We start from the raw sequence: 57,671 nt of genomic DNA, 5'->3' as shown, positions 1-57,671 counted from the left end.
CAATACAACATCGTCCTTGTCCTTTAAGTCCACAATCGGATCAAGAACCTTTAATAATACCTCACGCGGGCTTACTTTTTGCCCCTTAACCTCGACTTCATAATCATTGCGGGTAAGATTTAAGTCCACAAGCAATTTGAATTTCTCCGCATGGCCTGGATAGCGGATCGTCTTATATTCAAGCTCATCTAATGATGGATATGAATAGGATAAGGTAGAAGTTCCACCAGAAGTATGGAAAGCTTCAAGAGGACCAAATTGATCAAAATAAATACGTTCTACCTCTGATAAGGAAGGTACTTCTTGTTTCACTCCGTTACGAATAATTAATGAAGGGTCTGTATAGTGGTCAAATAATCCTTCCATTGAAAAAACATGATTATATTCTAATGGAGGTTTAGGTTGAGCTGGGAGTCCACCCACATACATTTTAATAGAGTCTGTCGTATCCAATTTGCTTACACCAAAGCCTGCAAGAATATTTATCATACCTGGGGCAACACCCAAATCAGGAATGATTGTTGAATGAGCAGCTGTTGCCTCTTCTTTAAGCTCCAAAATCCGATCTGTAATATGGCCGATATGTCCGCCAAGGTCAACAGAGCTTACTCCCATCTGTATAGCAGCTTTTGCAACAATTTCATTAAAGGAGTAGAAAAGAGCATTTACAACAACATCATACTGCCCTATAAATTGTGCCAGCTCCTCTTGATTGCCAGCATCAACACAATAGGCACTAATCTTAGCTGATTGTAATTGGTTGCACACTTTTTGGGCTCGTGCTAAATCAATATCTGCTAATCCGACCGCTTCTACTCCTTCACTTTGGACTAAATCACGTGCCGCTTCTTTCCCCATTAATCCAGATCCTAGTACGGCTACCCTCATTATAAATCCCCCTCATTTTATTAATCAGCCTCCCCTAATGAAATATGAAGGCGGTTACATGATAAAAAAATCAATAGCAATAACTTAATTGTATATTATAAATTTTCACAACAATATGTACAATTTAAACAAAAATAGGTAGACTAAATAATAAATATTTGTTTTTTTATCCAAAAGGAAGGAATGTATTTGATGAGGATCCTTAAACATATCGCACAAGATATCGTTGAACAGACAAGTGAAATTTTGCCCTATCCAATTAGTATCACTGATCACGAAGGCTATATTATCGGCGCTACTGATAAAAGTCGAATTGGACTTTTTCATCAGCCTTCCCTTGAAGTGATTAAGAAAAATATAATGGTCGACTGCAGAAGCGAGATTGAAAAGAAGATATTGCCTGGCGTATCTGTCCCGATCAAATTCAATCATAAAATAATTGGTGTCTTAGGCATCGTCGGTGAACCTAGGGAAGTGGAGAAATATGGCCAATTAGTAAAGAATCAAGTGGAAATGATGTGTCAAGAGGCATTTCGGAAAGAGATGGTTGAGCTTAAGGAAAAGATGGTCGAAGTCTTTGTCCATCAAATGATCCACTATAAACAGGATGATGATCCAGCCAATCTATTACAATATGCGAAACTACTTGAATTCGACACTAATATAGAACGGGTATGTTTATTGATTGATATTAATAAACTATCTGCTGATAGAAAGAAAGAGGGGGCATTTAAACATTCTTCCTTTCAGAATTTCCAAAGGGAAGTGTTGGATTTTCTCCATTTACTATTTTATGAAAATAAAGGTGATATTTGTTCGTTTTTACCTAATCATTTTATTGTCCTTAAGTCTCTTCCTTTCCATCAGTCCTATTCATCCTTTATTGATAGTCTTGAAGAAAAGCTCAATAAGATTAATTTATTTCTTGAAAAGAAATATCATGTATCCGCATGGCTTTCAGTTGGGAATATTAGCCGTAACATTGAGGAAGTTTCTGAATCGTATATGAATGCAATGAATACAATGAGGCTAAAAAGAAATTCAGAACAAAATAGTGGTATTTACTTATATAATGAACATGAAATGATGCTGCATCAGCTTCCTAGAGAACTTTCTTCTGATTATCAGAAGAAGCTACTACAATCGATTATCCCTTTGTTTGAACATGATAGCTATGAAGTATTAGCAGCAACCTTTACTGCTTTTTGCAAATATAATATGAAGCTAAGTGAAGCATCACGAAATTTGTATGTTCATAGAAATACGATTATTTACCGGCTTGAAAAGATCCGTGAAATCACTTCCCTTGATACAAGTAATTTCGAACATTGCATGTTACTTTACACAGCCATTCAATGCTATGAAGAACAAAAAGTTGAAGGAATATCCAAATTTAAAGCGAATGTACAATAGTATATTCGCTTTTTGGCTTCCTTTACGATATCCATACATTTAGCCCTCAATAATTCTCCTTCATTGTTGCATAATTCCACCATAAATACCTTAGTAAAAGTGCAAGAAAATTCAGAGGTTCTCTTATCATTTTTTATTAGTTTTGTACATAATCTATTTGACAAGCAAAAGATATAATAAAAATAGATTTTTCCGAAAATAAAAAATAATCAAATAAGTGTGGTGATCTGCAATTCTGTAACCGCTTTCTATTTCTAGTTATAAGCCCTTCATTTAAGGGGTCTCAACTGTCCCACTCCTCTGAACAGGAGTCCCGCACCTTTCGCTGCAATTAACCCTATTTGTCAACGGTTTTCATTCACAGAAATTTAACACCTAGTCATGGATGTCTTCATTATTCATCAACACTGTATGTTTGCATTACTTTTTAAAACACGTCGTTATTTATATGAAGGGGTGAGATATGTGAAGCATAATCAAAATCAAGTAATCTGGTCTTCTAGAATTGGTTTTATATTAGCAGCAATGGGAATGGCCGTAGGTACAGGGAATATTTGGAGATTTCCACGAATGGTTGCTGAACATGGAGGTGGATCATTTCTAATCGGTTGGGCCGTATTCCTATTTCTCTGGTCATTGCCGCTAATTATGGTAGAAATTTATATTGGTAGAAGAACCCGAATGGGAACGATTGGGTCATTCCGTCAATTTATTGGTGAAAAGTTTGCATGGTTTGGTCCATTCATCACTATCGTTCTTCTTGGCATTACTTTTTACTATTCAGTTGTTGTCGGTTGGACATTCAAATATTTCTTCTTAGCTATGAAAGGTACATTCTCTAATAATGTTGACTCAACAGCATTATGGGAGGGCTTTGTCGGAAATCCTACGGAACCTGTCCTCTTCCATTTACTTGCAATCGGGGTTTCAGGTGCTGTCGTTTACATCGGAGTGAACAAAGGTATTGAAAGAATGTCCAAAATATTCCTTCCATTATTATTCCTTCTGCTCATATTCACTGCCATTCGCTCCATTACTTTACCAGGAGCACTAGAAGGACTTTCTTATATGTTTACACCACAGTGGGAGTATTTAGGCAAAGCCACTACATGGCTAGAAGCACTATCTCAGTCCGCATGGTCTGTTGGAGCCGGTTGGGGATTATATGCCACCTATGCTATTTATACAAGAAAACGTGATGATATTGCACAAAATTCACTTACTGCTGGACTTGGCAACAACTCAGTAGAGTTATTAGCTGGAATGACTATCATCCCGGCCATCTTTGCCTTAGCTCCTTCTCCTGAATACATCTCGCAGGCAACTAGTTCAGGAAATGTTGGTTTAACTTTTATTTACATGGTTGAATTAATTAATGTAATGCCACAAACATATATCTTTGGGGTTGCCTTCTTTGGAGCGTTAGCCTTTGCTGCTTTCACTTCCCTTGTTGCAATGGTCGAATTGGTTACAAGAAATATTTCTGACCATGGAATCAAAAGAAATAAAGCCATTTTGATCTCAACAGTATTGATTTTCATTGGCGGAGTCCCTTCCGCGCTTAATATGTCAGTATTCAATAATCAGGATTGGGTATGGGGAGTTGGGCTATTATTATCCTGTTTCCTTTATGCCTTTGCAGCCATTAAATATGGTGTCACAAAAATGAAGGATGAAATAAATGATGTAAGTTTTATTAAAGTTAATAATTGGTGGGCTTACTCGATTAATTATTGTATCCCCGTATTATTTGCCGTCGTAACAATATGGTGGTTATACCAGGCAACCACTTGGTACCCAGATTCATGGTGGAAACCATTTGAAGAATCCAATGTTGGTACAGTTGTATTGCAGATAGGGATTGCTTGTATACTCGCTCCATTACTGCTCCGTTTTAAAAAGAGACTTAGAAGTTCGGTGAAAGAGGAAGGATTGGATGCTTCCGAATATACAACTGCTCCAGATGTGAATAACGATATCAAGGAGGGAATGTAGTGGGTATTTCCGCAATTATCATGATGGTATTAATTCTAGGGGTCTTCTGGGGTGGCTTTTCCATAATGATTTACAGAACATTATCACTTAAGAATAATAAAGATTGAAACTTAGATATACACAATAAGTACAAATGTGCAAGCGCCTTGATCACCCCCGACAAGCACAAGACGAGCCTCACGGAAAGGTGTCCTTTACCTTTCTGAGAGGATTGGCTTGTGACCTCGAGGGGGTAGGCGCTGGAGCTGGACGTAGACAAACTTGTCGCAAAGTTATCCACAACATCTAAATTTATAATTTCCTAGATAACGAAAAAACCAGTTGAGATTAATAGATCCCCAACTGGTTTTTTATTTACTGCTAATTAACATTCGTGAGTAGAGGTTGATTTAATATATATCTTGATATCGCCTTTGACTAGCCGCAAAATGAACCCAATTAATCATTGATATAAAATCATAGACAGGGAGCCCTACAGCTCTTTGCACATCAGCTGCATATGGCGGCATATCACTGCATTCTAATAGAATAGCCCCAATATCAGGATTTTCTGTAACTAAGCTAATTGCAGCCCCCACGACCTCTTGACGCACCTTTTCATTATCAAATGATCCGCGATTTTCAATAATTGCTGAAAATTCATCTTCCTTGCTTAAATCCTTAATAACCAAATCCTTCGAATCGGTTACACTACAGCTTGCATACAGCTCTTCTGTTAACCCATCCGCATATGCAGTTAATACGCCAATTTTTTGAGACTGCTTTAACCCTGTTTTTATCCATGGAACTTGAATAATGCTTGACAGGTATACAGGAATATCAACAGCTTCAGCTACTTTATCCTGAAAATTGCCGAAAAACCCGCACGCTGCGCAAATCGCTCTTGCCCCCTCTGCCTCAAGTTCCTTTGCTGCTTGAATGATTGAATCTAATAAAGAACGATCTCCTGACAGCAGACTAGCCGTGTTACAGTCTGGAACAACCTTTAACTGGACTGGAAAGTCATAGGTTAATAGATTGGCAACATTTCCAGGAATAACAGGGTACCAGCAATTGTCTAAATACAGGATCCCAACTGAAAAACCTGAAACATATTGTCCCTTTTTTTGGGAAACAATCGTACTCCTCATTTTTGGTACGATACAATTATCAACAGCACTTGCTATATTTTTTTGAGTTGTCAAAAGATATCTATCTCCTTTTGTTTAGTTCAAAACGGACAATAGACAAAAAGTATGGACTTCTTTTTGTCTAAGTTCATGAAACCATAGCTATTTAATAGATTGCATCTTCAATAATTAAATCATTTTCCTCAAAACGCTCCACCCTCAATGCAGTTAAATCAAGTGATTCATATCTTCCTGTTCGAATAAGCTCTGAAAGGCATTTTCCAACAGCTGGCGCTTGCTGCATCCCATGGCCACTAAACCCAAAAGCAACAAAGTAGCCTTTCATTTTTGGGTACTCTCCCAAAATAGCATTATGGTCTTTCGTATTAAAATCATACAAACCTGACCAGCCTCTTTCGATTTTCGCCTTTTCAAAGTTTTCAATTCGATTTGCTAAGATTGGCCAAATATTATCAATAAAATCTGATCTTCTCCATTTGAAATCAATTTTCGGTTTTATTTCCTCTGCGTAACCGGCAATGAATTTCTCTCCTTCATGTCTGAAATACACACCTGTTGGATCCATTGTTAATGGCAGATACTTTTGCAACGGCTTCTCAATATCAAATTGGAAAATTTGTCTTGGCAATGGAACGACTGGCAGAGGCAGATTGGCGTTTTCACTTAAGAACGAGGCCCAAGCACCAGCACAATTTACAACAATTGGCGCATGATATTCACGCCCGTCAGCAAGCTTTACACCTTTAATTTGATCCTGATCCGTTAGTAAACTAGACACTTCATCATATACGTACTCCGCACCCAGCTTCTTCGCATACCTTATATACCCTTGCATAACTGAATATGGATCAAGATAACCACTTTCAGAGCAGTAAAGTCCTCCCGCAATATCCTCAACATTAAGCTCTGGAATAATATTTAATAAATCACTTTTTTGTAGCAGCTGAGAATTGACACCGTTTTCATTTTGAAGTTTCATATGCTTCTCAAATCGAGGCATCATTTCATCTACAGCAAGGAATAAATATCCTCTTTGCTTAAAATCAATTTCAACTTCCTCTTCATCAATAGCCATCGTCTTTGAAAAGTTTTTATAAATTTGCAGACTATATTTGCTTAACTGAATATTCACCGCTGTTGTATACAGCTGTCTAAAGCCCCCAGCACTTCTTGGTGTAGATGCAAATTCATATATCCCATCCTTTTCAAAGACTACAACTTTACCGGTAAATCCATCATTCAATAGATTATAGGCAATACTTGAACCGATGACTCCACCGCCAATAATGATAATATCTGCCTTGTTTTGCATGAATGAACCACCTTTCTAAAATGAAATTTCTTATTATTAATGTACTAATATTGGAGACAATGGGATATGTGTAATTTTCATGAAAATATGAATATAAAAAATATTTTTAATAGTAAAATTATACAAGGGATATAAAGATTTATGGAGAATCCTTTAACTATTGGACCTAAATCTGAAAGGGGTGGACCACTTGGTCTTTTTAGAAGATATATCACAAACGATCGTCAAAAATACAACAGATATTATTGGGTTTCCAATTAGTATCACTGATGAAAAAGGATATATTATTGGTTCAAATGATCCATTGCGAATAGGAAGCTACCATCAGGCATCCATCGATGTTTTGAAAAGGAAAGAAACCATTTGCTATGAGATAAGCGAAGTGAAGAATCTTAAGAATGTGCTGCCAGGTGTAGCAACCCCAATCATAATTAATAATGAAGCGATTGGTGTTCTTGGAATCGTTGGCGATCCTTCAGAGGTAAAAAAATACGCCCAACTTGTAAAAAGTCATGTTGAGCTAATGTGTCACGAACATATGAAGAAAGAAATGAGTATCCTCGAATCGAAAACTTTTGACAATTTGATCCACTATCTTTTGAATCTAAAGAGTACAGAGGATTCAGATTACATTGTTAGGTATGGAAAAATGCTTGGCTTCAATCTAGACTCCGATGTAAAGCGCATATGTTTTCTGATTGAAATTGATTTTCTATCCGATCCTTCTTCCAACCAACAGTACCCGGAAGGTTCATCTTGGCAATTTCTTCAGAATCATATTATTGCTCTATTAAGATATTACTTTATTGATAGTCAGGAGGACTTGATTTCTTTATTAACACTTGATCAATTCATTGTTATTAAATCCATTAATCATGACTGCCAGACAGATTCCTTTATCAAAAGAATGGAAAATAAAATACTTCGATTCAAACAATTCCTAAAGTCTAAGCACAATGTAACGGCAAGTATTTCAATAGGTAGTATACATAGCGGCCTCGAAGGAATACAAAAATCCTATCATGATTCTTTACAAGCCTTAACAGCTGGAAAGAAGACTACTATTTCTCCTGAGATTTATCATTATAACGATTGGAATATTATGCTTGAACTACTCGGAGAAGCTTTCTCTCCATATGTCGCAGAGAGATTCGCTGATAAAATTGGTCACTTTTTCAATCATGCTAATTACCCCACATTATCAAGTACATTTATGACCTACTGCAGATGTAATATGAATCTAAGTGAAACGGCACGTATATTATTTCTCCATCGGAATTCATTAGTCTATCGACTAGAGAAAATAAAAGAATTAACAACATTAGATTTTGCCAAGTTTGAGCATTGTCTTCTTCTATATTTTGCCATCAAAAACTCGGAAACCGATGAAAAATCACCTATTCTCCAGGAGGATGATAAGGAAGGAATTTTTTATAATTAAAAATGATAATAGGAAGAAAATATGGAACCAAAAAAACCCTTTTGAAGTAAAAAGGGTTTTTTAGATTCTTATTTAATATTACAGATCAATAGTTATCTATCTGTGCTCTTTGCAGCTTTCCACTGTAATCCACATAAACAGATTTCCATTCTGTATAAACATCAAGGGCGGCTACACCTGAATCTCTATGCCCATTTCCTGTACCCTTTGTTCCGCCAAACGGCAAGTGGATTTCTGCTCCAGTCGTACCTGCATTAATGTAGACAATCCCTGTATCAAGATCTCTCATTGCTTGGAAAGCACGGTTTACATCAGCGGTAAAAATGGCACTGGATAAACCAAATTCTACACTATTATTTATTTCAATCGCTTCTTCTAAGCTTTTAATTGGAATAATAGATACAACTGGACCGAATATCTCTTCCATCGCTATTCGCATATTTGGTGATACATCTGTAAAAATGGTCGGTGCATAATAATACCCTTTACCTAACTCATTTTCGTCTAGAATCTTTCCTCCAACTAGGAGCTTTGCACCTTCCTGCTGGCCAATCTTCACATATTCATCGATCCGTTCAAGTGAAGAACGATTAATGACAGGACCTACTTTTACCGTTTCATCCAGTCCATCACCAAGCTTAAGCTCACCAATTCGTTCAACAAGCTTCGTTTCCAGTGCTTGTTTGACATTCTCATGCACAAGAATTCGACTTGTTGCCGTACATCTCTGTCCACTTGTACCAAAAGCACCCCAGAGAATTCCATCCACTGCTAAATCAAGATCGGCATCTTCTAATACAGTTACCGCATTCTTCCCGCCCATTTCAAGTGACGTCCGTTTTAGTAGAGCACCTGCACGGGCATTAATCGCTCTACCCACTTCGTTTGAACCAGTAAATGAAATAAGGTCAATATCCGGATGCTCTACCATCGAATTCCCTACGACACTTCCAGAACCATTTACAAGATTTAAGAGTCCTTTTGGTAATCCTGCCTCTTCATATATGCGGACAAATTCATACGCAGTCATCGGTGTTTCTGTTGCCGGCTTCCAAACTACGGCATTTCCAGCTACAAGTGCCGGCAGGGATTTCCAAGAGGCAATAGCAATTGGAAAATTCCATGGTGTAATTAGTCCTGCTACCCCAATCGGAATTCGTTGACTAAAAGCAAGTTTGTTGCGCAGTTCAGACGGTACTGTATCACCAAATAGACGGCGTCCTTCACCAGCCATATAGAAAGCCATGTCAATGGCTTCTTGAACCTCTCCCCTCGCTTCATCAATTACCTTCCCCATTTCACTTGTAAGAGTACGAGCGATTTTTTCTTTCTTCTCTTTTAATAGATAAGCAACTTTATATAAAAAGTCAGCGCGCTCCGGAGCTGGAACTAATCGCCAAGATTTCTGTGCAGTCTTAGCAGCAATTACCGCTCTGTCTACATCCTCTTTCGTTGACTGGGTAACTTCTCCAAGAACTTCCCCATTAGCTGGATTCACAATTGGGGTAAATTTCCCTGATGTTGATTCGCTCCATTCCCCATTAATATAATTTAGAATTTGTTTCATATTTTTCCCTCCAATAATTGTTTGTTCCATATACGATGGATATTACTTATTCATTCAATTAACAGAAATTTGCAGCTTCTGTTTGATTCGATTGATTGCCTCAAATAATCTTGCATTAGGGACAGACAAAGATAATCGGAAGTAGCCTTCACCAGATGGCCCAAATGCACTTCCAGGAGTTAGGATCACACCTGTCTGTTCTAACACATTCGTTACAAATTCGGCAGAAGTATAGCCTTTTGGAACGGGTGCCCAGATGAAAAAGCTGCCTTTTGGCCGATCAACCTTAATTCCAATCGCCTTCAATCCATCTAACACAACATTCAAACGTTCTTCATAAATTGCATTATGATTGCTCACACAGCTTTGATCACTATTCAATGCAAAAGCAGCTGCTTTTTGAATCGGCGTAAATTGGCCTGTATCCATATTGCTTTTTAGAACAGAAAGCGCTTTAATAATTTGCTTGTTTCCAACAACATATCCGATTCGCCACCCTGTCATATTATACGTTTTTGAGAGTGATCCAAATTCGACAGCCACTTCTTTTGCACCCTCAACTTCAAGAATACTCGGTGCTTTATATTCACCAAAGGTAACCATATTATAAGCAGAGTCATGGGCGATTGGAATATTCCTTTGACGGGCAAAGCTGATGGCATTCTGGAAAAATTCAATATCTACAGTTGCTGCTGTTGGATTACCAGGATAATTTAAGAACATTAATTTTGCCTGTTCTATAATCTCATCTGGGATTAAGCTGAAATCTGGCTCGAAATTGTTTTCTTTTAGCAACGGCATATGATAATACTGTCCGTTAGCAAGGAGGGTCGCCATTTTATAAACAGGATAGCTTGGATCGGGTATGAGCACATAATCTCCTGGATCAATAAGTGTGGGGATTAAATGGGCAATCCCTTCTTTCGATCCGATTAATGCCAGAACCTCTGTTTCCGGGTCGAGATTAACTTGATATTGACGAGCATAGAAATCAGCAACTGCTTCCCTGAATTCTGCGCATCCTATAAAGCTGGGATACTTGAAGTTACTAGAATCTTGCATTTCTTCAACTAGCTTGTCAACGATATGCTGTGGTGTCGGGAGATCAGGGTCACCGATTCCTAAATCAATGACATCCACTCCCGATTTAACCAGCTCGGCTTTCTTCTTATTAATTTCAGCAAATAAATAAGGGGGAATTTGACCTATCCTATTCGACTGATAATCCATAAACACACCCACCTTCTCCACATAACACTAAATTTCGAATTCCTTATTTTAAATTTATAGTTTTTGCCTATTTATAACTATGGTTGAATTAAACAAAAATTCAGGATAAAAATAATGACATTCTGTATGAAGTTTACAAGGGGCTATATTAAAGACTGTTTTTGCAAACATTATTGTGCTAATTTGAATGTAGTGAGGTAGAGGTTGATTTCCGCTCCAGGATGCTCCAATCAACAAGCTTTTTTAATCAATGAAAAAAAGCCCGAATACACGAGCTTTTTGAATAATAATATCTAGCCTAGATTATTTGTATGAAAGAGCGATTCTAAGTTAGATAGCAATTATAGACGGATTATGATAAATTGCCCGCCACCAAATAGATTCTTAGTATAATCAACTTTTACGTGATCAAAATATACTTTATCTCTTTCATTAATTAAAAATTGGATGCCACTTTCTTCTACTATTTCATCACTTTCTAAAGCTGACTCCTCCAGAGTCAGGCGAAGCTTTGGTCCCCCTCAGCCAATTCCCATGGATAATCGAATCATTGGTATATTGCCTTCATCTATTACATCTTGAATTTCATTTGTAATTACTGAGATTGCAGCCGGTGTTATTTTGACCATATTAGTTCCCTCCTTAAATAATTCTATCTTTCGCCTTTACTTATTGCGTCCATAAACGGAGGAATAGGTTTTCCATCCTCCATCAACATTTTTTACCTTGTATCCATTATTTCTAAGAATTCTACTAGCTAAATAGCCACGAAGTCCAACCTGACAGCTGACATAAATCGTTTGTTCTTTCGGAAGAGAAGGTACATTTTCTCTCAGTTCATTTAGGGAAATATTCTTTGAACCTTTAATAAATCCATTTTCTCGTTCGTTTGACTCTCTAACATCAATTAATAATCCGCCTTTTTCAATGATTTCATCAATCTCATGCCATTGAACCTGTTCCAATTCCCCTTCCATGACATTTGTTGCTACGTATCCAGCCATGTTCACAGGGTCTTTTGCAGAAGAATAAGGTGGTGCGTATGACAATTCTAAATGTGTTAAATCTTCAACGGTTAGTCCGCCTTTGATTGCTGTTGCAATCACATCAATTCTCTTATCCACACCATCTGCTCCAACAGCTTGTGCGCCAAAAATTTTCCCCGTTTCTTTATTAAAAATTAATTTTAATGAGATGGGAGTGGCTCCAGGATAATATCCAGCATGAGAAATTGGATGAATATGAACCACTTCATATGGAACACCTAAACGTTTTAACGTTTTTTCGTTATTACCTGTTGAAGCGACAGTTAAATCAAATACCTTAGCAATAGAAGTTCCTAATGTTCCTTGGTATTTCTCTTTTTTGCCCATTATATTATTTGCCGCAATTCGTCCTTGACGATTAGCTGGACCAGCGAGTGGGATCATCGCTTTTGTACCGCTAATGTAATCTACTACTTCTACTGCATCACCAACGGCATAAATATCCTCAATCGAGGTTTGAAGAAATTCATTGACAATGATTCCTCCACGCTCTCCTAACGCTAACCCAGCTGATATGGCTAATTCATTTTCCGGTTTTACTCCAATAGACAAAATAGTCATATCTGTTTCCATTTCAGTTCCATCTGACAAAATAATCTTCTTGCCATTGTCAGTAAATGAGTGAACACCATTTTCTAAAATCAGCTTCACACCTTTATCTTTCAAATGGTTGTGTAAAATACTTGCCATCTCAAAATCAATCGGTGCCATAATCTGATTGCCCATCTCAATGATTGTAACTTCTATCCCTCTGTCTGCTAAATTTTCTGCCATTTCAATTCCAATAAATCCTCCACCGATCACAACAGCCTTACGAGGTTTTTGATGATCAACATAGCCTTTAATCTTGTCTGTATCCGGGATATTTCTTAACGTGAATAGTGTTCCATTTTCTTTCAAACCAGGAATTGGCGGAACAATCGGTCTTGCACCTGGTGACAGTAAAAGCTTGTCATATGTTTCAACATATACTTCATCTGTTTGTAAGTTTTTTATTGTAATTGATTTATTACTAGAATCTATCTTTAGAACTTCACTTAAATTACGAATATCCATGTTGAAGCGCTCAGACATACCCTTTACGGTTTGAACGAGTAGCTTGCTTCTCTCTTTAATCGTTTCACCAATATAATAAGGCAATCCACAATTAGCAAACGAGATATATTCTCCACGTTCAATAAGAATAATTTCTACATCTTCACTTATTCTTCTCAGCTTTGCTGCAGCAGTTGCTCCCCCAGCAACACCACCAACGATAATCACTTTCTGTTTCATAACTTCCCCTCCAAATATATACCTATTAAGGTATTTTTCTGTGCATAATTATTCAGTTTGGCCTTCCCATGAAAGCATGCCACCAGTCATATTAATGACTTGAAACCCATGACTTTCAAGCAATTGGGCTGCACGGCTGCTTCTTCCACCAGAACGGCAAACCATGATATATTCCTTCGATTTATCTAATTCCTGCTTTCGAAACTCAATTAGACCAAGTGGAATATTAATTGCCCCAGGGATCTTCCCCTCTGCCACTTCATCTGTTTCTCTAACATCGATAATATGAAGCTCTTTTCCTTTATTCAATAAAGTTTCTACTTCATTAGCAGTCAATGTCTTCATCTTTTTTTCCTCCTAATTTTTCATTATGACCACGCACTCATTCCGCCTTTTACATTGGTTACATTTTTAAATCCTAATTTTTTTAGCAATTTACTTGCCTTATTGCTTCTCATGCCACTTTGACAAATAACGACTACCTCTTTATCTATGGATAGCTCATTTGCTTTTTGAGCTAATTGCTGGAGAGGAATATTTTTAAATCCTCGAATATTGCCCCTATGGAATTCTCCAGGTGTTCTCACATCAATAAATTGTATATTTTTATTCTTTAATTCTTTTTTCAATTCAACCGTACTGATTTGTTTAACTCCTTTTGTTGGAAGAATTCGCGATACGATCAAAAGAATGACTAGCACAAAAATTATATACTTTAAATATTCCATTTGCACCCTCCTCACTTACCCCTACAGGTATATTAATAGTTAAAAAAAGAAGTCACCTAAATTACCTGCTTTTCACAAGTAAATTGACCGCTTCTTTAATCATTTCATCTGTTTTTTCACCATTTCTTTCCGCCTCAAGAACACATTCCACTAGATTTGAACTAACAATAACACCTACTGTGCGATCGACTGCTGAGCGAACAGCTGATAATTGTGTAATGACTTCTTTACAATCTTTATTGTCTTCCATCATTTTCAAAATTCCTCTTAACTGTCCTTCCATTCGCTTGACTCTATTTTTGATTTGATCATTGTACTCCATGATGGACCCCCTTCTATGCCTAAAATATTCGTTTTCATATTCCTTTCGGTATAGGATTAGTATGGATTTTATATCCTTATATTATACCCGTGTAGGTATATTGTCAACAGATTAATTTTTATAATTGAAGGCTGTTTTTGCAAACATTGTTGCTAATCAACATTAGTTGGTAGAGGTTGATTTCCGCTCCAGGCGTTCGCTTTCCGCGGGGTGGGCGCTAAGCCTCCTCGGCGCCATGCGCCTGTGGGGTCTCAGCTGTCCCACTCCTCCCGCAGGAGTCTCACGCCTTCCGCTCCAATCAACTAACCTTTTTTATCAGTGGAAAACTTATTCAAAAACAATAAGCTTTTAGAAAGAGCCTATTTGAATTAGGGTATGACGCTGAACTATGTTAGCAGAGAGAAATGCAGGCATATACCACACGGGGTTCTATACATAAATCGTATAATTGCTTTTATCAATAGTAAAAAAATTCGAATTAAAAAAGAGAAAAAGACCATCTTGATGAACTGGTCTTTTTCTCTTTTACTATATTTACATTTCTAAATCTGTGAACGCATAAGGTAATAATTCCCTTAAAGTCAATTCCAATATATCTTTTTTCTCATTTGTTAAGTATACCGGCATTTCAGGTAAACAGAATTCTGCTAACACTTGTCTGCAAATACTGCAAGGCGGCAGAAAGTCTACCGTATCACCTGCTACAGCAATAGCTTGGAAATCACCTTTTTTGTAACCATTTGCAACTGCGGTGAAAATAGCTGTTCGCTCAGCACAATTTGTTGCACCTAATGAAACATTTTCCACGTTTACTCCATTGATAACAGTACCATCTTTTAATAATAATGCTGCTCCTACTGGAAATTTGGAATAAGGTATATAAGCCCTTTCCTTCATCTTACGTGCACTTTCCATTAACTGCTCTTTATTCATATAATCCATCCCTTTCAAAGAAGAATGAACTTTTCAAAGTTCCCTTAACGCCAACGTATAATTGGCAGGATTTTTATATTATAATTTTTCGGAATATTTGTCAATATCATAAGTCTTAAAGTTATCTCCAGTTTGGTGAATTCGATCAATCTTTCCATAATCTTTTAAGATGGAAATTATTTTGTGAAATTTTCAAAAGGTAAACGTCTGGATTACTTAAACTTTTCCATTGCTCAAAACCAAAATTCTTATCGTAGTGATTTAATAATAATGATATAATCCCTCCGTGTGCCACGATAATCGTATTCTCAGAATAACTTGCCTCAATTTCATTTACTACCTCTATAATTCGATTCCTCGCTTCATTACTGGATTCCCCACCTTCGTACTTTAAGTCCATATCATTAAATGTCGCTTCCAGTTTATCCATCCAATCTGAAAAAAAGAGTGAACTTAGTACTCGTTCAGTTAATCGACTTTCCATCTCAATTTCTATATTCTTATTCTCTGCAAAAGGTTTTATTGTTTGAATAGCTCGCAAAAAAGGACTGCAAATGATTCTATCAATCTCTATTTCAGATAGAAAGTAAGAAAGTTCATCCGATTGAATTAATCCATTTTCTGTTAAGGGTGAATCAGAAGATTGTCCCTCCGCTTCACAATGTCTAATTATGTAGATGTTTTTATTCATATTTCCTCCTTATCTGAACAGGAGCCAATTATGAGCAAGTCATAATTCCTTCTGTTGTAATGTTTTAGTCATACTATTTAGAATCCATTTATTATTGCCTTAATATTACCATGAATGTTCCTTCAACTAACAAAAAAAGTGCCAAACTTCATATTAGAAGCTGACACATTACTTTAATTGATTACTGTTCATTTAAAACACTTACAATATCTTCTTTATCGACGACAAGATGAATATTATTTATCGTCCGCAATGAGCCTGATATCAATCCGACTATTTGGCCATTTGTATCAAGTACTGGCCCCCCAGACATTCCACTAGCAATTTCAGCAGAAGTAAGAATACGATTTCTGCCGTTTATTAATGCACTAGGATTATTAACAATCCCCCGTGTAATAATAGGAGTCTCTTTTAACGGAAAACCAATCGCAAAAACTTCCTCACCAAATGTGACTGGGCTTTTCCTTATTTCTAATCCTCCATCCTTCTCTCCTCGTTCTTCAACTGGCAATTTTAAAATAGCAACATCCTTTGTTTTATCGTAAGTTAAAATATCAACATCACTTATTATGTGTTGATCATTCAGTATTATCTCAATTTGTTCCGCATCCTCAACAACATGATAAGCTGTAACAGCATACTTTTCATCTGATAAAAGGAAGAAGCCAGTTCCAACTGATTTTACTCGGTCATCATTTTGTAAAACACGAATATAGAAAAAGCTTTGTTCAGCCAATTTATAAATATCTTCAGCTGTATAAGAAGTTTCTACCTCCGTTTTACCATTCGTTGAACATCCGGCAAATCCAAATAATAGAATAGCTATTAATATGACTCGCATGACTACTCGCATATTATAAAACCACCTTTAATAACATATGGGGTTGTCCCATAAGCTAAAAGTCTCACTTCATGAAGTACATATTATACACCTTGAAGTGGGCTATTTGTTTGCTCCTGAGACAACCCCATTATGACCTTTACTTATTAGTAAAGAATTTATCAATTCTAACTGCAATTGTTGCTGCTTGTGCTCTTGTCAGAGTGTTTTGAGGGTTTATACTATTATTTTCACCCTCAATTATACCGTTTTTAATACTTAAAGCTGTTGCTTTTTTCGCCCAGTCAGGAATTGTCTGTCCATCATTAAATTGGCTTAAAATTTTATCAGCTTCTGTTTCACTGATATCTTGACTCATTTCTAGTACACTTAATAGTCTACCTACCATAGTCATAGCTTCAACTCTTGTTAGAGAAGCTTCAGGTACATAAGAAGTTTCCGAAACTCCAGTAACGATTCCCATTTGTGTAGCGATAGCTACACTTCGATTGAACCAGGCGTTGGATCCAACATCATTGAAATTACTAGAAGCATCTTTTTGCATAAAGCCTGCTACACGAAGTAAGATCGTTGGATACTCAGCTCTTGTTACTTTATTTTCTGGGTCAAACTGTCCATTCCCCTTCCCTAATACAAATAATTTAGAGGAAGCTTCGTTAATGCTTTGTTCTCCCCAGAACCCATTTCTCACATCATTAAATGTATTCACATTTCGAATAAAACTAACATTTCCTGATCCTGTCAATTGAACGTCTACATTACTGCCGTTTAACGTCCATGGAATTGTTGTCCATTGACCGTTTGGTCCTCTTAATACAACTGCAGTAATATCAGAAGCTTTCAATCCTGTTGGTACCGGGATTGATGTTTTCACAGTTTGATATCCTATAGCTGCAAAAGCATTCGTATCTACTGTAACCCCGCGGCCTTCATCAAGTACTGTTGCTCCTACACTTGTTGCAATTTCATTCATTGCGTTTAAAGTTGATGGGTTATTTGAAATAACTTTGACCTCTAGATCTTGAGTCATCTTTTCTACCATTTTTGGTGTGATTACTAACTTAGCTAATGGTAAATCAACTCGAATATTTCGTTGATCTTTCACAACTTGTTGTTTAATTGTTTGATCAAAACGGAATGCGTAACCTTGAATTGTTTGATCTTGTCCACTTATGACGATTTCTTTTGAATTCGTTAGATCCACATCTGATAGAGTAAAGTTTGCCTCTAACACACCATTATTCATTTCACCATTTACAGGCTTATCGTTAATGGTTGTTTCTGCTGTAGGTGGGATGATTGCACCACCGCCTCCACCACCACCAATTGATGGTTGTTTCGTCAATTTGTGGGTTAACACATCACTTGGTTCCTTATCTTCAGCAATCGTAATGGCTTTAAGCGTTGTTGTTTCGCTTAATTCAAATGGCTCCGCATACTTTGCTGTTGTTCCTTCATTCGGGTAAGGACTACTTCCATCTAAAGTATAGTAAATTTCTCCACCTGTTTCAGTTGTCGTTAATTCAACTACCACTTTTTCTTGGAAAGTTTCCGTATCAGGATCCGTTACAACAGTCGGTTTAGATGCTTTATCAATAAACAATAATGCTTCTTCATTGATGACAATCGTTCTGCTATCCTCTCCAACAACTGCTGTTAATATTGCTTTTGAGCCATTTAGAATGCCCGATATTGCACTTGAAGGATCAGAAGTCCAATTTACATCAGGATCATTCGTTAATGCAAATTCTCTAGTAATACGGTTCACTACATCATGCTCATGAAGAATGACCGCTACCGTACTTAGTTTTGTTACATTTTGAGTAAAGCCAGTTAACTGCGGATAGAATCCTGAAACAGCTTGCCAATTACCATGTAAATCATCTGAAGGCAGTGTTCCACTTGTAAGTTCGGAAGATAACATTCCTTTTGATTCTGTAGTACTTCCACTTACACGTTTTTTATCAGAATCATAATAGGCTGTATTCGCTTTTAACATTTGTCTATTAAAAGCTGTGTTCGTAATGGCTGTCTCACTAATTTGACCAGCAATTCCGCCATAGAAACTTTGTTGTGGAACAATTTTCTCATCAATGCTAGAAATAACTTCTGAATAGTTAAGTGCATTGCTTATTGTTCCTGCTTCTGTATAACCAACAATTCCACCAGCCCATGTACGAACATCCGAATCGCCTATACCTTTTACAACAATGCGCCCTGAGTTGTAGACATCTTTAATGTTACCTGTATTCGTTCCAGCAATTCCACCGATTTTTGCAACTTTTGAACTAACGTTGATATCAGCGTACGAGAACGATTGTTCAATAGCACCATTGTTCTCAGCAGCGATTCCACCAGCAATGATCGAATCTTTGTTCGAACTATTTAAACTTCCTCCGATATATGAAGTACGAATCGTACCTTCATTAACACCCGCAATCCCACCAAGCACTTTGCTATCGGTAGTAATTTTGCCAGCTGCCGGATTTTGTTCAATCATTCCTTTATTGATTGCAGCTATACCACCAGTATTTTCTGATGCTTTTACGTCAAGTGTTTCAATTTGAGCTTTTGAAATTGTTCCATCAGTATCATTGATTCCAACAATTCCTCCAGCATGATTACCATTTAACTTTACAGATTTAAGTTCAATTTCAGTAATCGTTTCACTGTTTGTCCCAGCAGCTCCGCCAATTTGATCCTCACCATCAATTGACAGTTCTTCAACATTGACAGAAGTTATGTTGCCTGTATTTGTTCCAGTTACTCCACCAAGAGAATTTTCTCCATGGATGGTTGCGATTTGAACATCTACATTTGAAATTGATCCAGAATTCGTACCTGTTGCGCCACCGACATTGTTTTCTCCGTTTATTGTTAATGATTGGAGAATGACAACTTCCTCATCACTTCCGATGATTCCAGTATTGACGCCTGTAATTCCACCTAGCTCATTTTTACCTTTAACAGAAGATGATTGAACATCTACCTTCGAAATCATTCCGTCATTTGCTCCAGCAATGCTTCCGACCTCGTTCGTTCCTTCTAAAGATACGTCTTTAAATGTTACGTCTGTTATCAATTGTTCTGAACCATTTATTCCAGCTACTCCACCGACATGATCCTTTCCTACAATTGCTAGTTTACCAGTCGCTTTTACATTTGTTATCGTACCATTGTTCATTCCAGCAATTCCACCTGTGAAATCTCCACTGTTTGTAATTGTACCAGTTACTTCACTGCCAGTAATCGTACCATCATTTACTCCAGTTACTCCACCAACATGTGAAGTACCAGTAAGATTTAGTGCTGTAATTGCTGTATTCGTAATCATATGGTTTGATGCCTCATCATCAAGTGAAACAGGAGTTATTTCTGAAGGTAGGGCTCCATTGATTCCAGCAATTCCACCAATATTCGTATCTCCATCAATTTTTAAGGTCTGAAGATTTATTTCTCCCTCTTCACTTCCGATGACACCTGTATTGATACCGGTAATTCCACCAAGCTCATTCTTACCTGAAATGGTTACCTTTTCTAAATCGACAATTGAAATAGTGCCTGCATTATTCCCGGCAATACCTCCTACTTCATTCTTACCTTTAACGACAATTTCTTTCGATGCAGCGTTCGTAATCGCACCTGTATTTACACCTGAAATTCCACCTAATTCATGATCACCATCAATAGTTAAAGCACCATTTAGAGTGACTCTCTGAATTAGATTTGTGTTTTCGCCAGCCATTCCACCTAGTTGGGCTTTACCAGAAATAGAAGTCGAACCGCTTAGCATAATGTCTTGAATCGTTCCTGTATTTCTACCAGCAACTCCACCTAGCTGGTCTTCACCAGTAATAGAAGTCGAACCGCTTAGCATAATGTCTTGAATCGTTCCTGAATTCTTACCAGCAACAGCCCCTGTATTCGAGTCACCTTCCATATAGACATTTGGTAAAGAAAGGGCTTGAATGGTTCCTGCGTTTTGTGCGACGAAACCTGTGTACTCTTTGTCATCTGTGATATTTGGATAAATACCATGATGAATTTTATACCCTGATTTCGTTACTTTACGAATATTGACTCCATTCACTGTTTTTTCGCTTCCATTAAATGTTGCACTAGATTCGAATTTGGCTATCGGTAACCAAACTTTCCCTTCAGCAAGAGTAATATTATCTAATAAAGTAATATGGTTAATCGTAAGTTTATCAGCAGCTCTATTAAACAATGAATAATATTTTAACTCGGAAACATTGTCATTGTATAACATGACAACCGCCGTTAATTCTTTTGCATCTTTTACCGCTAAAGTTGTTCCATCTCCTTCTGCTAGTAAAATTGTAGCATCTGGATCTGTACTCCATTCACCATACGGCAATGAAACGCCATCTTTTGCTTCTGTAAAGCTCCCGTGAGTAAAGTTATAGGCGATTACCGCATCTTTTCTTACGTTAGCATCATTTTCATTTCGAATATTACTAATAGAAATGTTATTTTCTTTCACTTTTGATTCAATATCTGTAAGCTTTCCATCATTTAATGCCGCAAAACCACCTGCATAGGCACGTGTGGCATTGTTTACGCCTGTTGCTTTGATATGATCAGCAGTATTTGCTAATGCATTGGTAATTTCAGCCTCTTTTTCTACATAAGCCGCAAAACCTGCACTTCTCGTGTCAAAGCCTGAATTATCAACATTTCCTGTTGCATAAGCATCTTTGATTTCATAATGATCCATATAGCCGACAAATCCTCCAGCATAGGACATTACTTTGCCCGATACTTTTACATCCCCTTTTGCATACACTCTTTCAAGTAATGGTTTTGAAGGTGAATCAGCAGTAAAGAAAGAGATTGCCTTTTGTAGCAAACTTGCTTCGCTTACATCTAAATTATCTAAATAACCAGCAAAACCACCTGCGTTGATGACATTTTCTACATTTGTACATGTAATCTCTACTGGGATATCAGCATATGCATAAGACATATTTGTATTACTTGCTAGTCCAGCAAATCCTCCGACGAAAGTCGTTTCATCCTTACCTTTTGCTGTTCCTACTTTAATCATTGCCTCATTTTCATCAGTAACTTGTGAATGATGAATTTCACCATCAACTGTTTTCCCGACAAATCCACCAACATAGTAGTATTTACTTGTATTGGCATCAATTGGGCTAACACTTTTCGATTGGATAGCAATTCCGTCTTGGTTATGGCCAATCATCCCACCGACATAAACATTATTCCCGTTATTAACTGTCAGGGGTGTTGAAGAATCAGAGAAATAAATGGAAGCATTGTTATTTTGTCCAACAATCGCTCCGACATATAAATCTGCTTTTGTGTCTTCTCCACTTACTTTAATTTCGTTAGCTTCAACATTTGCACTGTATATTCCTTTATAAAGTGGTGCTGCAAAACCAAAATCAAGAGCCGCATCTCGATCAGTTGCATTAATGGTTCCAGCAACTCCACCAATTATATGGTTATTAGTTGATTTAGCATTTGATGTAATCGTAGTTTCTGGCAATACTTTCACATCATAAATAATGGAATCATTCGCTTCTCCAACAATGCCGCCTGCTGTAACCATCCCAGCTATGTTAGCATCAATTGCTGCAGCAAAGGTTGCATCTTTTAATGCTGTATCTGTTAGCTTACCAGCAATACCGCCGATTAGAACAGAATCAGCACTTCCATTAACAGTTCCAAGAACAATCTTTTCTGTTTTCACATTTGTCATGTCAAATGTATTATCACCATTGCCTGTTTTGTCTCCAATAATACTGCCGACAATTCCTGTACCCGAAATATGAGGCACTGTAGCTTCTGTATCATCTGTAGTAACTGCTACATTTTCAATCATATTTCCCTTATCTGACTTACCAATAACAGCACCAATCGTCGAATTTGCACCAGAAGCTTCGATTATACCGTCTTTAAATGTAACGGTGATATCACTTGCTTTTCCAGAAACATAATGTCCAATGACGCCGCCAACAATATTGTTAGCACCTTCAGAAGTAATTTTGTAGTTGTCAATCATATCAACAGATAGACTTGTAACAGCTCCAGTTTGACGACCGATGATTCCTCCAATCGTTACATCCTCATGCTTACTACCGATACTTCCATCGATTCTATTCATAGTATAAGTTGATGGCTCAACATTCGATTCGTTTTCACCGATCATACCGCCAACGATTGACTCATTAGAAATAGCCTCTACTCTGCTTCCTTCATCAAGAGTTAGGTTCAGATCAGTGATTGCACCAGTATTTTTACCGATGATTCCTCCAACTGTTTTACCTTGTACTATTGCCCCATCTAATAAAGTGACATGAATATCAGATACTTTCCCTTTATTAACACCAGCTAGCACACCTGTTTCATTGTCACCAGCAACAATGTCTGCCTCTAGTTGTACGTTTGTAACTGTACCACTTTCACCTATTAACCCAAATAGCCCGATATAATCATGCTGCTTTGTTACTTTAAGGCCATGGATTAAATATTGATCGCCATTTCCATTAAATGTTCCATTGAATGGTGTTTCTTCTTTATGACCAATTGGTACCCATTGATTTGATTGAATATGGATCGTACTTGCGATATTAATCGTTCTACCCTCAAAATCAAATCTTTCAAGTCCTGGGATCATCCCATTAACAATGGCAGCAAGACCAGCTAGTTCTGCTTCCGTTTTAATCTCGTAAACTGGTTTTTGTTTATCTACTGTATACCAATTGATATTTGCGTTTACGATGTTCGCGATATCATCATCAATTTCTTCATTCCCCGTATTTGCAAGACGATTCAATTCTGGGAATTTATAGACTGCATTCGGAGAACCATATCTCCAAGTGTTTTCAAAATCCCATTGCGATAAATTCGGGAAATCCGTTCGATCCATTAATGAGTCTCTATGGATTGTACTTAATTTCGTTGGAGCGTTTAACCAACGATAGTTTCCTTCTGCAAAGTCAGGTAAATCTTTGTTGAATTTTTCATCTTTTAAATAATAGTTTCTTGAAAGTAAATTTTTACTTGAATTATCATAGTAGCCGATAAAACCACCTTGAAAATTTGCAGCTGATTTAACTTGTGCTGCAGAATAACTACCTTCAACAGTGCCTTTGGTAATCTTACCAATAAAGCCACCGGCATAAGAGTTTACTCCATTGGCTGTTACTTGTTGGCCAACATATGAGTTCTTAATTTCTCCTTCTGCATGAAGTCCAACTAAGCCACCTACATTTGTATTCGGAGCATTCGCTATTACTTTTGAATTCGTATAAGACTTATCAATTGTGCCTGTGTTTTTACCTACTAATCCACCAAGATATAATAGATCATCCTTTGAACTAGTACCGTAGTTTCTTGCTGTTACATCAATGTCAATATACGAGGATAATACTTTTCCTTCATTAACACCAACTAAACCACCGGCAAATGTACCTTTTCCTTCAATAATTATATTATTATTAGAATACGTATAGTAAATCGTACCAATATCGGTGTTTAGACCAACTAAACCACCAATTTTACTATCTGCACCTGTGGATGTTACGTTATTTTTGTCAGCAATACTATTGTTAGCAATAACCGTTTCATTCGTACCGACTAGACCACCTGTAGTTGCCTTTGGTGCATTGACAGTAATTGGCCCAACACTGCGGCTGCCTTGAATACTGCTGATTGCGTCTTGCGGTTCAACAGAATCCTCATCAATGGTTCTTTCAGCATTATAACCAACGATTCCGCCAACAACGGATGAATCTGCTGATGCACTTGTATCTAATTTCAACCCTAATACATAGCTGTCTTTAATAATGGCATCTTCTGTACCTTTGTTATATCCAGCCATACCACCAACATAAGATTGCTTTCCATTAATCCTCAAATCTACGTTATTTCCTACTACTTTATCAATTCTTGATTCATTATTATAACCAACGAAGCCACCAATTCTAGTATTTTGTGTTGCGGTAGCTAGTTGTTCTGGAGTAGGAACGTTTGTTGAAATTAATAAATTATCAACATTCTTTAAAGTCTTATTCCCCTCAATTTTACTTTCTGTTAATTCACCAGCGATTCCACCAGCATGGACTTCTGTTGCACGAACTAGAATTCTCGCTGTGTTTGGTGTAACAGCTTTTAAAGTAGAATTTAATATCTCCGTTTTATCACCATAACCAACGATTCCACCAATTTTGGATTGTGTTCCAGTAGTCGTAATTAAAGCTGATTCTTCGGCAAGAACATGTGAATCTTCTACTTTCGCTTTTTTCTCACTTGTTCCTTCAGATCGTCCTGCAATCCCACCGATTTCGGAGTTTGCTCCACTCGAGATGATGACTACGTTTTCTGAAGTACTGTTAGAAACAGTTCCTTTATTTACACCGACATTGCCGCCAATTTTATTGGCTTGTCCGTCTGACGTAATATTAAGATCCTCCCCTAAACTCTTCGTTGTACTTCTTAAGTTTTCACCGTAAACTCCACCAATATGAACATCAGCAATTTTAGATTTATTTGTTATTTCTACATTTTTTGCAATTAGAGTATGATCCTCTTCTGCTATTAAAGAATCATCGGCAACATCATTGCTACCAACAACTCCACCGACATTAACAGGTGTCGTTTTAACATCCATTTTTAATGTATCCACTAATAAGTTCACTTTTGGTGATTGGTTCAGACCAATAGCTCCACCAATCTGACTATTTTGTGCATCAATAACTAGATTAATATTTTTTACGTTCACATTTTCAGGCGCGTCTTGTGAACCTACTGTTGCTTCCTGTAAAAGCACTCCTGCGATTCCACCTGCAGTTAACTCTGTTTTACCATTTTTTGTATTAATCGTTACACTGTCATAATCCTCTTGACCAACAAAAGCGTTAATGATATGCCCTTTCGCCTTACCGACGATTCCACCAATCACACCTTTATCACTTCTTGCTGTTAACCCAACATGTTTGACGGTTGCGTCATCCACAATACTAGTAGCAGGGGTATTCATAAATCCAACAACCCCACCAATTGAACCGTCAGCTAAGATATTTGCATAAGAATCTTTTGCTTTCCCTACATTTGCTTCAGCTACTTTCCCATTTTCTAAATAACCGATGATCCCACCTGTAAAGGTAGTTTCATGAGTTCCGCCTGTTTCTTCAATTCTTCCTTTAAAGCTAGTATTCTCAACTTTGCTATTAACTGAATTATAATAGCCGACGATTCCACCCGTTGCTATGAAATTAGCAGTGCTTGGATCGATTGCTACTACATGAATAAGATTATTATTTTCATCATTATTTACATCATCATAAGTTAAATCTTTTACATCTGTTACTGAATTAGGTGCTTCTACTTTACCAATATAACCACCTGTATAAATGCTAGCATTTCCGTTAACCTCGATTTCCCCAATGTTTTCTATGTTTGTAATGGTACCATCCATGCTAGTTATAATACTTCCGATAATTCCACCAGTGAAAATACCTGTATTTCCATTAACAGTTATTTTCCCGCTATTTTTATTTAATTCGACAAACTCAACAGGTGCTTCTGATAAGCCAATAATTCCACCTGTATGAACATTCGAACCACCATTACTCGTTACTTCAACAGTATTTGTGTAAGGAATATCAATTTGTGGGTACACTGTTCCCATCCCACCGATTAATCCACCTGCAGCAGAAAGGTTTGCCATTGTAGCATCGACAGTAACATCAGCACTATTTAGAGTATTAAGAGATAATGTCACTTTTCCGTGCGCTTTTCCAACAATCCCACCAGTAAAGGCTCTATCTGCACGCTCTACTAAAATACTTCCTTTATTTTCAATCTGTGTATCCTGCTCATGCATCTCTAGTAGACCAGTAGTGTAACCAACAATCCCAGACGCATAAACATCGATGTTACCTTGAGCCTCTACATTACCTTCATTCGTTACTTTTTTGATTACGACTTTTGCACCATCTGTATAACCGACAATTCCACCAACATAGACATGTGGTGTTTCATATGTTGCTAGTTTCGTTTTTTCTAAAGAAAGCTTTTTCTTTTCAAGAGAATCTTCTAAGTCGATTGTTTCAGTCGAATCTTCCTCTAATTCTGATTCTGTTGTATCACCGTCAAGACTATTATCAGAATTGACCGCATCATCTAATTGATCTTCTGAATCAGAATCTACTGTTTGATCAACTATGCTGTCTTGCTCTTCAGTACTTTCAGTAGTCTCTATTGAGGCATTGGATACAGGCACAGGATTTATTTCCCCTTCTTGTGTATCCTTCTCATTGCTTTCATCTGCTAATTCCGTATTCTTTTCGGTATCCGAACCTGTTTCTTCCTCTTTATTAATAATCTCTGAGCCCTGTTCACCCTCTAGTGATTCTTCTAGATTTTGTTCAGTTTCCTGCTCTTCTTCTAGATTAATAAGCTTAGATTTATTGGCAAAATTAACAGCATCACCTGTACTATCTACCATTACATTCGCATTATTTACCGAGTTCGAAATTAAACTATTGTTATCAGCTCTCCCAGCAAGTCCACCGACATAGGCAGCACCTGATGTTTGAATATTAATAGGAGTCGCATTTGTAATGTTAATTAGTTCACTGTGGTTATCTATTTTACCAACAGCAGCACCCGCGAATACATCAGCATCAATATTAGTTAGGTCTATTCCACCGCCAGTAAAATTAATTCCAGCCACTAAACCACCTTGTGCTAAATGACCGACTAATCCGATATATTCACGTACATTTTCATCTTTTATACTAGTAATATTCATGTTTTGAATATTAACAATTGTACCTGATTTACCTGATAATACTCCTTCAAATGGATGGTCTTCCGTACCGATTGGAACCCAAACATTCGCGGCTAAATCTACTTCCCCAATAGGCTGGTCCACGCCACCGACTGTTTCACAAAATTCAACAGTTTTTCCTGCGAATGAATCTTGAATTTTATAATGACCATCATCATCTATTTGTTCTATTTTTTTCAAATCTTTAAATTCGATATCTCCCCAACCAAACGTATCTCGTAAATTGGTATCTTTAGTAATGATCACTCCATCATTAACTAACTTAGCAACACCTGCTAATTCACGCCCATCCCTAACGCAAAAGGTGGAGTATGTATCAGTAGGATCATACCAGCTAATATCATAGTTCTTATCTTCCTTCTTAGCATCGTCATTACCATCTGTCCAATAGGAAGGAGTACTCGCATAAGCCCAAATCCCTCCTCCAATAACAAGAATGGAGAGACACGCAGCTATGGCTATTTTGTATTTCGTTTTTAGCTTGCTTAACATGATTTCACCGCCTAAAATTTGTAAAACACATGAAGTAGATAGGAGGCTGTCCCTCTGTGACAGCCTCACTATTTACCTGATAACCTATTTTTCGTCTGTTACTAACTTCTCAACTCTTATTGCAATCGCAGCAGCTTGTGCACGTGTTAATGGATTTTGTGAATTGATCTTTCCATTTTCGCCAACAATAATCCCCTGCTTTATCGTTAATGCAGTTGCCTTTCTTGCCCAATCTGGAATCGACTTTTCATCTTTAAATGACTTTAAGATTTTATCCACTTCTTTGTCATCCAAATCTTCACCTAATTCAAGCGTGCTGAAAAGTCTTCCTACCATTGTCATACCTTCTATCCTCGATAATGTTGCCTGAGGTGAATATGACGTTGGTGATACTCCGTTGACGATTCCCATTTCTGAGGCAATCGCAACACTTCGGTTAAACCAAGCATCTTCACCAACATCACTAAAGTTGCTTTCAGCGTCTTTATTCATCAGTCCTGCAACACGAAGTAAAATTGTTGGATATTCTGCTCTTGTTACTTTGTTCTCAGGATCAAACTGTTTGTTCCCTTTTCCAAGAACAAATAATTTTGCCGCAGCATCACTAATACTTTGTTTGCCCCAGTAATTATCCTTTACATCAGCAAAGGTTTGCTTGTTCTGAATAAAACTAATACTGCCTTCTCCGGTTACTTGAGCATTTATGAAAGCATTTGTTCCTTGAATGTCCATTGTCCAAGGAATGGTTGTCCAGCTGCCATCTGGTCCTTTCTGAATAATGGCCGTAATGTCTCTTGCCTGAATGGAACTTGGGATAGCAATCTTTGTTGGGATATAACGATTCGATTTATCGCCATATAAATTCGTCTCAATTGTTACTCCTTGCCCAGCTCCTAGCAGTGTGCTATTGATATTTTTCGCTATAGTATTCATGGCATTTGCATTCGTTTCATTATTCACTGAAATTTTCATTTCAAAATTGCCTTGCTTTTGTTTTAACATCTCTGGTGTAATATTCATTTTTGCCATTGGCAGGTCAATAACAATATTTTTCTTAGCCTTAATAGCTCCTTCTCTAATACTGTTATCAACTTTGAATTGGAAGCTTTTCACATTACTGTCAAGTGATGAAATAACAAGGTTATTTGTAAATTTCGTAGAACTATCAGATGTAATGTTCGTAACAAGTACGTCCCCTTGAAGCTCACTGTCTACCACCTTATCGTCAACCTTCACTTCAAGTGGTGCTTCCGGATAACCCGGCACACCCGGTACTCCTGGTAGCCCCGGCAATCCTGGGAACCCTGGGAACCCTCCACCTGAACTCATCCATAGATTAGGAGTTAATTTCCCAGAAAGAGAGATCACTTCATGTGTTCCAGATACACGTTTTGCAACGACAATGATTTCTCCCGCTTTTGCTGTGATTTCACCATTTTTCGGCAGTAAGCTCCAATCACTAACTTTCTGTTTGAATGTTGGTAAAGCAACATCTTCATCGCTAGCAAATACTTTATAAACAAACTGATGTCCTACCATATCTTCTGAACTTCCGACTTTGACTTTTGTCTTCGTTGTATTTCCTGTGATTTGTTCTGTCACAGCATTGATAATACCTAATTCTGTCGGAGCTGGTACCTTAACATTGGCAACTGCCATCGTTTCTAAAGTAATATCTTCTGCTACTGTGTATTCTGCATGAATTAGACTTGCTCCGCCTTTAACAGCAGTGATCGTATGATTCACTTCATCTAAAGAGACGGCTTGTCCTTTAGAAACTGTAAATTGCAGATGGTCTAAATCTTTTTCTGGAATTGGGACATCTTTGAATTTCGGTTTCCCTTCTCCATCTTTTCCATCCAACACTCTTAAGAACGCTTCAAGTTGAATGTCTTCTCCTGGTTTAAGGGTTGGAACTTCTTTAATAACAATTCCTGCCGGTACTTCGAATGAATCATTTGTCACTTTTACGGCAGCTGTATTTTCATTTCCAGCATGATCCTTTGCCATAAATTGCAGTTTAATTGTTGGTTCATTTGAATTCACTTCAACCAGGCCATTGAATGTACCATCATCTTTAACTGGTATAGGATAATCATTTACAAGAATATTACTTACATCATTTGTTGTTGTTCCAGCTACTTTAACTTTTCCATCTTTTGTTCGATCTCCAGTTACTGGTTCATCAATGTACAAGATTGGCGCAATCGTATCAACCGTTAAGTAAAGCATTGTCACCGATTGATCTTTCGTAACTGTATTTTTTGCAACAAGTTCAATCGCAAATGTTCCATCAAGATCGAATTGATCGAATTCAATTGTACCTGAACTTCCGCCATCTTTATTATTTTTGAGTTTTGCTTCACCAATCACTTCATCGCCATAAATGGCTTCAATCTCTATGTTTTCTTGATCTGAAGAAACGTTAATGCTTTGTTTCTTTTGATTTGTTAACACCTCAATGAAAGGAGCATCTTCTGAGAAAGTTTGATTTTCCACAACGGCTGCTAATTTCGGATTCACTGGAATAGGAAGCAGCATTTTCTTGCCTGAATTACTGTCTATTCTTTCAGCAAAATGGAATCGTTGATTATCTTCTATTTTCTCTGTAATAACCGAAGAAACACCAATCACATATTCATGTCCCACTTCCAGACCGACATATGATACCTTTTCATCGTTTTCTTTCTCTTTTAAGTCAATCGTTGTACCTTCTAGACTCTCAGGATCTACTTTTGTTTCTTCCGTAGTCATTGCTGTCCAGCCTCCGATTGGAATGCCTTCATAACGTCCAGACTTTTCATTCCAATATGACTTTAAGTCTTCTTCTGTAAACATGACTTCTGCATAGTTTGGATATGCTTCTAATTTTCCACTATTTTCATTTTCCTTGAAGGCTTCAATGACATATGTGTGTTCATGTTTCTCTTGTTCTGTCTTTTTCTTAGCTGGTTTAAAAGATAAATCGAAGTAACCATTACCACCTGGCTCAATTTTCACATCACTTACTTCACCTGGGGCATTCGGATTTACTAGTTTAAAAGTATCTTTAGATGTAGCTGTACCATAAGTGGATTCACTTTTTAGCTCAGCTCTTAAATAATAATTTCCTTGACTTAATAAACCTCGAATATCTTCTTCTTTCCCTAATAGGTCAATTTCTTTTACATCAATTTCATAACTTCCTGTTGTGATGTTTCCATCTTTTCCACCGTTTACATCAACAGGCAAATCTTTAGCAATTAGAAGTCCTGGCTCCCCTGGTTCTAACACTTCTTCACCATTCTCAAGTGTTGCAGTATCTGCCTTTTTTCCTGTTGATAGAGAATCCTCTGTTAAATATAAACTAACCGTATCCTTCTCTAGTGCATTTTTCACTTCCCAATTTGCCGTGAATTTATCTTTATTATCACCGAATACATCTTTTAATGAATTATTATCTGTAATTTCTACTTCTGTTAATTCAGGCAAGGTTGGTACATTTAATAATTTGGATTCTACTGCAACATCACTTGTTAATGTCCAGCTGCCACCTTTAATGCGATCTTCCTTCACAATGATATATGCTTTACGAATATCAACTTGTTCTGAGTTTCCTTCATCACTGGCTGCAATATGTTGAATAAATGCATTTGCATTTGGATCAGTATTCGTATTATCAAATTTAATTGGATAACTTTTTCCATCATGATCAGTTAATGTTAAATTTGGTACATCCGCTTGATCGTATTCAACTTCTATAAGTGCATTCCCACTTACTTGCTTCATAGGGATTTTATGAACGCGTCCTCCGTTTGAAACTGTAATTCCACCGACACCAACATCCATAGAACCTGTATCAATAACGCTTACTCCCTCGCTAACTTCGCGATAAACAATTTCTTGATTTTCTTTTTCAGCTGTTACCCATGAAGTTGCCAAAGTTTGTAAGCCTTGACCAATCACCATTAACTGCGGACCTTTTTCTGGATCTTCAATAACCATATGAATCAGACCATCTGGTAAATTTTCTCCTGATGTCCCAAATTCAATTCCGCCGCCCCAATAATATGTGATTCCTAGTTCAATTAATAAAATCCCAATACTCCCCCAAACTTTGTCGTTATTTACACCTAAGAATACACTTGAAAGCGGCATTCCACCTACGACTGGGACTGCTTTTGGAATTTGAACTCTAGATCCCACATAGCCTTCAAAATCAGTACGTTTCTTCTCTAGATTTTGACCAATAAATAAGCCTGCTTTTCCGACTACAACATCCCATCCCATAACATCTACTTCAGCATTTGCACGAACAAACCAAGGAGTTACCCATTGAGTTTGTAGCATCGCTTCAGATAAAATTGGGATTAGATTTTTTCCGCCGTCAACTGATAAATCAAGCTTACCAGCAAGGGCAAGTCCTGTACGCTTAACAGTCATATCTACATCACCATAGAAGTAGACACCAGGTACCCCGACCCGAGCTGTTATGCCTGCTTGTAGCACAAGCGGGAATGGATCTTTACTTGTTCCCCCAGCAATCGTATCTGCCAACTCCTTAACTGCACCACGTAGTCCTGATACATCAATTACACCTGGCACAACCTGTATACCTGGAGGTGGAAGCTTAAGTCCAAACGCAATGACATCTGGGAGCACTCGTCCATCTCGAACTTGCTTAAATGCAAGCTGTGCTTGAATTTCAATTTGATCAATAATATTCGCTTTAAAATCAATCCCATAACGATTTGTTTTGCCAACTGGCTGAACATAATGGGTAATGTCCACTTCTCCACCTATATCTACACCTTTACTGCCTTTTGGCGGAGTAAATAATCCAAGGGCTGAATCCAATTTGAATTTTAAATTAGCGTCAACACCCACGAAACCTTTCTTATTAAAGACAACATTTTGAATTTCTGATTCAATAACCTTCATGGACAAGGCACCACCGAAGGAGATACCGCCATTTCTTAAAATATAATCATTAAATTTAAAACCAAATCCTCCAATGGAGAAACTCGGTGCTGCGAACATGCTATGCTGATTAAAATAGACCTGCTCAATTTGAACTTGATTGATTGGACTTAAACGATCAGTAATTGACCCCTTTGCCCATTTTAATGATCCATTTAAGCTGTCATCTTCATCATTTTCCGGGAAAATTCTTAAGTCATCATATTCACATTCGGTTGGATTTTCACGACACTCTAATCCTTCTTCATCATTCGTCAATTTATTAAAGCCATTGAAGAAGTCAATGGACCATTCTCCTTTATAGAAGACAAAGCCACTGTTAGCAATATTTAAAATTCCGTCACCACGGACAAAAAGGGTTTCTAATAATGGTGTTTTTGCTGCACCAAATAAATTCAAGTCGTTTCTAACAAACACCATATCTTTCCCACGATAAGATACTGCATCATTAATTATCGCTGGTTCTGTTTTTGTATCAACAATAAATTGCTGATTCTCACCTGTACCTATTTGCTTAATCATCCCTTTGATATCAACCATTAAGTCACGGTCATCATCTTCAAAAAACTTATCAAATTCTTCTTGGGATTCAAACGCTTTATAATGATATAAGTAATATTTTTCTAGATTCTTCTCATCTGTAAATTCTTCAATTTTGAATTTAGGGTCTAATGCTTTACTTTCAGCTCCTATAAGCTTTTTGGAATTATTTAACTTTGTTATTTCTTCCTTTAGTTCCTGCAGTGAGGAGAAAGGAGCGCTAGGGAAAGTACTATTAGCGATTTCAAGATCTTCTCGATCAGGCTGCCATAAATCGACTTTTTGCTTATAAACAGCTAAAATATTTGCTTCCCGAATCCTTGTTTCCTGATTATTAGAGACAGTAAAGGACTGGTCAGTCACAATGTCGAACAGACCTGCTGATTCAGGGTCACCACCTGTATCACCTTTATAGTCAATTTCTACTTGATATTCACCTAATGGTAATTCAGGTCCCAGATTTGCTTCAATCACTTTACCATTTTTATCAACCAAATCTCCACCACGATAAGTAATTCTCATATCTCCCTTGATACCATCTGGATTTGACTGGATGATCACGTCTTCTTTTGTGCGAACTTTATATCGTTTTCCTGTTCGTTTTTCATTTAAATATAAATCAAAATTTGGTTCGACATTTTCGTTTCCTGTATTATAGGCCTCAATATTTGATAGGTTCAGCCTTATATATTTCACATCAGTGGAATATAATTCATCTGGTGACATGCCATATACATAGGTCGGCATAGCCTCTCCGATTGGTGGCAATAGTACAAAGTTACTTTCAGAAGATTCATATTGTGCTTTAATATTCTCATCTTCGATACCTTCGATTTTGCTCTGTGTCTCAGGACTTTTTGCTGTTAACATATATTCCCGAGTTGTCGGCCAAGCTTTGCCGCTCGCTTGAACTTTAAAAGAAGCTGTAACTGTATCTCCAGGCTTAAACTTCGGTACTATTCCTTTACTTGTTTCTTCTGGAGTTGCTGGCTTCGTAAATCTAATATCTTGACTTTGATCAGATAAGGTTTTTGGCTTGCCATCTTTATCACGTTCGATATTACCCTCTTTATCAAGCTTGACAAATTTCAAGCCATTCTGAAGAGTTAGCTGCATATCAATATGAGTATGCTCCATATCAAACATAGCCAAATTCTCTACCTCAGCAATGACATCAAAAATCCCTTCATCAACATAGGCACTATTATCAGATACTGTAGCTAGTTGTTGAACAGGGTCAATATAACGGATTGAAAATACCTTATCCGGTTCAATTAGCTCGCCTAAACCATATACTGTTTCAAATGTTTGGCTTGCACCTGCATTTAGTTTTGCGGGATTCCAGTAAAAAGCAACCGCTGAATCTGCAGTCCCAAAATCATTTGTATCTCTTGTAAAATCTAAATTCTTGTTTAATTTGTAGTCCCATTTCGTATTCGCAAGGCCATTCCAATGCCCAACAATCATTTCATCCACAATGTTAATGTTTTGTTCAGCAAAGTTATTAAAGCCATACGCCACAACATTTGTAGCTAATGGATTCGATAAATCCAATGCATCACGCATCACCCAATACGGAGGAAGCTTATAGTATGCCTCTTCTGCTGCTGGAACGCCTAATTCCTTAACAGGATCATGAACTAGTTTTCTTTCTACCGTTAAAGGTTGACCATAAATTGAGCCAATTTGGAACTCTGGACCGTCATTCCCTGCAACCATTGTATCTAATAGAATTCTTGATCCAAGCTCTACAGTTGACTTAGAGCTATTGACAACTTCATAACGCACGTTTACGTTCCCTGCATTTTTTACATCTGCAGTACTTGCATATAACGTTACTATTTGTTTAATTTTCACACCTTTGATCGTCCATATTGTTTCAATATGCTTACTTCCGTCTGGATTCTTCACGATTTTTGGTTCAGTGATTTCCGAAAAGAAATTAGCAGCAAATTTATAAGGATTCCCAAAGATATAATCGGTTCCATCTATTCTAAATGTTGTGAACGATGTTTCAGGATCATCACCGCCAAACAACATATTTACGTTTTGGTCATTTTTACGAATCGGTTGACCTTCAACTGTTCGTATACCAAAACGCCCTGTACTATTATCAACTGATACCTTTATATAGTCATTCTCAATTACTGTTGTTTTTGGAGAAGCTAATTTTTCAGCAAACGTTTGAATTTCATTGAAATTCGTTGAGAAGACTAGTACAAAGACAACCAGAGATAAGAGCATTTTCTTAAATAATCTCACTTCGGCACCTCCTATATTAATTGATTAGGAGATAGTAGATAGGGAAAAGTAGTTTGCTAACCTCTCCCTACCAACTATCCAGCTCTCTATCTGTTTCTTACTTCGAATTTCCAATAAAGAATGAGCCGTATTCGCGTTCTCTTTCTTGGTTTCTCACAATAAGTGTGTACCATCCAGCTTTCGGGAAGGTTACTTCAAAATTACCGTTAACCAGTTCATCATATGTGATCTTCTCGGCAATATATTTCATTTGACCTTCACGATATAGACCAGATTGGTACATGACATCAAATGTTCCAACTTCATTTACACGATCTTTTCCTTCAACATTCATAATGTTGTAACGTGTAATATTAAAAGTTAGCTTATTTTCATTAAATAATGCTGTCACTCCCGCTTCAGCTGAAATTAGAACATCATTTGCGAAAATGAGCATACCAGCGTCATTTACTACATAGACATCTTGGTAAGCTATCGTTGTGTTGCCTACTTCATCTGTTGCTGTATACGTAACACGCTGTAGTCCAAGCTGGGAAAGATCTAAACCTGTTACTTTTACTTTGATGTTATCTGACGAAGAAACATTATCCGTTACGATAAAGCCTCCTAAATCAACTTGAGAATCAAAGTCCTTTTTGTTTCTTTCCACACCTGCTGTTGCCATATTTAATTTAATTTCAGGTGCTGTATTATCAAGACCTTTGATTTGAACAGGTACACGTTCAACATTTCCTAATAAATCTGTAAACGGGATACTTGTATTCCCTTCTACTGAGAAAATTCTTGAATAATTAAATTGACCTTCTGAATCGCTTACTTGATTCATATAGTTCCCTTTATCATCCTTAATTGGTGCTGTACCTAGAAACACTTGATTCATTGGGTCTGTTTGTCCGCTTAAAGTCACTTTCATTTGACCTTTAGCATATTTCACACCATTAATTTCAACCATTTGATTTTCTGGAACTATATCGCCACTTTCATCAACAAACGTATATTTAACATTTGTAACTTCTGGTCCGGCTGAAATAATGTTATCAACCTTTTCTTTTGCAATTGTTGTATTACCAAAAGCATCTGAAACAGTGAAGGTTGCATAGCCATTTTCTGTTATCACCTTTACCCGACCATTGTTATTTTCTGGCGTTCCATTTACTATGAAATCTTTAGCATTTGCATCCGCCTTTTGGACTTCAAGAGTCACACCTGAGGTAAATACATTTCCTTCTTTATCTGTGATTGTCTTGTGATCATCATAAATACGGACAATCTTTACTCTCGGTCCTTCCTTATCGATGTTTCTTACTTCGGCAGTTGCACTACTAATATTTCCTGCTTCATCTTTAAATTCAAAAGTAAAACTACCATTTGTCGTAAACGTATGAGTGAATTCTCCATTGTTATTCGTTACTTGAACAGGCTCGTCCGTAATTAATTTCACGGTTTTATTTGCATTTGTCATTAAATCTGGTGGTGTCAGATACTCTATATCACCAATTGGTGATGTTGAATCAATATTATTAATGACAACATATAATGTAGCCTTTCTTTCAGGATTATCAATATCTGATAGATCGAAAGAATAATAACCGTTTTCGACTACTTTAAATGTATTACCCGTTGTACGTTCTGGAACGACTGGATTCACATCTGGTGTAGGTACAACACGAATACCTAGTGGTGGAGTAATCATAAGATCTACCCCTGTTGCTCCATTTACTGGTCTCGTTGTACTTAATGACGCTAATGCATATACTGGTTCTACTTGTGACACTGTTGCAGTATTCAGCTTAACTTCCGTACCTTTCTCACTAATGACGCCTGCTCCAGTACGGTATTTTACTTGTACATCAAGTTTAGATATATCATTCGTTGGTACTTTAATGGATGCAAAATTCGTATAAGGGCGCCATTTGCTCCAGCTTTTCCCTCCGTCAGGTGATAAAGAGTACTCATAGCCACGAATCAATTGCTCTTGTCCTTCTTCAAATTTCATTTCTACAATTGCTGTGTAGCCATCTTCTTCATCGCCATACAAGTAAAGTAAATCAAATTCAGACTTCAATGGCTGAGATAAGTCTTCTTCCATCGGTCTCATTACTTTAAATGTCGGAGTCCCTTCTTTATTTGTATCTGCTTTTGTTTCATTTCCTATTTCATCCATCGTCCATACAAATAATTCGAATTCTGCTAACTGTTCATCCTTCTCTAAGACTTTGTAGTCGATAGAAACTTTGCCATCTTCAGGTAAATCGATCCACTTATTTTCATCTACCACAAAGTTACCTTTAACGCCTTTAACCCATTGGTATCTTTCAAATCCTTCAACAAGTTCTTTCTCTACTAGTATTTTTTCAGGCTCCTGCTCTTCCTCTTTACCTGCTTCGTTAGTTTCTGTGTTAGGATCTTCCTCTGTAGAATCTACATTAGTTTCTGTGTCAAGATTTCCCCCTGAAGTTTCCTCTTTTTGAACTTCTCCGGTTGAATCAAGAGTAGTATCGAAGGTATCTTCTCCGTTTGTCTGTAAAGATTGAATAGTTACTGTAGAATTTTCATTTTTGCCTTCTACAGCATTTTCACTTTCATCATTTACAGAAGGATCTTCAGCCACATCTATTTCTGGCTGACTTTCGTTTTCTTGCAGACCTTCTTCTGGTTGAACCCCTTCTTCCACATTAATTTCATTTGGACTAAGCTGTTCATTTTTATAAGGTCGTTCAATTGTTACAGATACTTCATGTGATTCTTTCGGAAATGCGACACCGTAAGAACTGAAGTAGATGCCTGGCCCTTGATTGTTGAAAAGATATGTTTGAGTAAAATGATAATCTACACCATTTTCTGTAACCTTTACATGTAGATAAACAGGTCCATTCTTCGTTTCGTCTTTAGGAATAAGGTAACTAAAGACTTCTTGATTAGAAGAATCTGCTGTTTCATTGGACGTAAACAATCCAACAACAAAATCTTTTACTGTATGATATAGCGATGTGAAGAAACCTTCATTTTGATCATCATTTTCGATTTCTGCTTGCTCTACCTTCTCGTTCGATTGATCAGCAGCCTCTTCTGAAGATTCTCCATTTAATTCATCCTCTAGTTGAGAATCTTCTTCCTTCGAATCTTGTTCATTGAGATCCGAATTCTCATCTGGATTCTCCATATTCTCGTCTTCATTAAGTTCGTTTTCCAGTTCTTCTTTCGTTTCATCAGCTTCAATGTCTTCTACTATTTTTGCAACGAGAGTATCTGCCTTATCATTAGTAATCGTTTCTGCCACATTATATAAGTCAATTGATGGTTTTTCGATACTTGAACTGAAAGCATATTCCACTTTATCAGGAGTTAAGCCGCTTAAAACCTGGAATACGATATCATGACTTTTTACATAATTGGCACTTGGTTCAGGTAAGAATGATACTTCCATAGAAAAAGTGGAATCAACCGTAATTTCCCCATCCATCTGCTGGACCTTTTCATTTCCAGCTTCATCGGTCACTTTAATATAAAGTTCATATTTGCCGTCACCGTCTATCATTATGTCATTCCCAGTTTGAAGAACAATGTCCGCTGTATCTTTCACGACATTCTTATCTACATTCTTCACATCTGTCCAATCAATATCCTTTGGTTCACCACTGCCAAAGAGTCCTTTTTTCACCCATTGATATTGAACATTTTTAAAACCACTATGAATATCTTTTACTTGGGCTTTAATCGTAACATTGGCTGTCTTATCACCAATTGGTTCATCAAATGTTAGGACTGGTTTTTGATTGTCTAATAGAAGAGTCGCTTTTTCATAAACCCAATTGGAATCCTTTTGTTTAAAATCTTCTAATGGCCAAGTTTCTAAATCCGCATAATCACCTACAGCTTTTAATGCTTCATTATCTGCATAGAATATTTGGTCAGCTTCTGAAGATTTTGGATTGTCCTCAGCATATTCTTCCTTCCACTCGTTGTACTGATCTGGATTCTTTTTCACATACGCTTTCATCTTCTCGTATTGCATTAATTCTCTAGCTGAATCCCAGCTCATGTCCGCTGTCCACATATGCAAATACCATTGTCCACTTTTATCAGATTTCAACGCATCTGCTGGTGGTGCAATCATATTTGTTTTGTTATTTACAACAGCTAATTTGATATTATTCGCTGGATCACTATTTCCTTTGTAAAGATCTTCCCCTGGCTGTTTAGCTGAAAGCGAGAATCTCTTAATTGCCGCAAAATAATCGTTTTCTTTTCCTGTTAATGGATCTTCAGGATTTTGACTCCAGTAATAATACACAAGTCCTGCGGCAGGCGCCTGTGGGCCTGTCATATTAGAAGGACGATAAATACCTTTACTTGGTCTAAATGTATTACGGATATCTATATCTCCTGCTTTTACCGGTGCTGGATCTAATGGTGGCACCATCAGCTGCGGATCATTCGCATCGATCGTAATACGGCCATTCTTTTTATAAACCGCATCGGTTGCACCACCTGTATCATATCGGTGGCTAATAATAGATTTCGTATTATCTATCGATAAATTCGCCCAATCAATTTTTGAGTTTACTAGAGATGGATCACACTTTTTATCACTTGGGTTACTAATTTCTTTAAAAGTGCCATCTGAATTCTTTACAATTTCTCCTTTATCGTCATACTCATGAAAAACCCTAGTACAATTTGTTCCCTCATTATGTTCCCCATCAAAATTAGCCGGTTGAATTAAGTAGTTTCCTGCATAATCTTGAAGGACATTCGTTTCTAATTGTTTTTGAGTTTGCTGATTTATTTCACTAGGATTTTGATTATTATTATCATGTGTTAACGCTACGACCTTCAACAAAGGCGTCTCAAATGTTTTCGCATTCGTAACTTCCGCTCGGAATTTCCATTTATCTGTTCCAGCGCCAGAAACGTAATACGCTTTCATCCCATTATTAAAGAGGAGATGTGTCTTACTCACATCCCAGCCTTTACGTACAATTGCCTCTTCCGATAATTGCACCGTGAAATCAATCGTGTCGTTTTCATTTAACACGACACCTGTTAAAATTTCTGGCTGAATTCCGTTCCCTACTTTTGTATATTTAGGCGCAACAGCATCGATGATTACCCGATAACCATTCGGATCATTATAGTTAAATGGGTCAACTGTTTTGCCTTTAAGATGATCTTTGCTTGCATTACTTGCAACATTCATATTGTTAATATCTGCTACATTCCCTGCACCATCTATTAAAACAGCGGCATTTAGCTTTTGTTCCATCGTCTGATCAAGTGGTGCTGAATCTTTATTTCCTGTTAAATCCGGGGTAATCGGATTGTTACCGCTATTATGGTATTTAGTACCGATATATTTATACTCAATACTTTCATGATAGCCACTTAAATTACTGTCATTCTTATAGGTTTCATTTATGAAATACTGCTGTCTACCTGAAGCAGGAAGTCCAGTACCTGGAGTATTTACAAACAATGGATGGCTAAGAAAATATGCTCCATTTGTTTGATTGGTTATTGAACTTGGACTCACAGCCTTACTAAAGTTATAACTTAAGGAAACATACTCACTCTCTTTCACAAATAGTTCTTGCTTGGAGCCTTCCTTAATCTTGTTATTCGTTCGTTCTTCTCCGTTACCTACGAAGGTATAATTTTCAAGTTTTGGCCTCGTCTTATCTTGGAACTTAACATACATCCCATCTACACCGGCACCTTTTCCTTCAATCCCAAAACTAACAACAATTCTCGAATTTTTGGTAAGACGAACTTTAGCACTTATGCTTCCATCATTTCTCCCACGAGCACTACCTTTAACTTTACCTAATTCTCTATTACTATCTCCGTCATAAACTATGATAGATGCATCTGTTACCCTCGTCTTACACCAAGCTAGAAAACAACCAAATTTGTTAAACTTTAAGCCTTTCCAACCAATCAATACATCAGCTGTGCCGCCTTCTGCTAATGCTTTTAATTGTGGATTTTCCCAAACCTTAATGGTTAAGGTCGCACCTGCACCATTATCAGATCCGCGAATTAACGTTCCATCATTTAAAGATGATTCCCATGTACCTTCATTATAAAAACCAGGTGTACCCGTCTTAAAATTCATAAACGCATTGTCTGGATTGTTGTTCTTAATGCTACCAATAAGGGCTCGATTATTAATGCGTACATCAACATCCTCAGCTCTTTTCGGCTTTGCTACAACCGTAACTGTAAATTTAGCTGTATCCGTTGCACTTTCACCATTTTCGGAAAAAGATAATGTTGCTGTAAGTGTTACGCTTACATTTGATTGACCTGGTTCTGGTCTTGTGACTTTTCCGTCACTTTTTACCCAATTAGTATTATTTGAAGTCCATGTTACGGTGACCCCGTTTTGACTCTTTGGGAGAATTAAATCACTTGTAACATTTGTTAAATCTCCTGGGACCGTTAAATTTTCTTTAGCTCTCACTACTTTTTCTTCCGGTGTTTCTATTTTTTCAATATGCTCTTTATCTTTAAACTCGTCTTGGAATCTTAAAAACAAATAACCTTTATTGGCATCTTTATTACTTACCCAAATGGTCTTAAACATCCAATTTTCAAATGTTAATGGGTTTTTCATTGCTTCCGTTGATCGGCCTGCTACTTCATCTATGGTTGTAAAGCTCTCTTCTACCTTTACAATTGGATCTTTACCATCTTCTTCTTTAGTAGTTGTATTTGTTACACGTTCTACTGTCCCAATGGCAAATGTTTGTTTAGATGTTTGATTATCAAAGTAGGACTCAGTGACTTCTCCTAGATTTGTAATTCCAATAAGTCCTGCGACATATTCTTTTACAATTCCATTCACTTCACCAATCGAATACGAATGCTCTATGGAAGATTGATCCATAAACCCAATGAGTCCACCGACAGCCCCACCAATAGGTGCTAGTTCTTCGTCATCCGATGCAGGACTAACTTGTTGCGAACCATCATCTATCTCTGGTTCTCCTTCAACCCCTGTTACTGAACCCATCGCGTATGTATTTTCCACTTGAGTATGGGGTTCAACTAATCCAATCAATCCACCAACATTAAAAACACCTTTAACCGTCCCTTTAGCATAAGCTTCTTTAATAGTTGTTGCTATTGGAGGCGGAGGTGTACCAGACTCAACTTCGATTTCTTCCCCTCTAGCAAGTCCAATTAAACCACCAGTATTATTTATTCCTTCTACGTTCCCTGTTGCATATACTTGCTTGATACTAGCTCCACTTTCAGCAACCCCAATGAGTCCACCAATCATGTCAGCCCCTTCAACATTTAATGTCGAATAAGACGAGCTGACTGCTGTATCGTTGGCGTTCCCGATAAGTCCACCGACCTTGGATTTCCCGATAACTTTACTAGTTTCAGATTTTGTATATGACGTTTTAACCGTTGTTTCTTTTTCAGAAGAACCAATTAATCCCCCAATTTCATCTGTACCTTTAACGGTTGCACTAGAATTAGAGTTTTCAATTATTAAACTGTCAGCAGTACCAACTAATCCACCGACTTTGTTCATACCCGCAACAGTACCTGTTATTGAGATCTTTTCAATTGTTGTATCCATTGCCTTACCTACAAGACCACCTACTGCAATCGTACTGTCGGCATCAATAGAAATATCAACTATTGTAAGGTCTTTTATAGTGGCTCCATTCGTAAAACCAAATAAGCCAAATACACCATTAATTCCATTAGGGTCCTTAGAAGTCATTTTAAGGCCAGAGATCGTATTTCCATTACCATCGAATGACCCTTCAAATCCCTTTGAATCATCAATTACTAGCTTACTCGGATCAAAATTCTCATCATTGAGTTGCTCCTCAGTTACATTCGGTAATTGAAACTCTCCAATCGGCTCCCAATTCTCTGTTAATTCAATATCATTTTTTAATATGAAATATTTATCTAGATGATTTCTAACTTCGTTTAACTCTTCTTTAGTAGTGATTTCATACGGATGCTCTTCAGAACCATCACCACCAGAAAAATTAGCTGAAGCAATAGAAACAGATGTCTCTTGCGTATTACTTGTCCTTTGCCCTTCTGCTTTAACTATGCTAGGAACAATAAAATCAATTTGTCCAATTAAAATTAAAGCACACAAGAATAGGAGCCAGCCTTTATACAAGTTTTTGTTTCTCTTTCTTGTAGTCAAAGTTAATCCTTCCTTTCTTTAGATTTTTTTATATTAATAGTCTCAACTGGAAGACTATTAAATAACAAATTTGAAAAAAATTTTATATCTTTAAAAAAATTAGCCATTGATATCGATTTTAAGTGTCAAAAAGTTATCAAAACGCATAACTTCATATCTGTTTTTGTTATAAAAAGTAAAATATAGGGATAATATGTCTATTAATCACCATTAAACTCCTCATTTACTTAAAATTCGATACATTTAGACTTTTTTCTACACAAACCATAGTGATATAATACTACTTTGTTCTGAACAAATTCTGAACAACTCAAAAAAAGGGTGAGCTTAGACCTAGTCCTTGACTCACCCTTTTATATAAAATCTATCAATGGGTATCAAAATTACGGCTCCATTTTTGTTTCACCTATCCTCTACACGTTACAGCCTTCTACTATGAACAATTAAAAAGTAGTATAATGTTGTGAAGTAGGTGATGAAATGGGTAAAAAAATGGAAAGACGCAAAAGCATGGTTCAAGCCGCGAGAATACTATTTGCTGAACAAGGGTTTGAAAAAACTACAATGCAAAAAATAGCAGATGAATCTAATGTAGGGGTAGCCACTCTATTTCGTTATTTTCCTAAGAAAGAGGATTTGATTATTGAGGTAGTGAAGGAAGCGATCGAACAACAGGTTCCATATTTTGAAGAAATTATCCATTCAAATAAAAAGGGTATAGAAAAAATCGATGATGTATTAACTGTTTATATAAGATTTATATCTGAAGAAAATCGGGAAACAACAAAACTTTTGGAAGCATTTGAATTATATACGGCCTTTACCCCTGTTGAGAAAAGAATGTTAGAAGAAATTGAAAAAGCTTATGGGAAAATTGGCCATATCATTTCTGAAATCGTTAAGGAAGGGAAAGAGGATGGTAGTATTCAGCTTTCAATTAGTGATGAATTCGTCTGGAATACGATCTTTAATATGTTTGGTACAGCTATAAAAAAATATACCTTATATACATTTCTACCAGATGTGATTCTCCCCGTTCCGAATAAAGAAGAATTGACTAAGGTAAAAAATATGATGATACACTTTTTAAAAAATCCAGCAAAGTAAAAAGCGGCCTCATCATGAGACCGCTTTTTACTTTATTTTACTAGATTAATTTCTAATAGTTTTGCCACGATTGCTTCAGTAAGCTCTTCTGCTGTTTGTGGAACAAATTTCGTTAAAATTTGATTAACCATTGCCCCCATCATCCCACCAGCAGTGATGTCTAGATGTCCAGACATTTTTGTTATCTTTTCATCAATGGCTTCAGCACGGAAATAGCCTCCACCTTTAAAGTTATCAGACATGCCTTTTAAATCAAAAATTACTTCAGAAGGCTCATTCCATTCTTTAATATCTATTTGTAACTTCACTGTCTTTTTCATAAAACCTAAGTCACCTTTAAATGCCCATGTGGATTGGCGCTCACTTAAAATTTCGTGTTCAATATAACCTGGAACGAGCGGAGCCCAGTTGTTCATATCATGAACAAAGTTCCAAATTGTTTGAATATCTAATGGTACTTCTACTGTGTGTGTTCCTTGTGGCATATGATGCACCTTCCCGCTTCTTTATAAGTTCGTATTATGAATTGACTGCGTGCTGTCCTGCTAAGAAACCAAATACCATTGCTGGTCCAATCGTTCCGCCAGCACTAGGATAAATCGGTCCAAGTGGATTTCCTGAAGCATTACCTGCTGCATATAATCCTTTAATCGGTTCGCCTTTAAAGTTAACCACTTGTCCATTTTCATTGATTTTCGGCCCACCGTTTGTACCTAGTGCGCCTAAATAAATAGGTAGTGCGTAGAATGGACCTTTTTCGATTTTCCCAAGGTTATTGGCAGGGCTACCGCCACCACCTGTTAATGCTTCGAATTGAATCGTTCCACGATGGAAGTCTGGATCAACACCTTGCTCACAATATTCATTCCATTTACGGACTTCATCTTCTAAACCAGCTGGATCGACACTAATTTTTTCAGCTAGTTCACGAATAGAATCAGCTTGATCCACCCATTCTGGTGCAGGCTCGCCAGGTGACATCGTGACGATTAACTGGCTGTCCTTCAATTGTTGGTCAAAAATCATCCAGTTAGGTCCTTCGTTTGGAAACTCTACTTTAACAGGATCATAATTAAAGAATGCTCTTGGCATATCGTTATAAGTTGTTCCTTCATGGACAAAACGACGTCCGTACTTGTTAACAACAATGGAGTTTGGACCTTGACGTCCACTGCCAAGCTGTGCCATTACGTTATCTTCATATTCAAATGTTGGATCGACCATTGCTGGATACCACCATGCTTCACTCATATTTTCAAGTGCCGCTCCAGCCTTCATCGCCATCATAAGTGCGTCACCTTCATTACCTGGAGGTGTAACTGGATGTGTAAACTCAGCCTTTAGGAAGGCCTTGACTAACTGCTTATTCCATTCAAATCCACCTGATGCTAGGATAACTCCTTTACGCGCAGCAAACCGCAAAATTTCTCCATCTTTTGTTTCAGCAATCACACCAACTACTTGTCCATCCTCGCCCATAACTAGTTCTTTACCAGCAGTTTCAATTAACGTTTCTACCCCACGGTCCAAACATGCTTTAAATAAGGAAGCGATTAATGCACGACCCATGGTGACTGTATTATTTTGCATACGTTCAGCTACTACTTGGAAATCAATCCCCCCTACTGCTCCACCTTCTTCTAATGTAAGCGGAGGAAAAATAGGATTTTGACGTACTAATTCTCCCCACTCTCCAATTTCATTCAAATTGAATGGAGCGGGATCCAATGAACGTGTTCCATGCTTTAACGCTTCATCCATCCGTGCATAATACTCAGGATAGGATTTTGGAGAAACAAACCTAACTGGCGTATGATCATGCAAGAATTTTATTACTTTATGCCCCTTATCAACGAATGTTTCAATCATATGATCATCAGCTCTATCAATTGCCAAGCGTTTAATGAAATTAATAGCATCTTCACGATTGTCTTCAAAACCTTGCTCTTCCATGTAATGATTTAGCGGAATCCAAGGTACACCGCCTGAAAACGCTGTTGTACCACCGATTTGATGCGTTTTTTCTAAGACAAGCACTTTGGAACCGTTTTCAGAAGCTGCAACAGCAGCCGTTAACGCAGCCCCGCCAGTCCCTAAAACGATAACATCTACTTCTTTGTCCCAATGAGTAATCATTGCATTTGACAAGAAATCATCCCCTTTGATACATTTTTGATAGTGATGCTATCAATATTTTGATTATCTAGGATTATTCTGATTTTTTCAAGTTAATTCGTCTAATTTTTGAATATTTACGCAAAATTGCTTTGTTCGTAGAATTAACTTCTGATATTAGAAGAATCATCCAGATAATATTAAACTCTTAAGTTAGTGTCATTAATTCAGCTTTAATTTGGATAGCTCTTGCTGTCTAAAATAGAAAATGAAAAAGGAGAGATCAATATGGGGCGGCTAGCGAATAAAGTAGCGATTATTACAGGAAGCGGTTCAGGAATCGGGAAAGAAATTGCCTTAACGTATGGAAAAGAAGGAGCAAAGGTAGTCGTTGCGGATTTTAATGAAGAGGGGTTAAATCAGACCGTTTCAGAATTAAAGAGCTTAGGAGTAGAAGTGATTGGTGTAAAAGTAAATGTTACTAGCGAAGCAGATATTGAAAATATGATTGATGAAACCTTAAAAACTTTTGGTACAATTGACATTTTGGTTAATAATGCAGGAGTCTCTGACCAAATGCAATCAGCAGGAAATGTGACAGATGAGGTTTGGGAACGGGTCATGAATATAAATGTAACTAGTGTGATGCGCGGAGTAAGAAAGGTCCTTCCAATTTTTCAGGAAAAAGGATTTGGAAATATTATTAACATGGCCTCCATTTCGGGCTTAACTGGTGGGCGTGGGGGATTGGCCTACACGGCATCTAAACATGCCGTTGTTGGAATGACTAAGAATATTGCCTCTCAATACGGTCCACAAAATATACGCTGTAATGCGATCGGACCAGCACATGTTCCTACACCTTTGACAATGAATATGTCAACAATTGATGAATTTGGTATGGATGTTGCTACTCGTGGTGTTGGCTTAATGACTAAAGCAGGTACAACACAGGATATCGCTAATATTGCTCTCTTTTTAGCATCTGAGGAATCATCCTATATTAATGGGGTTACGATAGCAGCTGATTTTGGTTGGAGTGCATATTAAACCAAACACCTAAATCGCTGAACTGAATACCGATATCTAAGGAATTCCGGGAATACTAACTCAAACATTTTTGCTGCAATCTCCGCAGTTGCAGCCCTTGAAGTACAAAATGGCCTGCCCCCTTAAAGGAAAGCATTAGTTCGCTGGGGCAGGCCATTTTCCAAGCTATAATAATAAGAAAAAAATAACGCTATCTCTATAATGATAGAAATAGCGTTACTAAAGTATGATCTGAGAGGGATTTGAACCCCCGACCCCTACCCTGTCAAGGTAGTGTTCTCCCGCTGAACTATCAGATCAAATATAAATACATTTTAATTATATTAAAAAATAAGAAAATGTCAATATTATATTACATTTTTTAAGTTCATTTATTTTCCCATTCATTTAAAATTATATCATATCTCACTCAAGCTATTAAAATAGGAAGCTCCACTATGGAACTTCCTATTTTTACACTAAGCAGCTGTTTGTGGTTTCGCAGTATCACCTCTCTTATAGATATATTGAAGAACAATTAATAGAACAAATATGACTAATCCAACGATATCTGAAACACCTTCTGGATAGATCAGCATTAGTCCTCCAATTATGCCTAAGATTCGCTCAATCCAATTCAGTTTACGCATCCAGTAGCCAATGACACCAGCACCAATTGCCATCATACCCGCTAGTGCAGTAAATACTACCCATATTAAGTAGTACCAGGTTGTATCAATCATCAAAAGTTCTGGTGAGAGAACAAACATATACGGGATGATAAATGCTCCAATTGCCAGCTTTGTTGCCGTTACTCCCGTTTTGATTGGGTCTCCACCCGAAACCCCTGCGGCTGCAAATGCTGCAAGCGCAACTGGAGGTGTGATATCTGCAATAATACCGAAATAGAATACAAATAAGTGAGCTGATAAATCAGGTACACCCAAAATAATAATAGCTGGAGCTGCAATAGTTGATGTAATAACGTAGTTGGCCGTTGTTGGTGAACCCATTCCAAGGATGATCGCTGCCACCATTGTTAGCATCAAAGTTGGAAGGAGCAACCCACCAGAAAGATCGAGAAGTCCATTTGCCATTTTCAAGCCTAGTCCCGTTTTTACCACAACACCCACGATAATCCCTGCAGCAGCAGTTGCTGCCGCTACCCCTAATGCCGTTCGGGCACCATCAACCAAAGCATCAATGAAATCTCTAAAATTTATTCTTGTTTCTTTACTGACTGCACTAACAACAATCGTAATAACGATAGATAAGAGGGCAGCACGAATGACACTCATTCCACTCATCAATAAGAATATAACTGCAAGAATTGGAAGTAACAAATAAATCTTCTTTAATACTTCCTTCTTGTTTGGCATTTCCTCATCCTTTAATCCTCTAAGCCCAAGACGTTTTGCCTCAAAGTGGGTCATAATCCAAACCCCAGTAAAATAGAGCAATGCCGGAATTGCCGCAGCTTTTGCAATTTCCCAATAAGTAATTCCTCCACCAATAAACTCCACCATTAGGAATGCTGCTGCTCCCATTACTGGAGGCATAATTTGTCCACCGGTTGATGCAGTTGCTTCAACTGCCCCAGCAAATTCCTTTTTGTAGCCAAGCTTTTTCATCATCGGAATTGTAAAAGAACCTGAAGTAACTACGTTTGCAACAGAGCTTCCACTGATTGTTCCTTGTAAAGCACTTGAAAAAATAGCAACCTTTGCTGGACCACCTATTCTTTTCCCAGCAATGGCTACAGCAAGATCATTGAAATATTGGCCAACACCTGTTTTCACAAGGAAGGAACCAAATAATAAGAATAGGAAGATAAATGTCGAAGATACACCTAATGGCGTTCCTAGAATCCCATCTGTAGTGAAGAACATTGTTTGTATAAGTCGCTCGATGTCTAGTCCTCTATGGGCAAGGAAACTAGGCATATATGGACCAAATAGAGCATATAGAAGAAACAGCACTGCAATAATTGTTATTGGTAAACCTACTGCTCTTCTTGTCGCCTCAAGAACTAAGAGAACTGCCAAAAGACCCACAAGTAAGTCTATTTCTGTCATACGACCCGCTCTCATGACAATTTCATCGATAAATAAAGGCCAATAAGCCCCTACTGCCACACCAAGAATGGCTAAAATAATATCGTACCAAGCTACTTTATGCTTACGTCCCTTGTCTTTTTTCCTTGCAGGGAAAAGCAAGAAAATTAGGGCTAACGCAAACCCTAGATGTATAGAACGCTGCAGCTGGGCAGTGAGCATCCCAAATACACCTGTATATAGATGGAATAAAGAAAATGATAGCAATCCGAAAAAGACAATCCATCCGATGATTCCTTTTAATTTTCTTGTCCCAGCTTCTGGATCATACTTCTCCAATAATTTCTGCTGCTCTTCAAGAGATAATGTTTCATTTGAATGACTCAAGGATATTCACTCCTTTCAATTGTTCAATAACACTTAATTTTTCTATTTTTATCCGGATCAAAGTGCCTGGTTCGATGTACCGAGAAAGAGGGTATTCTATACCCTTGAAAATGGCTGTATGGTTAGCCCTCACTTTTCCAAGCCTAAGATCAATTAAGGGAAAAACACGATTCATATTTTTTATAAAATACTTGCCATCTTTATGTACAAATTGTTCACCATCTGCTGCATTCTCTGGCATTCCAATTGCAAAATCTTCATACATCAGTTCATACTGTTTAATCTGATGATCCTTCGTTATAACATAACTTTCCACTACATCAGATAAATGAATGGAATGCGTATATTTGATTTTAAACTGACTATCCTCATGCATGGGAATATAGGCAAGCACCTTCCCAGAGTGTTCATATTGAAATACTAATGCTTGCTTGAGGGGAATGAATGCTAGAATCGCAATGGTTATAATAATGAGGGGAACCAAGAATCGGATTTTTCTACTTGGCTTTTTATTCATGTAAACCCCACCTACAACTGAGATCATTAATGATTTTCCACGGCTTTTGAATTGTGTTGTATGAAGATAATTTGACCGGCGTAAAAACCATTTTTAAGGTTTTACAGCCGGTCAATTCATTGCCATTAGAATTTTCTAGATTATTTAGGAGTTATGCCTTTTTCATCATAGTACTTTTGAGCGCCAGGGTGAATGTCAATACCTACACCATTAACAGCGTTTTCAGCACTAATTAATTTTCCTTTTGCATGTGCAACTTGATCTAAGTTTTCAAATATTGCTTTTGTCACTTCATATACTACATCCTCAGAGAGATCGTTTGTAACAACAAGCATTGCCTGTACAGCTACTGTTGAAACAGCATCTGAAAGACCGTATGTGCCAGAAGGGATTTCATCCTGAACGTAATATGGATATTTCTCGATTAATGCGTCAATTTTGTCTTGTGCAATGGGAATAATCACAACATCTTCAGTTGCAGAAAGCCCCTCTACAGCACCTGTAGGAGTCCCTGCAGTAACAAATGCAGCATCAATTGTTCCGTCTTGGATACCAGCAGTTGACTCATCAAATGAAAGATCTTGCTTCTTAATGTCATCGAAAGTCATGCCATGAACTTCAAGAATTTGTTCAGCATTTGGATTAGTTCCAGAACCAGGAGCTCCGACCGAAACCTTCTTACCTTTTAAATCTTCAACAGATTTAATACCTGACTTTGAAGTAGTAACAATTTGGATTGTTTCTGGATAAAGAGTACCAATAGCACTCACATTATCAACAGCTGCCCCTTCAAACATTAATTTCCCATCTTTAGCATAGGAAGCAATATCTGTTTGAGAGAAAGCAATTTCTGCATCCCCACTCTTCAATGTATTCATATTTTCAGCAGATGCACCAGAACTTTCCGCCGTTGTTTGAATACCTGTAGCATCAGAGATAATATTAGCAAACGCACCGCCAAGCGGATAATATGTACCTCCTGTTCCACCTGTTAGAATACTCATGAAATCTGGCTTTTCAGCTGTTTCAGAACCTGAATCGCCGCCTTCTGGTTTTTCAGTACTATCTACTTTCTCATCTCCGCCACATGCAGCCAGAAACATTGACAGTGCCAAAAGTAATACGGTTACGAGAAGAAAACTCTTCTTTTTCATTCCTTTTCCCCCTTTTATAAACTTACAATCTTAGATTATAGTTTAACACAAATATTAACACAATTGTCAATAATCAATCTTTTCTGGCTGTTATACTCAGGAAGAAAGAAGTCGATAAGTAGGCATGTTTCCTAAAGAAAAACTCCATATTATAACTAATGTCCTTATAACCATCACTGTATATTTTTATTTCTTTCAAATCTAAAAAAAAGCATTTCCACTCATCTTATGTTAAAATATCATGCAAGCTTTACATATCATCAATTGGAGGAATCATCGATGGAAAATAATAGAGGATCAATTAGAGATGTCACATTATCAAGTAAAGAATTAGGGGAAGATGTCGAGCTTTTAATCTATTTGCCCGCTACATTTACTCCTTTATATAAGTATTCGGTTATAATTGCTCCAGACGGCAAGGATTATTTTCAACTTGGTAGAATGGGTCGAACAGCAGATGAATTATTAAAGAATAGAGAAATTGAAAATATAATTATTGTGGGGATCCCATATAAAAATGTTGAGGATCGCTGGAAGAAATATCACCCGAACGGAGAACAAAACCAAGCGTTCATTCGCTTCTTAGCACATGAACTTGTTCCATATTTAGATCAGGAATTCCCTACATATCAAATGGGAATGGGACGAGCTTTAATTGGTGACTCACTGGCTGCAACGGTCTCATTAATGGCTGCTGTTCAGTATCCGCATACATTTGGGAAAGTCATATTGCAATCCCCAATGGTTGACGAGAATGTCATGAATGCAGTTAATGAAGTTACACAGACTCATTTAACAAGTATTTATCATGTCATTGGGAAACAGGAAACATCAGTACAAACAACAAGAAATGAAGAAAAAGACTTCCTTACACCAAACAGAGAGCTATCAAAGCTGTTTACTGAAAAAGGGTTTCCTTATTTCTATGATGAATTCGATGGAGACCATACATGGACATATTGGCAGCCAGATTTAAAACGTGCTTTAAAACAAATGTTTTCTTAAAATATTTTTAAACACCATTCAATTTAATGGAATAAGCGAAGCCGCGCCTTTACAAATGGATGAATTGCAACTCGTTATTTACCGTTTGTATGACGCATCTTCGCTTTTCCTCTTCACTAAATACTTTCTATTCATGAAAAAAAAGCATTCCGGTACTTTATATTTGGAAAATTTGTTATAATGGTTATATATCATTGATACTCTACATCTCTAATTTTTGCCGAATCATTTGAAGTTATATCAAATTTGATCATGGGGGTTATGTTATGAAATTAGGTATCGTCATTTTTCCTTCTAAAAAATTGCAAGATCAAGCCAATTCTTTTCGGAAACGGTATGATCCAAGCTATTCACTGATTCCTCCGCATTTAACACTAAAAGCCAGTTTCTCTGCATCTGAAGATCAAATTGAACAGTTAACTGTTCTTTTGGACGAGATTTCAAATAATTTTGATCCTTTCGTTATGAAAACAACAAAATTCAGCTCGTTTAAGCCTGTTAATAATGTCATTTATTTCAAAATTGATGCGTCAGAAGAGCTTGATGAGCTGCAAAAAATGATCAATGAGAAAATTCCTTCAGAAAGCTCTGAATATGCATTTGTTCCTCATATTACAATTGGACAGCAGCTATCTAATGATGAACATTCGGATGTCTATGGCTCTTTAAGAATGAACCAGTTTAATTATGAAGAAACAATCGATCGATTCCATCTATTGTATCAGCTTGAAAATGGTTCGTGGACTGTCTATGAAACATTTCGCCTTGGAAAGGAATAATGTGAAGTGAAAGTAACTATCGTATCAAATGACAATGAATTACAAGAGGCATTCTCAATTCGCAAAAGCGTATTTGTAGAAGAGCAGCAAGTACCAGTGGAAGAGGAAATTGATCAGTATGAAGAAGAAGCCGTTCATTTTCTTCTCTATGATGGAGAAACTCCAGTTGGTGCCGGAAGATTCCGTGTAGTTGAAGGTATCGGAAAAGTAGAAAGAATCTGCGTATTAGGGAACCATCGTAAATCTGGTTCAGGCAAAGCGATAATGAATAAAATAGAAGAATATGCAAAGCTTGAAGGGTTATCAGCATTAAAGCTGAATGCCCAAACACATGCCATACCCTTCTATAGCAAGCTAGGCTATACAATCATTTCTGATGAATTTTTAGACGCTGGAATCCCACATCGTACGATGAAGAAACACATTTAAAAAACTTCTGTCCTCCTGACAGAAGTTTTTTAATTTTCTAAGGGAATTTTTCTATGCATATTCACTAAAATAACGTCCCTTTCCTGTTATTTCACTGTATAGCTTTTCAATCCCTCCCTTGTTTATATCTTTTTGTTGTTTCGCTTCTTGATATCTTTTGGAACGGTCATAAAGAAGAGGCTGATCTAGCAGATTAGATTGGTCATTTTCTTCCGGATTGGCTGATGGTTTAATGTTTGCAATAGGTACAAAGCGATAAGGATCATATCTTTTGCCAATCACTCTTTCTGCATACTGCATATATTGAAAATTTGTTATAGGTGCGATATAACCCATTTTAGCTCCCTCCAAATCATTAAAAATAGATCTTTTACAACTAGACCATATATTCTATGCCTATTTTCAGTAGATCTTTCGGATTTCCCGATATTTTGTTATGATTAATCTGTCTTAAGTATTTTAGAAAAAGGTTAAAGTTGAGGAATTTATATGAAAACAGCCATATTGAATAATAAAATGATTCATATTAATAGATTGAGTAGAGAGAATTTTCAATCCCTTTATGAAGATGGAAAAAAGGGATATTTGCATTGCCCGGCTTGCAATGAAAAAGTCCGATTCTATTTAGGAATCGATCAAGAGCCTCATTTTTATCATATTCTACATTCTAATCATTCGTGCCAAGATATAGATATCCCGCATGCCCCTCAAGAAACAGTGGAGTATGAGGAGCGGGATGGGTTCAGAATTCCAAAATCTCGAACGATCACATCTGTGAAAGAGCCAGAAACGAACGTTAAACTAGCACAAGCCGTTAAAAATATTCCTCCTTTCAGTCCATTGACACTTAGCCAACCCAATTATCCATTTAGTTATTTAAATAGATTAGCAGATTCAGGAATCACTCTTGATAGTGATCAAGCTAATGCGGTATCACGTATAGATGGGCCGCTTCTTGTGCTAGCAGGTGCTGGCAGTGGTAAGACAAGAGTATTAACAACACGAACAGCTTTCATGATCCAAGAAAAAAATATTGATCCGAAATCGATCATGCTTGTTACTTTTACCGCAAAAGCTGCTGCTGAAATGAAAGAAAGACTCTCACACTACCCAAATATGGAACGCAGGCAAATTCAGCAAATTGTATCCGGAACTTTTCACAGTCTTTTTTACCGAATTTTATCTTTCCATGCTCCTGAAAAATGGACCTCAGATAAATTATTGAGCAAAGGCTGGCAGCGAGAGCAAATGATTAAACAGGCTGGACGCACCATGAATTTGGATGAAAAAGAATTCGCCTATGACCTCGCCCTTCAGCAAATTGGCTATTGGAAGAATTCTCTCATTTCCCATGATAAAGTGCGACCTGAGTCTTCTTGGGAAGAAAAAGTTGTCCAGCTGTATACACAATATGAACGAGCTAAAGAAAATGATGGATTATTTGACTTTGATGACATGTTGACAGGCTGTTATACCCTTTTTCAGCATGATTCTGTGCTTCTTGAAAACTATCAAAATCGTTTTCAATACTTTTTAATTGATGAATTTCAAGACATTAACAAGGTTCAATATGAACTCATGAAAATGCTTTCGGCTAAGTCGAAGAATGTTTGTGCAGTTGGGGATGATGATCAATCTATCTATGCATTTCGCGGCAGCGACCCTCAATACCTGCTAGATTTCGAAAAAGATTTTCCTCATGCAGAAGTTGTGGCTTTAAAGCAGAATTATCGTTCTGTACATGAAATTGTTTCTACAGCCAATCAAGTAATTGTACAAAATAAAAAGAGACGGGCTAAGAAAATGAATGCCCATTTTTCCGATAACAAGCCTCCTACTTTATTTTATCCATATGATGAGGAGGAAGAAGCTACATCGATTGTGACGGATATTCAGGAAAAAATATCTGCTGGGTTTGAACCTAAGGATTTCGCCATTCTATTCCGTACAAATACGGGTAGCAGAGCTGTATTTGAGCGTCTGGTCAACTCAAGTCTTCCTTTTAGAATTGATCAGGACGTTGAATCCTTCTATGAGCGGTTTATTGTACGAAGTATGCTTTCATTTTTACAATTATCTTTAAATGAAGATGATAAAGGAGCGATGATAAATATTCTTCCTGCCCTCTTTATGAAGCAAACAATTATCAAGGATTTAATGGCAGAAAGTATTTTAAAGGACTGCTCAATGCTCGAATGTCTAAAGTATGTAAAGACAGGCTTTGCTTTCCAGGAAAGCAAATTAAAAAAGGTTATCCCTGTGATCCGATCCATCACCCATTTATCACCACTCCTTGCAATGGAGACAATTGAAAAAGAACTCGGACTTCATGATTTTATTAAGAAGCGCGGCAATGAAGGGAATAAGATGGAGAAAGGTTCTGACGATCTGAAGGATCTAAAAGTGGCAGCAAAAAACTTCAAAACAATCCATGAGTTTTTAGATCATTCCGAACATATGAAAGCAATGAATAAAGAAATAAAACAACTCAGCAAAAAAAATCAGCAGGCCATTACATTAAGTACGATTCATCGTGCAAAAGGACTGGAGTATAAAGTAGTTTATATTATTGGTTCAGTTGATGGCAGTCTCCCGCATGACCATGCACTTGAGGCCTATCGGAACGGAGATTTCTCTCCGATTGAAGAAGAACGACGGCTTATGTATGTGGCTATCACAAGAGCAATGGAACATCTTTATATTTCAATTCCTGAAAAAAGGCGTGGAAAAAAAGCTTATCCATCTAGATTTCTCTCTCCATTAACGAGAATGAGCAGTTCAAAAAGATAAAAAAATAGAGGCTGGGACAAAACCCACCTCTGAAATGAAAAAGCCGGTGGAATTTTACGACGAGTAAAATTTCACCGGCTTTGATTAATTTTTGCATAAAAATAAGGACCACTTCTGATAAGATAAAGTTACCACACCAAATCTCAGAAAGAAGGATCCTTATGTTTAAAAATTATAACATGAATCAAATAGTTTTACCTTTAGATTTAGAAGTA

Annotated in this window: 31 protein-coding genes and 1 tRNA gene (1 of these 32 running past the window's edge); 10 read left to right on the top strand and 22 right to left on the bottom strand. The window is 37.2% G+C overall.

Going from position 1 to position 57,671, the window contains the following annotated elements:
• Nucleotides 1-888: the 5' portion of a saccharopine dehydrogenase family protein gene (locus ACFYKT_RS16135; protein ID WP_389221718.1), read on the bottom strand. Its footprint begins 285 nt before the window's first position; 888 of the gene's 1,173 nt are visible here — the first part of the coding sequence; the start codon lies at nt 886-888; its stop codon lies beyond the left edge, outside the window.
• Nucleotides 889-1,080: 192 nt separating this feature from the next.
• Here ACFYKT_RS16135 and ACFYKT_RS16130 point away from each other — a divergent pair, with 192 nt between their 5' ends.
• From ACFYKT_RS16130 to ACFYKT_RS16120, 3 genes are all read left to right on the top strand, one after another.
• Nucleotides 1,081-2,301 carry a CdaR family transcriptional regulator gene (locus ACFYKT_RS16130; RefSeq protein ID WP_389221716.1) on the top strand — a complete coding sequence of 407 codons (1,221 nt, stop codon included), beginning with the start codon at nt 1,081-1,083 and terminating at the stop codon, nt 2,299-2,301.
• A gap of 465 nt (nt 2,302-2,766) precedes the next feature.
• Nucleotides 2,767-4,296, top strand: coding sequence for a sodium-dependent transporter (locus tag ACFYKT_RS16125; protein ID WP_389221714.1), 1,530 nt, complete (start codon nt 2,767-2,769; stop codon nt 4,294-4,296).
• A complete protein-coding gene (locus tag ACFYKT_RS16120; RefSeq protein WP_389221712.1) occupies nt 4,296-4,403 on the top strand; it encodes a MetS family NSS transporter small subunit in 108 nt (35 codons plus the stop codon). Before ACFYKT_RS16125 ends, ACFYKT_RS16120 begins: the two co-directional genes overlap by 1 nt.
• A 282-nt stretch (nt 4,404-4,685) precedes the next feature.
• On the opposite strand, the gene ACFYKT_RS16115 is transcribed toward ACFYKT_RS16120, so the two are convergent.
• Together ACFYKT_RS16115 and ACFYKT_RS16110 are read right to left on the bottom strand one after the other, a co-directional pair.
• Nucleotides 4,686-5,480 (bottom strand): aspartate/glutamate racemase family protein, encoded by a 795-nt coding sequence (locus ACFYKT_RS16115; protein WP_389221710.1) that lies wholly within the window; start codon nt 5,478-5,480, stop codon nt 4,686-4,688.
• A 91-nt stretch (nt 5,481-5,571) separates the two neighbouring features.
• Nucleotides 5,572-6,738 carry an NAD(P)/FAD-dependent oxidoreductase gene (locus ACFYKT_RS16110; RefSeq protein ID WP_389221708.1) on the bottom strand — a complete coding sequence of 389 codons (1,167 nt, stop codon included), beginning with the start codon at nt 6,736-6,738 and terminating at the stop codon, nt 5,572-5,574.
• Between the two features lie 190 nt (nt 6,739-6,928).
• Between ACFYKT_RS16110 and ACFYKT_RS16105 the strand changes: the two genes are divergently transcribed.
• The gene (locus ACFYKT_RS16105) at nt 6,929-8,179 is read left to right on the top strand and encodes a CdaR family transcriptional regulator (protein WP_389221706.1); all 1,251 of its coding nucleotides are present in this window, start codon (nt 6,929-6,931) and stop codon (nt 8,177-8,179) included.
• Between the two features lie 85 nt (nt 8,180-8,264).
• On the opposite strand, the gene ACFYKT_RS16100 is transcribed toward ACFYKT_RS16105, so the two are convergent.
• From ACFYKT_RS16100 to ACFYKT_RS16045, 12 genes are all read right to left on the bottom strand, one after another.
• Nucleotides 8,265-9,746: an aldehyde dehydrogenase family protein gene (locus tag ACFYKT_RS16100; RefSeq protein ID WP_389221704.1), complete on the bottom strand. Its 1,482-nt coding sequence runs from the start codon at nt 9,744-9,746 to the stop codon at nt 8,265-8,267.
• 54 nt (nt 9,747-9,800) lie between these two features.
• Entirely contained in the window at nt 9,801-10,976 is a 1,176-nt protein-coding gene (locus ACFYKT_RS16095) for an LL-diaminopimelate aminotransferase (RefSeq protein ID WP_389221702.1), read from the bottom strand.
• A 665-nt stretch (nt 10,977-11,641) separates the two neighbouring features.
• The gene (locus tag ACFYKT_RS16090) at nt 11,642-13,297 is read right to left on the bottom strand and encodes a CoA-disulfide reductase (protein ID WP_389221700.1); all 1,656 of its coding nucleotides are present in this window, start codon (nt 13,295-13,297) and stop codon (nt 11,642-11,644) included.
• Nucleotides 13,298-13,345: 48 nt separating this feature from the next.
• Nucleotides 13,346-13,642: a rhodanese-like domain-containing protein gene (locus tag ACFYKT_RS16085; RefSeq protein WP_389221698.1), complete on the bottom strand. Its 297-nt coding sequence runs from the start codon at nt 13,640-13,642 to the stop codon at nt 13,346-13,348.
• A gap of 23 nt (nt 13,643-13,665) precedes the next feature.
• A complete protein-coding gene (locus ACFYKT_RS16080; protein ID WP_389221696.1) occupies nt 13,666-14,025 on the bottom strand; it encodes a rhodanese-like domain-containing protein in 360 nt (119 codons plus the stop codon).
• Nucleotides 14,026-14,086: 61 nt separating this feature from the next.
• Nucleotides 14,087-14,347: a metal-sensitive transcriptional regulator gene (locus tag ACFYKT_RS16075; RefSeq protein ID WP_389221694.1), complete on the bottom strand. Its 261-nt coding sequence runs from the start codon at nt 14,345-14,347 to the stop codon at nt 14,087-14,089.
• Nucleotides 14,348-14,881: 534 nt separating this feature from the next.
• Nucleotides 14,882-15,280 carry a cytidine deaminase gene (locus ACFYKT_RS16070; RefSeq protein ID WP_389221692.1) on the bottom strand — a complete coding sequence of 133 codons (399 nt, stop codon included), beginning with the start codon at nt 15,278-15,280 and terminating at the stop codon, nt 14,882-14,884.
• Between the two features lie 145 nt (nt 15,281-15,425).
• Nucleotides 15,426-15,971, bottom strand: coding sequence for a histidine phosphatase family protein (locus ACFYKT_RS16065; protein ID WP_389221690.1), 546 nt, complete (start codon nt 15,969-15,971; stop codon nt 15,426-15,428).
• Nucleotides 15,972-16,152: 181 nt separating this feature from the next.
• Nucleotides 16,153-16,824 carry a S1 family peptidase gene (locus ACFYKT_RS16060; protein ID WP_389221688.1) on the bottom strand — a complete coding sequence of 224 codons (672 nt, stop codon included), beginning with the start codon at nt 16,822-16,824 and terminating at the stop codon, nt 16,153-16,155.
• A gap of 127 nt (nt 16,825-16,951) precedes the next feature.
• Nucleotides 16,952-28,144 carry an S-layer homology domain-containing protein gene (locus ACFYKT_RS16055; RefSeq protein WP_389221686.1) on the bottom strand — a complete coding sequence of 3,731 codons (11,193 nt, stop codon included), beginning with the start codon at nt 28,142-28,144 and terminating at the stop codon, nt 16,952-16,954.
• Between the two features lie 84 nt (nt 28,145-28,228).
• On the bottom strand, nt 28,229-35,905 hold the full coding sequence (locus ACFYKT_RS16050; RefSeq protein ID WP_389221684.1) for an S-layer homology domain-containing protein: 7,677 nt from the start codon (nt 35,903-35,905) through the stop codon (nt 28,229-28,231).
• A 97-nt stretch (nt 35,906-36,002) separates the two neighbouring features.
• Nucleotides 36,003-44,090 carry an immunoglobulin-like domain-containing protein gene (locus ACFYKT_RS16045; RefSeq protein ID WP_389221682.1) on the bottom strand — a complete coding sequence of 2,696 codons (8,088 nt, stop codon included), beginning with the start codon at nt 44,088-44,090 and terminating at the stop codon, nt 36,003-36,005.
• A gap of 480 nt (nt 44,091-44,570) precedes the next feature.
• Between ACFYKT_RS16045 and ACFYKT_RS16040 the strand changes: the two genes are divergently transcribed.
• The gene (locus ACFYKT_RS16040; RefSeq protein WP_389221680.1) at nt 44,571-45,197 is read left to right on the top strand and encodes a TetR/AcrR family transcriptional regulator; all 627 of its coding nucleotides are present in this window, start codon (nt 44,571-44,573) and stop codon (nt 45,195-45,197) included.
• 32 nt (nt 45,198-45,229) lie between these two features.
• Here ACFYKT_RS16040 and ACFYKT_RS16035 read toward each other — a convergent pair whose 3' ends face one another.
• On the bottom strand, nt 45,230-45,682 hold the full coding sequence (locus ACFYKT_RS16035) for a CoxG family protein (protein ID WP_389221678.1): 453 nt from the start codon (nt 45,680-45,682) through the stop codon (nt 45,230-45,232).
• Between the two features lie 34 nt (nt 45,683-45,716).
• A complete protein-coding gene (locus ACFYKT_RS16030; protein ID WP_389221676.1) occupies nt 45,717-47,345 on the bottom strand; it encodes an FAD-dependent oxidoreductase in 1,629 nt (542 codons plus the stop codon).
• 255 nt (nt 47,346-47,600) lie between these two features.
• Between ACFYKT_RS16030 and ACFYKT_RS16025 the strand changes: the two genes are divergently transcribed.
• Entirely contained in the window at nt 47,601-48,362 is a 762-nt protein-coding gene (locus tag ACFYKT_RS16025) for an SDR family NAD(P)-dependent oxidoreductase (RefSeq protein WP_389221674.1), read from the top strand.
• A gap of 227 nt (nt 48,363-48,589) precedes the next feature.
• Here the strand turns inward: ACFYKT_RS16025 and ACFYKT_RS16020 are convergent.
• From ACFYKT_RS16020 to ACFYKT_RS16005, 4 genes are all read right to left on the bottom strand, one after another.
• Nucleotides 48,590-48,661: transfer RNA gene (locus ACFYKT_RS16020), tRNA-Val, on the bottom strand.
• 159 nt (nt 48,662-48,820) lie between these two features.
• The gene (locus tag ACFYKT_RS16015) at nt 48,821-50,782 is read right to left on the bottom strand and encodes a TRAP transporter permease (RefSeq protein ID WP_389221672.1); all 1,962 of its coding nucleotides are present in this window, start codon (nt 50,780-50,782) and stop codon (nt 48,821-48,823) included.
• Nucleotides 50,766-51,299, bottom strand: a complete 534-nt coding sequence (locus ACFYKT_RS16010) for a DUF1850 domain-containing protein (protein WP_389221670.1) — start codon at nt 51,297-51,299, stop codon at nt 50,766-50,768. Before ACFYKT_RS16010 ends, ACFYKT_RS16015 begins: the two co-directional genes overlap by 17 nt.
• A 140-nt stretch (nt 51,300-51,439) precedes the next feature.
• Nucleotides 51,440-52,453: a TAXI family TRAP transporter solute-binding subunit gene (locus tag ACFYKT_RS16005; RefSeq protein WP_389221668.1), complete on the bottom strand. Its 1,014-nt coding sequence runs from the start codon at nt 52,451-52,453 to the stop codon at nt 51,440-51,442.
• Nucleotides 52,454-52,732: 279 nt separating this feature from the next.
• On the opposite strand from ACFYKT_RS16005, the gene ACFYKT_RS16000 reads away from it, so the two are divergent.
• From ACFYKT_RS16000 to ACFYKT_RS15990, 3 genes are all read left to right on the top strand, one after another.
• Nucleotides 52,733-53,458 (top strand): alpha/beta hydrolase, encoded by a 726-nt coding sequence (locus ACFYKT_RS16000; protein ID WP_389221666.1) that lies wholly within the window; start codon nt 52,733-52,735, stop codon nt 53,456-53,458.
• A gap of 266 nt (nt 53,459-53,724) precedes the next feature.
• Nucleotides 53,725-54,237, top strand: coding sequence for a YjcG family protein (locus ACFYKT_RS15995; RefSeq protein WP_389221664.1), 513 nt, complete (start codon nt 53,725-53,727; stop codon nt 54,235-54,237).
• Nucleotides 54,238-54,243: 6 nt separating this feature from the next.
• Entirely contained in the window at nt 54,244-54,666 is a 423-nt protein-coding gene (locus ACFYKT_RS15990; RefSeq protein WP_389221662.1) for a GNAT family N-acetyltransferase, read from the top strand.
• A 51-nt stretch (nt 54,667-54,717) separates the two neighbouring features.
• On the opposite strand, the gene ACFYKT_RS15985 is transcribed toward ACFYKT_RS15990, so the two are convergent.
• On the bottom strand, nt 54,718-55,002 hold the full coding sequence (locus tag ACFYKT_RS15985; protein WP_389221660.1) for a hypothetical protein: 285 nt from the start codon (nt 55,000-55,002) through the stop codon (nt 54,718-54,720).
• A 153-nt stretch (nt 55,003-55,155) separates the two neighbouring features.
• Between ACFYKT_RS15985 and ACFYKT_RS15980 the strand changes: the two genes are divergently transcribed.
• Nucleotides 55,156-57,456 carry an ATP-dependent helicase gene (locus ACFYKT_RS15980; protein ID WP_389221658.1) on the top strand — a complete coding sequence of 767 codons (2,301 nt, stop codon included), beginning with the start codon at nt 55,156-55,158 and terminating at the stop codon, nt 57,454-57,456.
• The last annotated feature ends 215 nt before the right edge of the window (nt 57,457-57,671 follow it).

Origin of the sequence: Cytobacillus mangrovibacter (genome assembly GCF_042865275.1) — a bacterium.
Lineage (GTDB): Bacteria > Bacillota > Bacilli > Bacillales > Cytobacillaceae > Cytobacillus > Cytobacillus mangrovibacter.
This window is presented reverse-complemented; position numbering and strand designations above follow the sequence as displayed.

Excerpts from the sequence above, each read along its gene's own strand:
- ACFYKT_RS16130 (WP_389221716.1), top strand. The coding sequence starts at position 1,081 with ATGAGGATCCTTAAACATATCGCACAAGATATCGTTGAACAGACAAGT.
- ACFYKT_RS16110 (WP_389221708.1), bottom strand. The coding sequence starts at position 6,738 with ATGCAAAACAAGGCAGATATTATCATTATTGGCGGTGGAGTCATCGGT.
- ACFYKT_RS16100 (WP_389221704.1), bottom strand. The coding sequence starts at position 9,746 with ATGAAACAAATTCTAAATTATATTAATGGGGAATGGAGCGAATCAACA.
- ACFYKT_RS16095 (WP_389221702.1), bottom strand. The coding sequence starts at position 10,976 with ATGGATTATCAGTCGAATAGGATAGGTCAAATTCCCCCTTATTTATTT.
- ACFYKT_RS16090 (WP_389221700.1), bottom strand. The coding sequence starts at position 13,297 with ATGAAACAGAAAGTGATTATCGTTGGTGGTGTTGCTGGGGGAGCAACT.
- ACFYKT_RS16085 (WP_389221698.1), bottom strand. The coding sequence starts at position 13,642 with ATGAAGACATTGACTGCTAATGAAGTAGAAACTTTATTGAATAAAGGA.
- ACFYKT_RS16080 (WP_389221696.1), bottom strand. The coding sequence starts at position 14,025 with ATGGAATATTTAAAGTATATAATTTTTGTGCTAGTCATTCTTTTGATC.
- ACFYKT_RS16075 (WP_389221694.1), bottom strand. The coding sequence starts at position 14,347 with ATGGAGTACAATGATCAAATCAAAAATAGAGTCAAGCGAATGGAAGGA.
- ACFYKT_RS16070 (WP_389221692.1), bottom strand. The coding sequence starts at position 15,280 with ATGAATAAAGAGCAGTTAATGGAAAGTGCACGTAAGATGAAGGAAAGG.
- ACFYKT_RS16065 (WP_389221690.1), bottom strand. The coding sequence starts at position 15,971 with ATGAATAAAAACATCTACATAATTAGACATTGTGAAGCGGAGGGACAA.
- ACFYKT_RS16060 (WP_389221688.1), bottom strand. The coding sequence starts at position 16,824 with ATGCGAGTAGTCATGCGAGTCATATTAATAGCTATTCTATTATTTGGA.
- ACFYKT_RS16055 (WP_389221686.1), bottom strand. The coding sequence starts at position 28,144 with ATGTTAAGCAAGCTAAAAACGAAATACAAAATAGCCATAGCTGCGTGT.
- ACFYKT_RS16040 (WP_389221680.1), top strand. The coding sequence starts at position 44,571 with ATGGGTAAAAAAATGGAAAGACGCAAAAGCATGGTTCAAGCCGCGAGA.
- ACFYKT_RS16035 (WP_389221678.1), bottom strand. The coding sequence starts at position 45,682 with ATGCCACAAGGAACACACACAGTAGAAGTACCATTAGATATTCAAACA.
- ACFYKT_RS16025 (WP_389221674.1), top strand. The coding sequence starts at position 47,601 with ATGGGGCGGCTAGCGAATAAAGTAGCGATTATTACAGGAAGCGGTTCA.
- ACFYKT_RS16010 (WP_389221670.1), bottom strand. The coding sequence starts at position 51,299 with ATGAATAAAAAGCCAAGTAGAAAAATCCGATTCTTGGTTCCCCTCATT.
- ACFYKT_RS16005 (WP_389221668.1), bottom strand. The coding sequence starts at position 52,453 with ATGAAAAAGAAGAGTTTTCTTCTCGTAACCGTATTACTTTTGGCACTG.
- ACFYKT_RS16000 (WP_389221666.1), top strand. The coding sequence starts at position 52,733 with ATGGAAAATAATAGAGGATCAATTAGAGATGTCACATTATCAAGTAAA.
- ACFYKT_RS15995 (WP_389221664.1), top strand. The coding sequence starts at position 53,725 with ATGAAATTAGGTATCGTCATTTTTCCTTCTAAAAAATTGCAAGATCAA.
- ACFYKT_RS15985 (WP_389221660.1), bottom strand. The coding sequence starts at position 55,002 with ATGGGTTATATCGCACCTATAACAAATTTTCAATATATGCAGTATGCA.
- ACFYKT_RS15980 (WP_389221658.1), top strand. The coding sequence starts at position 55,156 with ATGAAAACAGCCATATTGAATAATAAAATGATTCATATTAATAGATTG.